50 protein-coding genes (1 of these 50 only partly in view) are annotated in these 57018 nt (G+C 70.0%); 20 read left to right on the forward strand and 30 right to left on the reverse strand.

The genetic code is table 11. From position 1 onward, the window contains the following. Positions 1-440: alkaline phosphatase family protein (locus ACZ7M3_RS41075; protein ID WP_472070530.1), on the forward strand; the 440-nt coding region annotated here is incomplete at its 5' end. A 55-nt stretch (positions 441-495) separates the two neighbouring features. On the opposite strand, the gene ACZ7M3_RS41080 is transcribed toward ACZ7M3_RS41075, so the two are convergent. Further along, positions 496-1425: an S-4TM family putative pore-forming effector gene (locus ACZ7M3_RS41080; RefSeq protein WP_095850388.1), complete on the reverse strand. Its 930-nt coding sequence runs from the start codon at positions 1423-1425 to the stop codon at positions 496-498. Between the two features lie 178 nt (positions 1426-1603). On the opposite strand from ACZ7M3_RS41080, the gene ACZ7M3_RS41085 reads away from it, so the two are divergent. Together ACZ7M3_RS41085 and ACZ7M3_RS41090 are read left to right on the forward strand one after the other, a co-directional pair. Further along, a complete protein-coding gene (locus ACZ7M3_RS41085) occupies positions 1604-7423 on the forward strand; it encodes a hypothetical protein (protein WP_472070532.1) in 5820 nt (1939 codons plus the stop codon). Further along, positions 7413-12200 carry an NB-ARC domain-containing protein gene (locus ACZ7M3_RS41090; protein WP_472070534.1) on the forward strand — a complete coding sequence of 1596 codons (4788 nt, stop codon included), beginning with the start codon at positions 7413-7415 and terminating at the stop codon, positions 12198-12200. Before ACZ7M3_RS41085 ends, ACZ7M3_RS41090 begins: the two co-directional genes overlap by 11 nt. A gap of 27 nt (positions 12201-12227) precedes the next feature. Here the strand turns inward: ACZ7M3_RS41090 and ACZ7M3_RS41095 are convergent, their stop codons facing one another. The 3 genes from ACZ7M3_RS41095 to ACZ7M3_RS41105 all read right to left on the reverse strand — a co-directional run bounded on the left by ACZ7M3_RS41095 (position 12228) and on the right by ACZ7M3_RS41105 (position 16168). After that, positions 12228-14228 (reverse strand): protein kinase domain-containing protein, encoded by a 2001-nt coding sequence (locus tag ACZ7M3_RS41095; RefSeq protein WP_472070536.1) that lies wholly within the window; start codon positions 14226-14228, stop codon positions 12228-12230. Between the two features lie 263 nt (positions 14229-14491). Next, on the reverse strand, positions 14492-14926 hold the full coding sequence (locus ACZ7M3_RS41100) for a tetratricopeptide repeat protein (protein WP_472070538.1): 435 nt from the start codon (positions 14924-14926) through the stop codon (positions 14492-14494). Positions 14927-15064: 138 nt separating this feature from the next. Next, positions 15065-16168: an LLM class flavin-dependent oxidoreductase gene (locus tag ACZ7M3_RS41105; protein ID WP_472070740.1), complete on the reverse strand. Its 1104-nt coding sequence runs from the start codon at positions 16166-16168 to the stop codon at positions 15065-15067. Positions 16169-16488: 320 nt separating this feature from the next. Here ACZ7M3_RS41105 and ACZ7M3_RS41110 point away from each other — a divergent pair, with 320 nt between their 5' ends. Together ACZ7M3_RS41110 and ACZ7M3_RS41115 are read left to right on the forward strand one after the other, a co-directional pair. Continuing rightward, positions 16489-17136: a hydrolase gene (locus ACZ7M3_RS41110; RefSeq protein ID WP_472070540.1), complete on the forward strand. Its 648-nt coding sequence runs from the start codon at positions 16489-16491 to the stop codon at positions 17134-17136. Between the two features lie 169 nt (positions 17137-17305). Then, positions 17306-18226, forward strand: a complete 921-nt coding sequence (locus ACZ7M3_RS41115; RefSeq protein WP_472070542.1) for an NADP-dependent oxidoreductase — start codon at positions 17306-17308, stop codon at positions 18224-18226. A 101-nt stretch (positions 18227-18327) separates the two neighbouring features. Here the strand turns inward: ACZ7M3_RS41115 and ACZ7M3_RS41120 are convergent, their stop codons facing one another. The 4 genes from ACZ7M3_RS41120 to ACZ7M3_RS41135 all read right to left on the reverse strand — a co-directional run bounded on the left by ACZ7M3_RS41120 (position 18328) and on the right by ACZ7M3_RS41135 (position 23054). After that, positions 18328-19440, reverse strand: coding sequence for a serine hydrolase domain-containing protein (locus tag ACZ7M3_RS41120; RefSeq protein ID WP_472070544.1), 1113 nt, complete (start codon positions 19438-19440; stop codon positions 18328-18330). 102 nt (positions 19441-19542) lie between these two features. Further along, positions 19543-20391 (reverse strand): aldo/keto reductase, encoded by an 849-nt coding sequence (locus ACZ7M3_RS41125; RefSeq protein WP_472070546.1) that lies wholly within the window; start codon positions 20389-20391, stop codon positions 19543-19545. A gap of 119 nt (positions 20392-20510) precedes the next feature. Further along, a complete protein-coding gene (locus tag ACZ7M3_RS41130; RefSeq protein ID WP_472070548.1) occupies positions 20511-21545 on the reverse strand; it encodes an alcohol dehydrogenase catalytic domain-containing protein in 1035 nt (344 codons plus the stop codon). Positions 21546-21653: 108 nt separating this feature from the next. Next, positions 21654-23054, reverse strand: coding sequence for an MFS transporter (locus tag ACZ7M3_RS41135; protein WP_472070550.1), 1401 nt, complete (start codon positions 23052-23054; stop codon positions 21654-21656). 167 nt (positions 23055-23221) lie between these two features. Between ACZ7M3_RS41135 and ACZ7M3_RS41140 the strand changes: the two genes are divergently transcribed. Then, complete coding sequence (locus ACZ7M3_RS41140; protein ID WP_472070552.1) at positions 23222-24133, forward strand: helix-turn-helix transcriptional regulator; 912 nt, start codon at positions 23222-23224, stop codon at positions 24131-24133. 58 nt (positions 24134-24191) lie between these two features. Here the strand turns inward: ACZ7M3_RS41140 and ACZ7M3_RS41145 are convergent, their stop codons facing one another. Both ACZ7M3_RS41145 and ACZ7M3_RS41150 read right to left on the reverse strand, forming a co-directional pair. Next, entirely contained in the window at positions 24192-24998 is an 807-nt protein-coding gene (locus ACZ7M3_RS41145) for an SDR family NAD(P)-dependent oxidoreductase (protein WP_472070554.1), read from the reverse strand. Between the two features lie 62 nt (positions 24999-25060). Next, positions 25061-25948 carry an SDR family NAD(P)-dependent oxidoreductase gene (locus ACZ7M3_RS41150; RefSeq protein WP_472070556.1) on the reverse strand — a complete coding sequence of 296 codons (888 nt, stop codon included), beginning with the start codon at positions 25946-25948 and terminating at the stop codon, positions 25061-25063. 109 nt (positions 25949-26057) lie between these two features. On the opposite strand from ACZ7M3_RS41150, the gene ACZ7M3_RS41155 reads away from it, so the two are divergent. Further along, on the forward strand, positions 26058-26990 hold the full coding sequence (locus ACZ7M3_RS41155) for a LysR family transcriptional regulator (protein WP_472070557.1): 933 nt from the start codon (positions 26058-26060) through the stop codon (positions 26988-26990). A gap of 19 nt (positions 26991-27009) precedes the next feature. Here ACZ7M3_RS41155 and ACZ7M3_RS41160 read toward each other — a convergent pair whose 3' ends face one another. From ACZ7M3_RS41160 to ACZ7M3_RS41180, 5 genes are all read right to left on the reverse strand, one after another. Further along, the gene (locus ACZ7M3_RS41160) at positions 27010-29358 is read right to left on the reverse strand and encodes an FdhF/YdeP family oxidoreductase (protein WP_472070558.1); all 2349 of its coding nucleotides are present in this window, start codon (positions 29356-29358) and stop codon (positions 27010-27012) included. A 151-nt stretch (positions 29359-29509) separates the two neighbouring features. After that, the gene (locus ACZ7M3_RS41165; protein ID WP_472070559.1) at positions 29510-31234 is read right to left on the reverse strand and encodes an FUSC family protein; all 1725 of its coding nucleotides are present in this window, start codon (positions 31232-31234) and stop codon (positions 29510-29512) included. A 79-nt stretch (positions 31235-31313) separates the two neighbouring features. Then, the gene (locus ACZ7M3_RS41170; RefSeq protein ID WP_472070561.1) at positions 31314-31940 is read right to left on the reverse strand and encodes a DUF1345 domain-containing protein; all 627 of its coding nucleotides are present in this window, start codon (positions 31938-31940) and stop codon (positions 31314-31316) included. Positions 31941-32269: 329 nt separating this feature from the next. Continuing rightward, on the reverse strand, positions 32270-32575 hold the full coding sequence (locus tag ACZ7M3_RS41175) for a hypothetical protein (RefSeq protein ID WP_351306147.1): 306 nt from the start codon (positions 32573-32575) through the stop codon (positions 32270-32272). 123 nt (positions 32576-32698) lie between these two features. Continuing rightward, positions 32699-33079, reverse strand: coding sequence for an NUDIX domain-containing protein (locus ACZ7M3_RS41180; protein ID WP_472070563.1), 381 nt, complete (start codon positions 33077-33079; stop codon positions 32699-32701). Between the two features lie 173 nt (positions 33080-33252). Between ACZ7M3_RS41180 and ACZ7M3_RS41185 the strand changes: the two genes are divergently transcribed. Next, positions 33253-33717, forward strand: coding sequence for a GreA/GreB family elongation factor (locus ACZ7M3_RS41185; protein ID WP_472070565.1), 465 nt, complete (start codon positions 33253-33255; stop codon positions 33715-33717). Positions 33718-33775: 58 nt separating this feature from the next. Here ACZ7M3_RS41185 and ACZ7M3_RS41190 read toward each other — a convergent pair whose 3' ends face one another. The 6 genes from ACZ7M3_RS41190 to ACZ7M3_RS41215 form a co-directional block, all read right to left on the reverse strand. Next, complete coding sequence (locus ACZ7M3_RS41190; protein WP_472070742.1) at positions 33776-34573, reverse strand: family 1 encapsulin nanocompartment shell protein; 798 nt, start codon at positions 34571-34573, stop codon at positions 33776-33778. A 22-nt stretch (positions 34574-34595) separates the two neighbouring features. Next, entirely contained in the window at positions 34596-35579 is a 984-nt protein-coding gene (locus ACZ7M3_RS41195; protein WP_472070567.1) for a Dyp-type peroxidase, read from the reverse strand. A gap of 276 nt (positions 35580-35855) precedes the next feature. Continuing rightward, the gene (locus tag ACZ7M3_RS41200) at positions 35856-37238 is read right to left on the reverse strand and encodes an SMI1/KNR4 family protein (RefSeq protein ID WP_472070569.1); all 1383 of its coding nucleotides are present in this window, start codon (positions 37236-37238) and stop codon (positions 35856-35858) included. 202 nt (positions 37239-37440) lie between these two features. Then, positions 37441-38199: an SDR family NAD(P)-dependent oxidoreductase gene (locus tag ACZ7M3_RS41205; RefSeq protein ID WP_472070571.1), complete on the reverse strand. Its 759-nt coding sequence runs from the start codon at positions 38197-38199 to the stop codon at positions 37441-37443. A gap of 21 nt (positions 38200-38220) precedes the next feature. Continuing rightward, positions 38221-39189: an alpha/beta hydrolase gene (locus ACZ7M3_RS41210; protein ID WP_472070573.1), complete on the reverse strand. Its 969-nt coding sequence runs from the start codon at positions 39187-39189 to the stop codon at positions 38221-38223. 93 nt (positions 39190-39282) lie between these two features. After that, a complete protein-coding gene (locus ACZ7M3_RS41215; RefSeq protein ID WP_472070575.1) occupies positions 39283-39600 on the reverse strand; it encodes a putative quinol monooxygenase in 318 nt (105 codons plus the stop codon). Between the two features lie 196 nt (positions 39601-39796). Here ACZ7M3_RS41215 and ACZ7M3_RS41220 point away from each other — a divergent pair, with 196 nt between their 5' ends. Next, positions 39797-40702, forward strand: coding sequence for an AraC family transcriptional regulator (locus ACZ7M3_RS41220; RefSeq protein WP_472070577.1), 906 nt, complete (start codon positions 39797-39799; stop codon positions 40700-40702). A 294-nt stretch (positions 40703-40996) separates the two neighbouring features. Here ACZ7M3_RS41220 and ACZ7M3_RS41225 read toward each other — a convergent pair whose 3' ends face one another. Then, positions 40997-41845 (reverse strand): DUF3152 domain-containing protein, encoded by an 849-nt coding sequence (locus ACZ7M3_RS41225; RefSeq protein ID WP_472070744.1) that lies wholly within the window; start codon positions 41843-41845, stop codon positions 40997-40999. 266 nt (positions 41846-42111) lie between these two features. On the opposite strand from ACZ7M3_RS41225, the gene ACZ7M3_RS41230 reads away from it, so the two are divergent. The 3 genes from ACZ7M3_RS41230 to ACZ7M3_RS41240 are packed head-to-tail and all read left to right on the forward strand — an operon-like array spanning position 42112 to position 44818. After that, complete coding sequence (locus ACZ7M3_RS41230) at positions 42112-42810, forward strand: response regulator (RefSeq protein ID WP_472070579.1); 699 nt, start codon at positions 42112-42114, stop codon at positions 42808-42810. Beyond that, positions 42807-44297 (forward strand): sensor histidine kinase, encoded by a 1491-nt coding sequence (locus ACZ7M3_RS41235; protein WP_472070581.1) that lies wholly within the window; start codon positions 42807-42809, stop codon positions 44295-44297. Before ACZ7M3_RS41230 ends, ACZ7M3_RS41235 begins: the two co-directional genes overlap by 4 nt. After that, positions 44294-44818 (forward strand): hypothetical protein, encoded by a 525-nt coding sequence (locus ACZ7M3_RS41240; RefSeq protein WP_472070583.1) that lies wholly within the window; start codon positions 44294-44296, stop codon positions 44816-44818. Before ACZ7M3_RS41235 ends, ACZ7M3_RS41240 begins: the two co-directional genes overlap by 4 nt. A 47-nt stretch (positions 44819-44865) precedes the next feature. Here ACZ7M3_RS41240 and ACZ7M3_RS41245 read toward each other — a convergent pair whose 3' ends face one another. Further along, a complete protein-coding gene (locus tag ACZ7M3_RS41245; protein ID WP_472070585.1) occupies positions 44866-45213 on the reverse strand; it encodes a VOC family protein in 348 nt (115 codons plus the stop codon). Positions 45214-45273: 60 nt separating this feature from the next. Beyond that, complete coding sequence (locus ACZ7M3_RS41250) at positions 45274-45759, reverse strand: VOC family protein (RefSeq protein ID WP_472070587.1); 486 nt, start codon at positions 45757-45759, stop codon at positions 45274-45276. 266 nt (positions 45760-46025) lie between these two features. On the opposite strand from ACZ7M3_RS41250, the gene ACZ7M3_RS41255 reads away from it, so the two are divergent. The 5 genes from ACZ7M3_RS41255 (at position 46026) to ACZ7M3_RS41275 (ending at position 51579) form a co-directional block, all read left to right on the forward strand. Next, the gene (locus ACZ7M3_RS41255) at positions 46026-46814 is read left to right on the forward strand and encodes an ArsR/SmtB family transcription factor (protein WP_472070746.1); all 789 of its coding nucleotides are present in this window, start codon (positions 46026-46028) and stop codon (positions 46812-46814) included. Positions 46815-46942: 128 nt separating this feature from the next. Then, entirely contained in the window at positions 46943-47872 is a 930-nt protein-coding gene (locus ACZ7M3_RS41260) for a DMT family transporter (protein WP_472070589.1), read from the forward strand. Next, positions 47865-48848 (forward strand): LysR family transcriptional regulator, encoded by a 984-nt coding sequence (locus ACZ7M3_RS41265; RefSeq protein WP_472070591.1) that lies wholly within the window; start codon positions 47865-47867, stop codon positions 48846-48848. The genes ACZ7M3_RS41260 and ACZ7M3_RS41265 overlap by 8 nt, the downstream gene beginning before the upstream one ends. A 115-nt stretch (positions 48849-48963) precedes the next feature. Further along, positions 48964-51069: a xanthine dehydrogenase family protein molybdopterin-binding subunit gene (locus ACZ7M3_RS41270; RefSeq protein WP_472070748.1), complete on the forward strand. Its 2106-nt coding sequence runs from the start codon at positions 48964-48966 to the stop codon at positions 51067-51069. 21 nt (positions 51070-51090) lie between these two features. Continuing rightward, on the forward strand, positions 51091-51579 hold the full coding sequence (locus tag ACZ7M3_RS41275; protein ID WP_472070593.1) for a (2Fe-2S)-binding protein: 489 nt from the start codon (positions 51091-51093) through the stop codon (positions 51577-51579). Between the two features lie 30 nt (positions 51580-51609). Here the strand turns inward: ACZ7M3_RS41275 and ACZ7M3_RS41280 are convergent, their stop codons facing one another. The 5 genes from ACZ7M3_RS41280 to ACZ7M3_RS41300 all read right to left on the reverse strand — a co-directional run bounded on the left by ACZ7M3_RS41280 (position 51610) and on the right by ACZ7M3_RS41300 (position 54159). Further along, the gene (locus tag ACZ7M3_RS41280) at positions 51610-52050 is read right to left on the reverse strand and encodes an OsmC family protein (RefSeq protein WP_472070595.1); all 441 of its coding nucleotides are present in this window, start codon (positions 52048-52050) and stop codon (positions 51610-51612) included. A gap of 89 nt (positions 52051-52139) precedes the next feature. Further along, the gene (locus ACZ7M3_RS41285) at positions 52140-52364 is read right to left on the reverse strand and encodes a hypothetical protein (protein WP_472070597.1); all 225 of its coding nucleotides are present in this window, start codon (positions 52362-52364) and stop codon (positions 52140-52142) included. Beyond that, entirely contained in the window at positions 52361-52996 is a 636-nt protein-coding gene (locus ACZ7M3_RS41290) for a ParA family protein (protein ID WP_351306056.1), read from the reverse strand. Before ACZ7M3_RS41290 ends, ACZ7M3_RS41285 begins: the two co-directional genes overlap by 4 nt. A gap of 120 nt (positions 52997-53116) precedes the next feature. After that, positions 53117-53659, reverse strand: coding sequence for a hypothetical protein (locus ACZ7M3_RS41295; RefSeq protein ID WP_388398736.1), 543 nt, complete (start codon positions 53657-53659; stop codon positions 53117-53119). Then, the gene (locus tag ACZ7M3_RS41300) at positions 53656-54159 is read right to left on the reverse strand and encodes an ATP-binding protein (RefSeq protein WP_472070599.1); all 504 of its coding nucleotides are present in this window, start codon (positions 54157-54159) and stop codon (positions 53656-53658) included. The genes ACZ7M3_RS41295 and ACZ7M3_RS41300 overlap by 4 nt, the downstream gene beginning before the upstream one ends. Before the next feature lie 309 nt (positions 54160-54468). Here ACZ7M3_RS41300 and ACZ7M3_RS41305 point away from each other — a divergent pair, with 309 nt between their 5' ends. Continuing rightward, positions 54469-54678: a DUF397 domain-containing protein gene (locus tag ACZ7M3_RS41305; protein WP_054233872.1), complete on the forward strand. Its 210-nt coding sequence runs from the start codon at positions 54469-54471 to the stop codon at positions 54676-54678. Positions 54679-54776: 98 nt separating this feature from the next. Then, positions 54777-55697, forward strand: coding sequence for a helix-turn-helix domain-containing protein (locus ACZ7M3_RS41310; RefSeq protein WP_472070601.1), 921 nt, complete (start codon positions 54777-54779; stop codon positions 55695-55697). A 67-nt stretch (positions 55698-55764) separates the two neighbouring features. Here the strand turns inward: ACZ7M3_RS41310 and ACZ7M3_RS41315 are convergent, their stop codons facing one another. Next, a complete protein-coding gene (locus tag ACZ7M3_RS41315) occupies positions 55765-56583 on the reverse strand; it encodes an SAM-dependent methyltransferase (protein WP_472070603.1) in 819 nt (272 codons plus the stop codon). 232 nt (positions 56584-56815) lie between these two features. Between ACZ7M3_RS41315 and pgm the strand changes: the two genes are divergently transcribed. Then, on the forward strand, positions 56816-57018 hold the beginning of the coding sequence (gene pgm / locus ACZ7M3_RS41320) for a phosphoglucomutase (alpha-D-glucose-1,6-bisphosphate-dependent) (RefSeq protein WP_472070605.1). 1438 nt of this gene lie beyond the right edge of the window; only the first 203 of its 1641 coding nucleotides appear in the window; it begins with the start codon at positions 56816-56818; its stop codon lies beyond the right edge, outside the window.

Raw genomic sequence — 57018 nt, forward strand, 5'->3', positions numbered from 1 at the left:
TCCTGAACTACGACGAGAACGACGGCCTGTTCGACCACGTACCGCCGCCGACGCCTCCGGCGGGTACGCCGGACGAGTTCGTCCAGGGACTGCCCGTCGGAGGCGGCTTCCGAGTCCCCGCGATCATCGTCTCGCCCTGGACGGTCGGCGGCTGGGTGGCCTCGGAGGCCTTCGACCACACCTCGGCCCTGCGGTTCCTGGAACAGTTCACCGGCGTCCAGGAACCGAACATCAGCGCCTGGCGACGCTCGGCCTTCGGCGACTTCACCTCGGCCTTCCGCTTCACGCAGCCACAGCCGCTGCCGCCGCCCCTGCCCGACGACACGGCGCAGCAACTGGAGAAGGCGCAGGCGCAAGTGGCCACACTGCCCGCACCCACCCTTCCGGGCGCCGACCAGTCGTTCCCGCACCAGGAGACGGGCGACCGGCCGCACGTCTGACGGCCGCGCAGTGTGCGGGCTCCGGGCCAGCGCCTTTGGGGCAGCGGCTCCGGGGTCAGCCCTGTCCGGAGGCGGTGGTCGGCCCGGTGACCAGGCGGCCGAGTTCGTCCATGGCGGCTGCGAAGTCCGCGCGGTCGGTGTCCAGGAAGCGGTTGAAGAACCAGTTGGGCACCCGCGCCTGTGTCAGCCGGGTCTGCAGCAGCACGTCCTGCACCTGCCGGGCCAGCGACAGCATTCCGGCGGCCTGCGCTTCGAGAGCTCCGGCCCGCGCGTACTGCTCGGTCCGCGTCAGCAGCGCCTTCCGCGCGTGCTCCCGCGCGGCCACGGTGTCCTGCTGCGCCTGGTAGGTGTCGACGCCCAGCAGCAGGAGCCCCAGGGAGGGGACGTACCAGTGCATGAGAACGTCGGTCAGCGGCATCCGGTTCAGCACGCCGACCAGCACTCCCGCCGCGCACCACAGGACGAGACCCGTCCGTACGAAGCCGGCGTAGCGGCGGCGGATGCGTGAGCCCCAGCCGAGGTTCTGCAACTGGCAGGCGACGACGTCGAAGGGGCGGGGCAGGTCCTGGATCTCGTAGTAGTCGCGCAGCCTCGCGGGCGATCCACGGTAGTGACGCGCCAACCGGCTGATCTCGTCGGCGGACGGCCCACGGCCGACGAGCACGTGGTTCCAGGGAAGCCCGAACAGCCGGGTGTCGAAGGTCTCCTGGAGCAGGGCCGCTCTGCGGAACTCGTTCTTCGTCCAGGCGCTCGCCCCCACGGCGTAGACGACCGCCCACACCAGACCGACGAGGCTGAGCGGAGTCAGTGCCACGGGCACGAAGACGCCGACCACCGCGCCGACCGCCAGCACCGTGGACACCACGACATGGCCGGAGGCGAGTCGTTGGGCGCGTGCGTGCGAGGCGGACGCGGCGCGCAGGAGCCGCAGCATCTCCGGATCGTTCTGGTGTTCGACGATCGGCAGCAGCGTCCGTGGACTCATGCTGTCCCCCCTGACAGTCAGAAGATCCGGAATGTCCGATGCGGCCGGACTCCGGGGACATTCCCAGGAGCCGTCCGGCGTATGCCTTCGGGCGACCGGTGGCGGGGATCGCACCGGCGCCGCGGGAGAGATCCCGACGACCCCGCAGGCGAGCACGGCTTGCAATACAGTCGGCCGGATGGGGGATGAAGCGACGCTCCGCCTCACGGCGGTGCTCGGAACCGAGGCATCCGAGGTGCTGCGCGCCGCGGCGAGCTCCCGGAACCGGGAGGTCGACCTGGCCGAACCCCGCTGGACGGCAGCGGGTTACACCGGCGCGCGGCTCGCCGCGGTGGTGGAGCGTTCGCGGCCGCCGGCACCGCAGCGGCCACGCAAATACGTCGTCAAGGTCTGCCCCGCGGACGGCCGACGCCGCGAAGGCGCGCGCCACCACGCCGCCTTGGAGATGTCTCCGGCCGACTTCGCCGCCCGCCATCTGGTCTCCATGGAAGGCGACCCGATCGGACTGCCGGGCGGGGGCGAGCTGTTGCTGCAGAACATCGCCGGCGCGAGCCTGGCCCGCTGCCGTCCGATGTCGGAGTTCGCCCCGGCCGACCGGGCCTTGACGGCCGCGGCGGTCGCCTGGGCGCTGACGCAGGACTGGACCGAGGAGGCCACCTGGCACCTGGACGAGCTGACGGTGTCCGGCTTCCTGCGGGACGGACTCGACGCGACCTCCGCCGCGGCGGGAACCGACCTGGCGGACGCTCTCGGCGTCGACGCCATGCTGCTCGACCCCGGCGCCTGCTGGATCGAGACGGCCGAGGACGGCCCGCACAGACCCCTGGTCAATCCGCTGGCCCTTCTCGACGGCTCGGTGGTCGGCCGTGACGACCGTGTGCAGTTCATCGCCGGGCTGACCCACCGGGACCTGCACGAGGACAACGTGCTCGTGCCGCGTGTCGACGGGAGAGTGGAGCACGAGTCCTTCCGGCTCGTCGACCTGTCGACGTTCGACGAGGCCGCCCCGCTCAGCGCCGACCTCGCCATGCTGGCGGTCTCCTCCGTCGTCCGCCGGCTGTCCGCCCAGACGCCCGCGCAGAACGAGGCCCTGCTGCACTACCTCGTCGACCGCACCGCGGCGGCGGCCGGCGACTCGCTCTCCGACGCGACCGCACTCGTCGACGCCGTGCGCTACGCGGCCAGGCCCGCCTTCCTCCAGGCCGAGTTCGAGGAGAACTGGTCCGAGCAACTCCTGCTGTCCTTGGTCGCCACCGCGCTCCTTCACCTGTCCTTCGAGAACGTCGACTCCGAGGCCCGCTGGTGGCTGCTGCGCCTCGCCGCCCACGCCGGCACCGCGTTCCTGGAATCCCGGGGTGTACACGCACCCGAGGTCCGGCGGCTGATCGACCGCGTGGCCGTCACGGCGGTGCCTCGCACGAGGACCAGTACGAGCCGCCCACCGCAGGGGGCCGCCGAACCGCTGTGTGTCGAGGACGGGTTCAACCGATCCTTGCTGGTCGTCGTCCCCGGCGACGACCAGGACGAGGAATCCGGAGCGGTGCGGGAAACGGTCGCGACGGCGGTCCGCTCGTTCCGCGGGATCGGATACGAGAGCGCAGGCGACGTCGTCGTGCCCCTCACCGGCCCGCAGGACCCGAGGGACCTGATCGCGCAACGGCTGGCGCGGACCGGACCGCAGGACGCCGTCGCGGTCTACGTCACCGGCGTGGTCGAGCGTCTTGAGGCGACGACGAGCAGGCCGCGCCAGTTGGTCCTGCACACTCCGCGCTCCCGGCCCGGGCACGACCGCGGCACCCTGCCGCTGACCTCGCTGCTGGAAGGCCTGCGGGAACGGCCCCCGGGCGAAGGGGCCGGATCCCTGCTGCTCGTGCTCGACGTGCGCGGCGCCGACCCGGACGACGTGACGCGTGAGGCCGCCGCGATGATGGCGGACCTCGGCACGGGCGAGGGCCGTTCCGGAGGCCTGCACCTGGTGGTCGCGGTCCGCTCGGCGGGCGAGCCCGGCGCGGGATTCGCCACCGCGTGGGCGCACGCCCTGACCGCCGGCGGCGACACGCCCCGCGACCAGCCCTACCTCGCGTTGGACGAGCTCGCCGACCGGCTGTGCACGGCCGCGCCACCCGGGTACGCGATCCGGGTCGCCTCGCCGACCCCGGCCGGTCCCCACCGCTGCCTGCCCAACCCCCGGCACCATCTCGCAGGCGTCGACCCCGGCGAGATGTCGTCCTGGTGGGAGCCGACGGCGCGGGCCTCGACGGGGGGCGGCGAGTCGGCCTGGTTCTTCAGCGGACGCCGCAAGCTGAACAAGCGGGTGACCGAGTGGCTCGCCGACCCGGCCGAACCGGTGCTCGTTCTCACCGGAGCCCCGGGGTCGGGCAAGAGCACCGTCATGGCGCGCACGGTGGTGGCCACCGTACCGGACCTGCGGGAACGGCTGCGTGGGCACTCAGGCGCCTTCCGGCCCGCGGAGACCCCGCCGGAGGACTTCCGTTTCGCCCTCACCATGCGCCTGACGAAACTCACCCTGGAAGAGGTGAAGGCCCGCCTGGAGCAGGTGACGGAGGGCTCCGGTGCGGGCGCGCTGCCGCCCGTCATCGCCCTCGACGGCCTGGACGAGGCGTACGACCCGCACCGCATCGTCGCCGAGGTGCTGCGTCCCCTGGTCCAACAGGCCCGGTCCGGCGGCCCCCGCCTGCTGATCGCCACCAGGAGCCGGCCGGTCGGGCACGACCCCACGGACGTACTGGCACCCCGTGGAGACTTGATCGGGCCCCTCGTCGGGGACGGTGGCACGGTCGTGGACGTGGGCGAAGCACCGTGGTTGGAGACCGGTGACATCGCCGAGTACTGCGAGCGGCTGCTCTCGGTCGAGGTCAACGACCGAGGAAACCCCAACATCTACGCCACAGGCCCGCGGGCACGCCGCGTGCTCGCCCGCTCCATCGAGACCCAGGCCCGCCACTCCTTCCTGCTGGCCGCACATGTCGCCCGCCGGCACACGCTGGACAGCGCACCGGCCGATGCGCAGAGCCCGGCGTGGCGGCGGCAGTTCCCGCGGCGCATCGGGGACGCGATGCGCCAGGAGATCGAGGCCTTTTACGGGGTGGAGGAGGCCGACCGACAACTGGCGCTGCTGCGCCCGCTCGCGTTCGCCGAAGGCATCGGACTCACCCGCGAAACGGCCGGTGCGACAGACCTGTGGGCGCTGCTGGCCACCCGACTGGATCCGGACGGGCGCACGTTCGGCGACGCGGACGTGACCGCGCTGTTGGAACAGCACGTGGCGACCCACCTGGTCATGGAGGTCGACGCGGGCGGCCCCAGCGCCTACCGCTTCCACCACGAGGCGCTCGCCGAGTCGTTCCTGACCGGACGTGGCGACCGCACGTTGGCCCACCGGGCCATCACCGGGGCGCTGCTCGACACACTGGTCGCGGGTGGCACGCGGGAGTGGCAGCGCGCGTCGGCCTATCTGCGGCGTGCGCTGCCCGAACACGCGCGCCAGGGCGGCGAGCTCACGTCCCTGGCCGACGACCCGGGGCTGCTGACGCACTGCGACCCGGACCGGCTGCACGAGGCGCTGGTCTCCTCGGGAACACAACGACTGGTCTCCCTGAGCCGCCTGCTGCGCCCCTACCTGCACCGGCTGCGGACAGCCTCGCCACCGGGACGGGGCTTTCTGCTGTCGGTCGCCGCGACCGTGATGAACCGGCACGGACTCTCCGGCGCGCTCGCCACGGCGGCCGGCATGCCGGTGTCCGTCATCCACGTCCGGGTCCGCCACGAGGCGCTGCGGCAGTCGGTGGCCGAGGGCGCGCCGGTGTCGGCCCTGGCATGTGCGGACAGCCGCGACGGCGACCCGTTGCTCTTCATCGCGGGCGGCCGCTTCCTCGACGTGCGCGACCCGGACTCGGGCGCGCTCGTCGAAACGATCCTGTCGGGGGCGGCCGAGGTGTGGGCCATGGCCGCCTACCTCGACGACGACGGCTTCCCCGTCGTCGCGACGGCCGGCCGGGACGGCGGCGTCCGGGTCTGGGACGCGACGACGCGCGCGCTGCGGGCCGAACACCCGGTGGGCTTCCGGCGCGGCCTCGTCCACGGCGTCGGTGCCGACGGCGAGGCGTTCCTCGCCGGGTGGACGGACGAACACGTCGGCATCTGGCGCCCGGGACGGACCGACGAGGTGCTCGTGCTGCCCCTGGAATGGGAGCCGGGACGTCAACCCATCACCACGGCGACAGTGGTGCGGGACCGCGACGGCACCGACGTGCTGGCGGTGGCCGCCGGTGGCAGGGTCACCGTCTGGGAGCCCGACACCGGTCGCCTGCGCCACACGATCGACCTCGACCCGGCCTTCAACATCCAGCTCGCTGCACTGCAACCGGACCGCCCCGACGGCGTGTTGCTGATCACGACGGGTCTGCACTCGAAGGAGGCCCTGTTGTGGCGGTCCTCGACCGGCACGCGCCCATGGCCCTTCCCCGAGGTCCCGGTCTGCACCGCGAGCTGGGAGGGCGAGGGCGGATCCGGCATCGCGCTCGGATACGTCAGCGGCGCGGTCGACCTGTGGAACGGCGACGAGCACACCCCGCCGCGCCGCTTGCAGGACACGGGCATGTCCGTCCACGCCGTGCACATCGGCCCCGCCGGTGTGCCGCGGCCGGCGATCGTGGCCGTGGACACCGTCGGCCGTATCCGGGTGTGGGAATGGGGCCCGGGCCGGGACTCGACCACACTGGTCGGCTCGACCGCCCACGCCCTCGCCATGGGCGCGCTGCGCCAAGGCGGACGCTATGTGGCGGTCGGGCACAACAACGGTGCGGACCTGTGGCGGCTCGACGAGGTCAGCCAGGACCCGGAGGCGTACGACCTGCACGACGCCGACGCCCATCTGATCGCGGTCGACGGGGTGTCGGCCGACTTCGCCACGCTCGGCGACGACGGCCGTATCCACCTCTGGTCGGCGCGCAGCGGCCGCTCCGTGGGCGCACTGCCCATTCCCACGGGCCACCCCTTCGCGGTCGTCGGGTGGAGCGGGCCCGACGGCGGCCGGATCGCCGTGACCTCCTCCACGCTGCTGCAGATCTTCGCTCTCGAACCCGGCACGGGAGTGCTGCTGGAACGCGAGTTGACGGCACCCGGCCGGCTCGCGGTGCTCGAACGACCCGGGCGGGTACTGCTCGCCGCGGCCGACCGTCGGCAGGTCCGCGTCATGGATCCGGCCACCGGCCACATGCGTGACCTGGACGTGCCCGCGGCGACACCGTCGGGCCGGCCGTTGTCGGAGGCAGCCCGCAACGTGATCAGCCTCGCGTGGGTGTCCACGCCCGGCTCCGATCCGGTCCTGGTCGCGGGCACCCAGGGTGGCCTGCTGGTCCGCTGGTCATGGAGCGAGGACGGGCCCGCCCCGGCACTGCCGCCCCTCGCCGAGGAGTTGGGCATGGTCACGGTCGTCATGCACGTGCCCGGCGGCGACGGCATGCGGGTACTGGCGGGCGACACCCACGGTGGCCTGGCGGTGTACGACGCCGTCGACGGCTCGCTCGTGCACGACCTGTCGAGGGACGACGCACGCGTCGTCGGAGCCACCGTCGTGGCGGCGTCGCCTCCGGTCGTGGTCACCGGTCACAGCGCCGACGACGCCTGCGGGCTGAAGGTCTGGAACCCGGAGACCGGCGGTCAGTCGGGCACCGTGGTCCACCGGTCGCGTGCACACGGCGCCTTTGTCGGTCCGCCCAGGGCCGGCCGGACGGCCGACGGCCGGCCGTTCGTCGTCTACGCCGTCGAGGACGGCGTGGAGCTGCTCCTGCTGGACCGACCGAGCCACGACACCGCACCGGTACGGCTGCTGCTGCCCTTCACCGTCAACGACGTCACCGTCCAGGGCGACATGGTGTACCTCGCGGGAGGGGGAGGCTATTTGATGCTCACCGTGTCCTGTCCGGCGGCCGAGGCGGACCTGCCGGTGTCTTCGCGGGGTGACGATGAGTCCTGAACAGGCCCCGGGGCGGGCACGCACCTCGGCGCAGGACGCGCCGAGCGGTGTGGAGGAGCTCAGCGAGTGCCTGGGCGACGAGCGCTCGGCGCGGGCACTGGTCGAATGGGCCGAGACCATGGCGGTGACCGTGCGGCCCACGCACCCCAAGTGGGCCCCGTCCGGCAAGGGGTACACCGGAGCGGTACTGGCAGCCGTGACGATCACACCGGGTCCGGGAATCGTCGTGGTCAAGCTGTGTCCCGCCGATCAGCGCGCGGAACACGCCGCCCACACGCGGGCGCGACGTGCCTCCGAACTCCGGGGCGACTTCGCCCGGCAGCACCTCACCCAACAGCTCTACCCGCCGCACCCGGTGGGCGACGGACGGCTGCTGACGTTCCAGAGCCCCGCCGGTGACGACCTGCGCAACGTCGTCACGATGGCACAGCTGAACGACGAGGACCTGCGGTCGACCTTTCGCACCGTCGCCACCGGCCTCGTCGCCGACTGGAACCAGGGGCTCGAGTCCAAGGACACCGAACTCGTGAGCGTCTCCGAGTTCCTGCGGCGCGAACTCGACGCGTCGGTCGCCGAGGGCGGTTCGACACGGGCTTACGGCGCCGGGATCGAGAACCTGCGCCCCGACACGGCATGGATCGAGGTCGGCGACATCGTCCTGCCGAATCCGCTGACCATGACCGTCGGCGACGCCGAGCTGCCCGACCCGCGGATCCCGGTCGTGCACGGGCTGGCCCACGGTGACCTGCATCTGCACAACGCCCTGGTGCCCCTGCGCAGGGGCACGTTGCGTCCTGACGCCTTTCGGCTCATCGATCTGTCCACCTTCGCCGAAGACGCTCCGCTCACCCGGGACGTGGCGACACTGATGCTGTCGGTCCTGGCCGAGAGAGCGCCGACCGGCCTGATCGACGAGCACGAGCTCGCCTTGCTGCGCCACGTGGTCGATCCGAGGGACGCGTATGCGGCGCGCATCGTGCCCGAACTGGCGCTTCTCGTCGATGACTTGCACTCCGCCTGTGCCGACGTGGCATCGGGCGGCTGGCAGGCTCTATGGTCGGACCAGCTGCTGCTGTCCGTCCTGGCGACGGCGTTGCGCTTCACGACCTACGAGGACCTGGGCGAGGCCCGCAGGTGGAGGTTCTTCCGTCTGGCGGCCCACGCGGGCGGCGAGTTGCTGTCGCGGCACGGGGTGCTGCCTCCCTCGTCCGCGCCCGCGGTCTCGCCCCCGTCGCAGGCAGGTACGGCAGGGCGCGCGTCCACGACCACCCGTGCCACGACCGTCGCCGTACGAGAGCCCGACGTCCACGCCGCCACACCGTCGGCGAACGCCGCCGTACCACCGGTGAACCGGCCCCCCGTCCCACCGGTGAACCGGCCCCCCGTCCCACCGGTGAACCGGCCCCCCGTCCCGCACATGGCCCCCGCCGTGCCCACCGACTTCGTCGACCGGCCCGCGGAAGGCACCGACCTGCTGCGCTCCCTCCTGGCGGCCGCCGCGGCGGGTGAGCGGGTACCGACGGAAGGACACAGCGCCGTAGGCCTGACCTCCTCCGTCACCGGTGTCCACGGCACCGGAGGCTTCGGCAAGACCACGCTCGCCGCCTGGGTCTGTCACCACCCGGAGGTGCGAGCCGCCTTCCCGGACGGTGTGCTGTGGGCGCAGCTCGGCCAGGACCCGCCGCACCAGCGGATCATCGCCTGGGCGCGCGACCTCGTCACGCTCCTCACGGGCACCGAACCCCCGGTCTACGCCACGGTGGAGGCGGCCGGCGAACATCTGGGTGCGGCGCTGGAGGGCCGCCGCGTACTGCTCGTGGTCGATGACGTGTGGCGTCGGGAGGACGTGGAACCCTTCCTCCGGGGCGGCAGCGGCTGCGTCCGGCTGGTGACCACCCGCAGACCCGGGGTGCTGGACGCGTCGGCGCCGCTGATCCGCATCGACCGCATGTCCTCCGCGCAGTCCCTGAACCTGCTGGCAGCGGGAGTCGAGGGAGCGGACAACACCACGCTGCTCCCGCTGTTCGAGCGCTCCGGCAACTGGCCGCTGGCGTTGAGACTGCTGAACGGCGTACTGCGCAGCATGGTTCACCGCAGCGGGATGGCCCTGCCGGACGTCGTGTCCGAGATGGCCGAGGAGCTGGACCGGTACGGTCTGGCGGGCCCCCTCGACGCCTATCCGGTCCCCGGCACCCGCACGGTGGAAGCCACGGTCGACCTCAGCCTCCACGAACTGGCCCGGATCCCGCGCACCGGCCGCGGTTCACTGGGTCGGCTGGCGGCCATGGCCTGCTTCCCGGAGGACCAGCACATTCCCTACCGCTGGCTCGCGAGGCTCTGGGGTGTGACCGAACTGACGGCGCGCCGTGAGTGCGTGCGGCTGGATGAGCACTCCCTGCTGGCCCAGCACGACGGAGGGGGCGTACGGCTGCACGACGTCATCCGTGACGTCCTGCGCCGTCGCGACCCGGAAGCGGTCCGGCAGGCACATCAGACCTTGCTGGAGGGGCATGCCGCGCTGTGCGGCGGGGCGGGCTGGCACGCCCTGGCCGCACCCGGCGCCGATCCCGCGTTCCTGGACAACGTCACCTACCACCTCGCGGGAGCCCTCGCCTCCACCGACCTCCACCACACCACCACCGACTTCCGGTTTCTCGTCGAACGGGTCTGGCGCAGCGGTCCGGCCGCCCTGGAGGCGGAAGCGGCGCGCTACTACTCGATGTTCCCGGTCCTGGGAATGGACCGCTTCGCCATGGAACTCGGCGCGCTGGTCCACGGGGAGGCTCATCTCCTGGCCGGTCATGTGCGGCGCCTCGATCTCGCCGTCACCCTGCACAGCCGTTGTCTGGCATGGAAGGAGGTCCGGCGACGACTGCACCACACGCGCGAGGTCCTGCACGGCGGGCTCGTCGCGACGGAGCCCTTCCCCGACGATCCGGACGGGCGGCTGTGGCGGGTACTGACCGGTCACACGGGGCCCGTGCACGCCCTGTGCTGGCGGGCGGACGGCCGGGTGCTGGTCAGCGGCAGCGGGGACGGCACGCTGAGGATCCGCCGTGTCGACGACGAACGACCGGACGCGGTGGTGGACGTGGCCGGCGAAGGCGACGGCTCAGTGGTCAGCCTGTCCTGGAGCCCCGACGTCTCGACCCTGGCCGTGGGCACGGACCGCGGCGAGGTGGTCCTGGTGGATCCCTCCGAGCACCGGATCACACGACGGCTCGTCCTCTCCGACGAGGACCAGCAGCGCGTGATGGTCGCCTTCACTCCCGACTCCCGGGCCGTCACCGTCGCCCTCGGCGAAGAGGTACGGCTGTGGCACGAGCCCTACGACAAGGACGGCCTGGGACCGCCGCTCCCCGGCCCGCGCGACACCTCTTGTACGGCTGTGCGGTGGCACGAGCGCGGAGGGCTCGCGGTCGGTCTCGCCGACGGCCGGGTTCAGCTTTGGGAGCGGGCGGCGGCAGAGGCCGCGCCCACCGTGGTCGACACGGGCGGACCGTCGGTCCAGGCGCTGGACTGGCATCCCGACGGCGACCTGTTGGCCGTGATCGGCCATTCGGCGACCGTGACCGTCATCGACCGCCGCAGCGCCACGGTCGTGGCCCGGATCTCCGGACAGGCGCGTCCCGGGGCGGCGTGGTTCCAGTCGCTGTGCTGGACGTCGTCGGGGGACGCGCTGCTCGCGGGGGACAACGACGGGACTGTCTTCGTCTGGAAGTTCACCCGGCAGCCGGACGGACCGTGCCTGGAACTCGAGGACACCTTCTCCGCCCGAGGCGTCCAGGTACGGGCGATCGCTCCTCAACCGAACGAAGACCGGATCGCCGTGGGCAGCCGTCAACCGGCGGTACGGCTCTGGATCCTCGACCGGCACTCCGCCCCGGACGCAGGACTGGCCGAGCGGGTGAACACCGTGCTCTGGTCACCCACCGGCGCGCTGGCCGCGGGGAACGCCGGAGGCCAACTGATGGTGACCGACGGGGGGATCGAGGAACTTCCCGCCTGGCCGCGGTACGCCGTGCGGGCCCATGACGGCGACCTCAGGGCCATGGCCTGGGCGCCGGACGGGGGTCGGCTGCTCAGCGTCGGTGACGACGGCAGGGTCCTGCTGTGGGACGCCGGCCGGCGCGAGGTGATCCGTACCCTCGCGAGAAAGCTGACCTACGCGGCGGCGGTCGCCTGGAGCCCTGACGGACGAGGGGCCGCGGCCGCCGACACCGACGTGGTGCTGTGGGAGACCGAGACCTGGGAACGAGTCCACACCACCCCGCTGGGGGCCAGTGTCAACGCGCTGTCGTTCGCCCCCGACGGCTCTCGACTGATCGCGGCCACCTCGTCGATGGAGGTGCGTGTCATCCACCTGGACCCCGCAGGACGTCCCACGGGGAGGATCGACCTCTGGCCGGGGCACAGGAGTTCGGTCAGCGCCGTGTGCTGGTCGCACGACGGACGGCACCTGGCCACCGCCGGTTACGACGGCCATGTGCTCCTGTGGGATCCCGCCACGGGACGGCCACGCCATGTCCTGGAGGGCGACGGATCCGCGATGTGGTCCGTGGCCATGTCACGAGACGGAACGAGTCTCGTGGCCGTCACCATGGACGGAACGGCGCATCTGTGGGACACCGGGACGGCGGTCGAGGTGTGCCGACTGAGGGTGGACGGCCATCTGTCCTCCTGTTCCTTCCACCCGTACGAGCATCGCCTCGTCCTCGGAGGCTCCGCGGGCCTGTACGCGTGCGAGGTCTCCTCCGATGCGGCGGACGACCGGTGAGCACAGGCCATCCTTCCTGACGTTGTGTCAGGACCAACTCCACACCTGGTTGGTGCTGCCCGCGCATCCGAAGCCCTGGACCGTCTGACCGTCCCTCCCGGAAGAGGAGGCCTCCGCGTCCAGGCAGAAGCCGTCCGGGACGCTGACCAGTGTCCGGCCGCCGGACGGACCGGAGGCGCCGAGGCGCCACCGCTGGGTGCTCAGCCCGTTGCAGTTCCGGGCGCGGATCTTCTGGCCGTTCCGGCCGACGGTGCCGAGGTCGGCGTCCAGACAGCGGTGGTTGCCCTGATTGACGACGAGGTACTGGGAGCCCTGACCGGGCACGCGATGCAGGGCCCACTTCTGGACAGCCGTGCCGTCGCACGTCCACACCTGGACGTTCAGGCCGTCCCCGCCCGTGGCCCCGGTGTGGGCGTCGAGACACCTGGCGACCGAGGCGCCGTCGACGCTCTCGGTCACGGTCAGCGAACCGACCTGCACCGGCCCGCGCGCCATGCCGTACAGCAGCTGCTTGGTCTCCGCGTCGGCCTTTCCGTTCACGGCGATCCCGGCCTCGGCCTGGAAGGCCTTGAGCGCGGTGACCGTCGCCTCCCCGAACTGCCCGTCGACCGTGACGTGCAGTCCGTAGCCTGCGAGCAGCAGTTGCAGGGCCTTGACGCAGTCGCCGTGGGCTCCCGAGACGATCTTGGCGGCGCATGCGGCGGACCTGAGGTCCAGGGTCGTGGGATTCCGCGTCTCGGCCGGACTCGACGGCTTGCCCGCCGCCCGGTCCGTCGTCGGCGGTGTGGAGGTGGGCGCGCTCTTGGAGATGCCGGGCGTCGGGGTCGGGTCTCCGGACACGGCCGTGGATGTCTCCGGCCGGGGGGCCGCCGGTGTCCGGCTGTCGCCTTGTTGCAGCAGCGTCACGGTGACGCCCGTGGCGACCAGGGCGGCGGCCGTTGCGGCCCCCACTATCAACCGTCCGCGCTTCCGGGACGCGGCAGGGGCGGCTGTCGCGCTGGGTGCGGGCGATACGGCGGGCGGGGCGGAGGGCGCGGCGGCGGGAAGTGCCTCGGACCGCTCGGCGTGGATGGGCGCACGCTTGGAGGGATGTTTGCGTGCGGCTTGTGAGGGGCCGCCGGTCGGCGCCGACAGCTGGTGCCCGATGGCGGTCCTGAACACGGTCTCCGGTAACGGCCGTTGCTCGGGATCCTTGTCCAGGCAGGTGCGGATGAACGCGGCCAGTTCCGCATCGACGTCCGCCACCTTGTCGAGGACTTCTTCCCGCGGCGATTCGAAGGCCACCCGGTGCAGGACGTCGACACCCGTGCCCTCGCCGAACGGTGCCTGCCCCGCGACGGCGTAGGTGAGGGTGGAGGCGAGGGAGAAGACGTCGGAGGCTGCGGTCACCTCCAGGCCTCTGGTCTGTTCCGGGGACATGTAGGCGGGGGTTCCCACGTTCTGGCCCGTGGCGGTGAGGGAGGTGCCGTCGCCGGCCTGGACGACACCGAAGTCGATGACGCGGGCACCGTCGGCTCCGAGGATCACATTGGACGGTTTGAGGTCGCGGTGGACGAGCCCCGCACGCCATATGGCCTCGATCGCACGCCCCACGTCCGCCAGCAGACGCCAGGCCGCCGCCGCGTCGATCGGGCCGCGCTCGGTGACGACGTCCGAGAGAGTGGGCCCCGGTATGTACTCGGTGGCGACCCAGACCAGGTCCTCGTCGCAGCCGCTGCCCATGAGCCGCACGATGTGCGCCCCCTTGACGCGGTCCAGCGCGCCGACCTCCCGCTCGAAACGCTTCCGGAACAGCGGGTCTTCCGCGTATTCGGGCCGGATCACCTTGACCGCGGCCATACCTGCCCCGCCGGTGGTGTCCCGGCCGAGATAGACCCGGCCCATGCCACCGCTGCCGAGCACCGTCTCCAACCGGTACGGGCCCGCCTGCCTCGGGTCGCTCTTCCGCAGCGGGGTCACGGGCGGCGGTTCCATGCCGACCGCCGCGTAGGCCAATATTTCGGACCGGCTGCGGTGCTGCACTGGCATGGGGATCCTGGTCTCTCGCGTGACGCGTGTGAGCGCGAGATTAGCGCAGCACACTTGTACGGCAGGCGAGTTGGCCGGATTCCGCCCGGAGTCTGTGGCTGTCCACTGGACGTCCTGGTTCCAGGCGACGGTTCGGCGCCGAGGTCATGTGTAGATGGGCCGATGGCGACCGCCCAGCGTTGGTCGATTCCACCCGACGCAAGGCGGGCCGGCCGCTTCGAACCGCACGCGTCGTTGCGGGCGGCAAGTGAGACGCACTTCGGTCAGATGGTGTCGGCCGGGAGTTCGCCCGTGAAGGCGGCGGCCATGCGGAGCCAGGGGGCGGCCTCGTCGTGGCGTGCCTGGCGTTCCAGCGTGCGTCCGAGCATCAGGTGGGCGTAGTGCTCGACCGGGTCGCGGTCGATGACCTCGCGCAACTGCTCCTCGGCCCGCCGCAGTTGCGCGGAGTGGTAGTACGCGCGGGCCAGCAGCAGTCGGGGGCCGGTCTGCTCGGGGACTTCCTCGACGACGGCGGCGAGCAGTTTGGCGGCCCCGGCGTAGTCCTTGGCCTCGAAGCGCGCCTGGGCCCGCTCCCAACGCTCGACGGTGGTCTCCTCGTGGGGGACACCGACACCATGGTCGAAGAGGTGCCGGGCGGTTGCCCAGCGGTCGGCCGCGACGTCGCCGTTCGGCTGGTAGTCGTTGAGGTTGTCGATCACGACGTTTCCCTTCCTGGAGTCGTGTGCGGCGGCCGTCCGGAGTTCTCGCAGCCGGACGGCCGCTGTTGAAGTCCTCGACGGGCCGCAGGACTTCGGCCTGGTGTTCATCACGAGCGGGCTCTCGCCCGGTCCGAGGACTCAGCCGGTCGACGCCGCGGACATGCGCTCGGCGTCGCGAGCGGCGACCAGTGAGGCGTGTGTCGGAGCGTCGGGCACGGTGACCGGTCGGTTCTTGGCGAATTCCTTGCGGAGGACGGGTACGACTTCTTCGCCGAGGAGGTCGAGCTGCTCCAGCACGGTCTTGAGGGGTATGCCGATGCCATCCACGTTGAACAGCTGGCGTTGGTAGTGGCCGAAGTGCTCGCGGAAAGTGAGTGTCTTCTCGATGACCTGCTGCGGCGAGCCGACGGTCAGTGGCGTCTGGTCCATGTACTGCTCCAGCGAGGGGCCACCACCCATCTGGGGGGAGTGGTCGAAGTAGGGGCGGAACTCGCGTATGGCGTCCTGGGAGTTGTGGCGCATGTAGATGTGGCCGCCGACGCCGACGATGGCCTGTTCGGGGGTGCCGTGGCCGTAGTGGGCGTAGCGCTCGCGGTAGAGGTTGATGAGTTTCTGGAAGTGTTCCTTGGGCCAGAAGATGTTGTTGGCGAAGAAGCCGTCGCCGTAGTAGGCGGCTTGTTCGGCGATTTCGGGGGAGCGGATGGAGCCGTGCCAGACGAAGGGGGGTATGTCGTCCAGTGGGCGGGGGGTGGAGGTGAAGGACTGCAGGGGTGTGCGGAACCTGCCTTCCCAGTCGACGGTCTCCTGGCGCCAGAGCTGGTGGAGGAGCGCGTAGTTCTCGATGGCGAGCGGGATGCCCTGGCGGATGTCCTTGCCGAACCAGGGGTAGACGGGGCCGGTGTTTCCGCGCCCCATCATGAGGTCGACGCGTCCGTCGGCGAGGTGCTGGAGCATCGCGTAGTCCTCGGCGATCTTCACCGGGTCGTTGGTGGTGATCAGCGTGGTCGACGTGGAGAGGATGAGCTTCTCCGTCCGCGCCGCGATGTGGCCGAGCATGGTGGTGGGGGAGGACGGCACGAACGGCCGGTTGTGGTGCTCGCCGGTCGCGAAGACGTCGAGGCCCACCTCCTCCGCCTTCTGCGCGATGGTCACCATCGCCTTGATCCGCTCGTGCTCGGTCGGTGTCCGGCCGGTGGTCGGATCGGTGGTCACGTCACCGACGGTGAAGATCCCGAACTGCATTGCACCCATCTCCATGCGGTTGATGTATCAACTGCAGCGGAGAACGTGGCGCCGAGCCGCGATATTCCGTCTCAGTCTCTCCATCGACGCCTTGACCCCGGAAGGGCTCGGCACGCTCACCCGGGCATCTGGTTGACACATCAAGAGTCGAGGTTAATGTAGGTGATGCATCACCTAGCGGGCCTCGATGGACCGTAGCCGGGCGTGGCCGGCCGAACACCACGCGCATGCCGGACAGGCCACCGCTGACCGCATTCCCGGCATCGAGATCGAAGGCGTTCTGCCTATGTCCGCGGGCGCGGACACTCGGAGAGGTTCCCATGAGCGCGGTAGCCAGGACCGGACTTCAGGCTTTGCCGACCCTTGAGGAGAGCGTTCTCGTACTGATCGACCATCAGCCGTTCCATGTCGCCAACGTGAACAGTCATGAGCCGACGCTGATCGTCAACAATGTCATCGGTCTTGCCGAGACCGCCAAGGCATTCGGTGTCCCGACCATTCTGACGACCGTGGCGGAGGGGCGCGGCGGCTGTCTCGTGCAAGAGCTGCAGGACGTGTTCCCGGAGCAGAAGCCGATCGACAGGGCGTTCATCAACGCCTGGCAGGATGATCGTGTTGTGGAGGCCGTCAAGGCGACCGGGCGCAGGAAGCTGATCATCGCCGGCCTCTGGACCGAGATCTGTGTGGCGATGTCGGCGATACAGGCCACAGGTGAGGGTTTCGAGGTGTACGTCGTCACAGACGCTTCGGGCGGTGTGTCGAAGGAGGCCCACGACATGGCCGTCCGGCGCATGGCTCGGGCGGGCGTTGTTCCGATCACCTGGTCGGCCCTGACGGGTGAGCCCCAGTGCGACGGGATCCGGGAGGAGACCGTGCCGGCGGTGGCTCAGGCCCGGACGGAGTACGACGGTGTCGCCTTCGGCTGGGAGACGCAGCTTCTCGCCTGCCACGCGGGAACCGGCGGCTGACGCCATGGATACCGCAGAAGGCCCGCGCGCCGAGACCAGGGCGATCCTGTGCGCCTGCGGGCGAAGCGGCCGCCGGCCGTACTGCGCTCACTCGGGGCCGTACGGTGAGTGATGCCGTCGTGCCCGCCCCGCACAAGTAGTCGCCCCTGACAGCTTGGAGCCGAAGCAGATGTCTCTCACCGTGCAGTTCTCCGAATACGGCAGCACCGACGTGCTGAGTGTGGTGGATGTGCCGCCGCCCACTCCGGGCCCCGGCCAGGTACGGCTCGCGGTGCGGGCCGCGGGTGTCAATCCGATCGACTGGAAGATCCTGCGTGGCTATATGAGCCAGGTGATGCCCCTCGATCTTCCGGCGGGCCTCGGGTCCGACGTGGCCGGCGTGGTCGACCAGGTCGGAGCAGGGGTGACCGCTTTCGAGGTGGGTGAGCAGGTGCTGGGGGCGTCCATCACCCCTTCCTACGCCCAGTCCGCGCTCGCCGACCCTGCCGTGCTGGTCGCCAAGCCGGCCTCCGTCTCCTGGGAGGTGGCGGGGAGCCTGGCAGGCCCGGGCATCACCGCCTGGGAGGTGCTCGACAAGCTCAAGATCGCCAAGGGGGAGACACTGCTGGTGCACGCCGCCGCCGGCGGGGTGGGCACGTTCGCCGTGCAGCTGGCAGTGGCCCGTGGCGCGCGGGTGATCGGCACCGCGAGCGAGTCCAACCACGAACAGTTGCGCTCGCTCGGCGCGGAACCTGTCACGTATGGCGAGGGGCTGGTCGACCGCGTACGGGCCATCGCTCCCCAGGGCGTCGACGCGGTCCTCGACGCCTCCGGCCGCGGTGAGATCCCGGACTCGATCGCACTCGCGGGCGGCCCGGCACGCGTCCTCACCCTTGTGGCGTTCGACGCCGCGGACACCGGCATCCAGGTCCACATGAGCGCGCCGGGAGAGAACGGTGCCCAAGCCCTTCGGGACATTCTGAACCTCATGGAGCAGGGACGGCTGCGGGTTCCGATCTGGCGTACCTTCCCCTTGGCGGAGGCGGCGGACGCGCTGCAGGTCAGCCAGGCGGGACATCTGGGCGGCAAGATCGTGCTGCTTCCCGCATAGGGGAACGCACCCGGCGCCGACACCCAGATCCCAACGGTCACCCCGCCCACGCACGGGTACCCGACCTCCGCCGGATCCTGATGCGCGCCCGACGGCGCAAGTCAGGCGCGCAGGCCCTTGAGCCCGTCGTAGGCCGCCATCACGACCTCGAGTCCCCGGTAGTCGTCCCCGGGCTCGCGCATCTGGTTCGGCACGTACGACACCGCCATGCGCGCGTCGGGTTCGATCATGACCGTCGCGCCGCCCCAGCCGCTCCAGCCATAGGTAGTGCCGAACAGGCCGTACCCCATGCCGTAGCGCATCGGCATGCCCAGGAGGCGGTCCTCGCCACGGAACTGTTCCTCCCACGCACGAGCACAGCCGGCCTGCGACAGCAGCCGCACCCCACGCACCGTTCCGCCGCACGCCATCACCGACTGCACGAGAGCGACCGAGCGGGCGTTGCCGAATCCGCTCGCCGCGGGGATCTCCGCGCGCCGCCAGGCGACGCTGTTCCCGTCACGGACCCGTATCCCACCTCCGGCGGTAGGGGGTGCGGTCTTGCCGGGGGCGCTCGACACGTAGTCCTCGTCGCGCGACAGCGGCGGGATCGCGAGCGCGACCCGGTGGTCGTGCTCGGCGGACAACCCGATGTGGAAGTCCGCGCCCAACGGCCCGGCCACCTCGTCGGCGAAGAACTCGCCCAGGCCGCGGCCGGTGATCCGGCGTACGACCTCGCCGACGAGGAACCCCTGGGTGAGCGAGTGATATCCGGCCGCGGTGCCCGGTTCCCACCGCGGAGCCTGCGCGGCGAGCCGCGCCGTGGCGGACGGCCAGTCGTAGAGATCCTCGGCCGTCGTCGGCCCGTCCCAGTCGGGCAGGCCCGCGGTGTGCGCGAGCAGGTGCCGCACCAGCACCCCGTCCTTGCCCGCCGCGGCGAACTCCGGCCAGTACCGGGCGACCGGCGCGGTCAGGTCGAGCTCGCCGCGGTCGGCCAGGACGAGGGCACACAGCGCCGTCATCGTCTTGGTGACCGACCAGACGCCCGCGATCGTGTCGCGCTGCCACGGGACCGCGCGATCCGTGTCGGTGAATCCGCCCCAGACGTCCACCACCGGCTCACCGTCCACGAAGACCGCCACCGAGGCGCCCACGTCTCCGGCGTCGAGCAACTCGGCGAGTGCGCCGGGTACCGCGGAGAAGAGATCGTCGTACGAACCCTGAATCTCGGCCATGCGCGGAACTTAGCCCGCACCGCACCACCGTGGTCAACCGAATATCCGCGACGAGGCCGCGCCCGGCCGCGCGAAGTGGGCCGGCCGGGGCCGTCCGCCGCGTCAGTCGTGGATGCGGAGGCCGGTGAGCCGACTGACCGCGGCCGGGTCACGGTGGTCGAAGAAGAGAGACCTGCCGGTGTCCAGGCCCGCGATGGACACCATCTGGTCGTCCGTGAGCTCGAAGTCGAAGACGTCGATGTTCTCCGCCATACGGTCGGCGCGGACCGACTTGGGGATCGCGACGATGCCGCGCTGGGACAGCCAGCGGAGCACGACCTGTGCCACGGACTTGCCGTGCTTCTCGGCGATCTCGCTCAGGACCGGGTGAGTGAACAGGTTGTTGCGGCCTTCGGCGAACCCGCCCCATGACTGGATCTGGACCCCGTGCTCGCGCATGACCTCTTGGTCGGTGGCGCGCTGGAAGAACGGGTGGGTCTCGATCTGGTTGACCGCGGGCGTGACGTCGTTGTTGACGATGAGGTCGACGAGCCGGTCGGGGTGGAAGTTGGCGACGCCGATCGCCTTGATGCGGCCCTCGCGATGCAGGTTCTGCATGGCGCGCCAGGAGCCGTGGACGTCGCCGAAAGGCTGGTGGATCAGGTACAGGTCGAGGTGGTCGAGGCCGAGCTTGCCCAGCGACGTCTCGAAGGCGCGCTTGGTGTTCTCCTCACCGGCGTCCTGGATCCACAGCTTGGTGGTGACGAAGAGTTCCTCGCGCGGGATGCCGCTGTTCTTGATGGCTCGGCCCACGGCCTCCTCGTTGAGGTAGGCGGCGGCGGTGTCGAGCAGTCGGTAGCCGGCGGCGAGGGCGTCGGTGACCGCCTGCTCGGTCTGCTCCGGCGGTATCTGGAAGACACCGAAACCGAGGATCGGCATTTCGACGCCGTTGTTGAGGATCACGGTCTGCACGGGATTTCCTTTCGGGAACAGCTGAGGCCATCGTCGGGAACAGCAGAGGCCGTCGATGAACCGGCCGCTCCGGCTCTGTGGCCGTCTCCAGCCCTCCGCCGAAGCGGGCACGGTCCGGTTCAGGGGCGGATGAGGACCTTGAGGGCCTCTCGATCGGCCATGGCGCGGTAGCCGTCGGGGACTTCGTCGAGGCCGACGGCGCGGTCGAAGAGGCGCGCGGGGGCGAGCGTGCCGTCGAGGACGTCCGGCAGGAGTTCCTCGATGTACGCGCGGGCCGGGGAGACACCACCGGTCAGGGTGATGTTCCGCATGATCATGGCCGGGCCGATGGGGCCCAGTTCGTACTGAGGTACGCCGAGGCGGCTGATGGCGCCGCCGTCGGTGACGGAGCCGAAGGCCGCCTGCAGGGCCTGCTCGGTGCCGACGGCTTCGATGACGCGATCGGCTCCGCGGCTGCCGGTCAGGTCACGCACGCGCGCGATGCCTTCCTCACCGCGTTCGGCCACGACATCCGTGGCACCGAAGTCCCGCCCCAGGTCGGTGCGGGCGGTGTGCCGGCCCATCAGGACGATCTGCTCGGCGCCCAGTCGCTTCGCGGCCAGCACCGCCGACAGGCCGACGGCTCCGTCGCCGATCACCAGAACGGAGTCACCGCGGGTGACACCGGCGGTGACCGCGCCGTGATGGCCGGTGCCCAGCACGTCGGAAAGGGACAGCAAGGAAGGCAGCAGCTCGGAGTCCTCGCCTACGGGCAGCTTGACGAGCGTGCCGGTGGCCTGGGGCACGCGGACGGCCTCGCCCTGCCCGCCGTCGACGCCACCCCAGCCGTAGCGGCCGCCGTTGCGGCACGAGGAGTGCAGACCCTTGCGGCAGTAGTCGCAGGTGTTGTCGCAGTACGTGAACGGGGCGACCACCATGTCACCGCGCTTCACCCCGGTCACGTCGGAGCCGGTCTCCTCGACGACGCCGAGGAACTCATGGCCCATGGGCCGCCCCTGTTCGCCGGCGGGCATGGACTTGTACGGCCACAGGTCACTGCCGCAGACGCAGGACAGGACGACTCGTACGACGGCGTCGGTGGGCTGCTGGATGACCGGGTCGGGCGCGTGCTCCACGCGCACATCGCCCGCGCCGTACATGAAGGTTGCTCGCATGAGGGATCTGTCCTTACTGGGTGTGTCGTGACTGGGTGTGTCGTGGACGGGGTGTGTTGTGGCTGGGTGTGTTGTCGGTCGGTGGGGCCCGCGCTGCGCGGAGGCCGGTCACGTACGAGGGGCGGGTCGCAGGCTCACGGTGGCCAGGACAGTCACCCCCACCGTCGCCGCGGCGATCAGCAGACTGGTGTGCAGCCCGCCGACGAACCCGGCTCGGTCGGCGACCAGCGCTCCGAAGGCGGCGACTGCCAGGGCGCCGCCGAGCTGCCGGGCGGCGTTCAGCACACCGCCGGCGACGCCGGCCCGCTCAGCGGGCACGCTGTCCAGCAGCAGCGCCACCAGCGCGGTCACGGCCATCGCGCCGCCGGCGCCGACCGGCATCATCAGCACCACCGACACCCACACCGGCGCTCCGGCGGGCACGACCACCATGGCCAGCAGGCCCGAGACCATCAGCAGCTGACCGCTGATCACCGGCATCCGCGCACCGAACCGCATCGACAGGCGGGCGGCCACCGGGCTGATGAAAGAGGTGAGCACGGTCATCGGCAGGAAGGCCACGCCGGTGGTGAGCGCGCTCAGCCCGTGCACCTGCTGGAGGTACAGCCCCAGCAGGAAGATCATTCCGTAGAAGCCGATGTTCAGGGCGAACCCGATGACGACCGAGAGTGACATCGTGCGCGAGCGCAGCAGCGGCAGCGGCGTCATCGGATGCCGGACGTGGGCCTGCGCGACGACGTAGCCGACGCCTGCCACGACCGCCACGGCGAAGGCGACCAGGACCCGCGCGGTACCGAACCCGTCGGCACCGGCCTCGATGACCGCGTACGTCAGCCCGCCCAAGGCGGCGACGGCGGCGACCTGGCCGATCCCGTCGAAGGGCACCGACCGGCGCGGGGAGGGCTGGGCGCGCTTGAGGAGCGCGAGGGCCACCGCACCGACGGGCAGATTGACGAAGAAGATCAACCGCCAGTCGATCACGGTGAGCAGACCACCGGCCACGGGCCCGGCCGCCGAGCCGACGGAGCCGCTCACACCCCACAGGGCGACGGCCCGCGCCCGCGCCGCCGGGTCGGGGAAGACCTCCCGCAGCAGGGCGAGGGAGGACGGTACGACCATCGCGGCCCCGACCCCCTGCACCAGCCGCGCCGCCACCAGAACGCCCATGCTCGGCGCCATCCCGCACACCGCGGACGCCACGACGAACAGGCCCAGGCCCCCGGCGAACGCCTGGCGGGCCCCGACACGGTCACTGATCGCGCCCGCGGACAGCAGAAGCGCGGCGAAGGTGAGGGTGTAGCCGTCGACCACCCACTGCAGCCCGGTCATCCCGCTGTCGAAGCCGCGCCCGATCGAGGGCAGCGCGACGTTCACGATCATCGCGTCGACCATGATCGTGAAGAAGCCGAGCAGCACGGCGGCCAGCGCCGGGCGCCCACCGGACCTGCTGTGCGGCGGCAGGCCGGCAGAGGTGGCCTGGAGAGGGGCGGGCGAGGCGGGCGTGGACACCGGACGATCTCCTGCACTGGGACGGGCGAGGTGCTGACGGAGATCGAGCCTCGCGCCTGCGCGGCGGCGGTGGCAGGCCGGGCTGTGCCGGGGAACGGCGTTCGGGGGTAATGACAGGGCCCCCCACACGCCTGCCACACAGGTCAGCGCGGTGTGACACTGACCGTATGGCATCCGCGCAGAGCAGCGGCGGCGGTACGGAGCTGGGTCAGTTCCTGCGCGCGCGCCGCACCCAGACCCGCCCCGACCAGGTCGGCCTCACCGTGGGGCCCGGCCTGCGCCGCACCCCGGGCCTGCGCCGCGAGGAACTGGCCACGCTCGCCGGCATGAGCATCGACTACTACGTCCGCATGGAACGCGGCAAGGAGACCCGCCCCAGCCCCGCCGTGCTCGACGCCCTCGCCCGCGCCCTGCACCTCGACGACGCCGAGCACCAGCACCTGCGCGAGCTCGCCGCCAGGGCCGCCCGCTACGCTCCCGAACCCCCGCCGCCGCCCAGCAGGACCGTGCGCCCGCACCTGAAGCTGGTCCTGGAAGCGCTCCGGCCGAGCCCGGCCTACATCATCAGCCGCAGCATGGATCTGCTCGCCTGGAACCCCGGCGGCCTCGCCCTGTACGCGGGCCTCGCCGACTGGCCCGCCACACAGCGCAACCTGGCCCGCTACTTCTTCCTCCACCCCACCGCGCGCACCCTCTTCCCCGACTGGGAGGAGCTGGTCCGCGGTTGTGTCGCCAGGCTGCGCAGCCTGGCCGGCACCGCCCCCGACGCCCCCGACCTCACCCACCTCGTGGGTGAACTCCTGCTCAAGAGCCCCGACTTCGCCAAACTGTGGGAGCGTTACGACGTCGTCGGACGCAAGAGGATCCAGAAGACCTTCCACCACCCCCAGGTCGGCGTCCTCACCCTCAGCGGCCAGAGCATGAACCTCGAAGGCACCCCGGGCCAACGCCTCGGCGTCTACATCGCCGAACCCGGCACCCCCGACCACGACGCCATGCTCCTGCTCGACGCGATCGCCCTCGAGCCGGCCGGGCACCGGGACATGAAGCCGGAACAGCAACCGCACTCGCGGCCCTGACCGAGACCTCCACGGCAGTCCGGTCAGTCAGGAAGGTTCACCGGTCAGTCAGGAACCTTCACCAGGCGTTGGCCGACCACTGCTCCGACAGCGTCCACAGCCGTCGTGCGTTTTCCGGATCGACGGCGTAGCCGCCCTGCTCGACGGTCTTGATGAGGTGGGCGGGAACCCGTCCGCTCCCGCGGCCGCCGGTGTGGCGCTGGAGGTTGGTGTAGATCGCACCCGGCATCAGCGCGTTGGCGGTGATGTTGTCGCCGGCCCAGCGACGGGTGGCCTCCACCGCGACGAGGACACCCGCGGTCTTGGACTGACCGTAGGCGAGCCATGGATCGTAGGGGCGGAAAGCGAAGTTGACGTCGTCGAACACCACCGGGGACTGCTGATGACCGGTGGAGCTGACCACGACGACGCGGGCGGCGCCGTCGGCGGCCAACGCGCCGTGCAGGCCGGTGGTGAGAGCGAAGTGGCCGAGATGGTTGGTGGCGAACTGCCACTCCCAGCCCTGCTCGGTGTACTTCTTGGGACAAACCATGACGCCCGCGTTGTTCACCAGCACATGCAGAGGGCCCTTCCAGGCGGCGGTGAAGGCGGTGACGGACGCGGGGTCGGTCAGGTCCAGGTGCGCGACACGCACCTCCTGGTTGCCGGTCGACCCGGTGATGTCCTTGGCGACACGTTCGCCCGCCGTCATGTCCCGGACGGCCAGGGTCACTTCCGCACCGGTGCCGGCGAGGGCGTGGGCCGTTGCCGCCCCGAGGCCGGAGGAGGCGCCGGTGACCACGGCGCGGCGGCCGGTGAGGTCGATTCCCTGCGCGACCTCGGTGGCCGTGCTCGAGAAACCGAACGGGGTCGTGATGGCACTCACGGATGAACTCCGTGCTTTGAGTCGAGGATGCTGTGTGCTGACGGGCGTGCGAGCTTCCGCCGTCAGGGCCTGAGCAGTCGGTCCTGCTCCACCGGTGGCGTTCCGTCGTGCCAGGGCAGGGCCTTGCCGAAGCGGATCAACTCGCCGTAGAGGGCGGGATCGACGTGCTCGGTGAAGACCAGGTCGAGCACCGCACGGGCGGCCTCGGAAGGCGACTGGGCCTGGCTGAAGTCGCTGAACCAGGGCCGGGAGGTGGCGGTGTCGACCATGCCGGGGCACACGGAGGCGATCAGGGTCCCGTCGGCGAGGTCGTGCTCGCGGCGTTCGGCCGCGACCGCGCGGACGGCGGCGACCTGGGCCACCTTCGAGGGCACGTTCAGCCAGCGTGGCCAGCCCGCCTCCTCGGCGGTCTTGTTGTGGACGGCGCTGCGCCAGGACTCGACGGCGTACTCGACCTGGTCGAGGCTCGCCCCGTCGAACAGGTGGTGCAGCCGCGGATCGAGGTGGCCGAGGGTGCCCAGGCTGCTGGCCACGACGATCAGTCGGCCGCCCGGACGCAGGACGGGTCCGAACGAGCGCAGGATCGCGTGCGTGGCGGTGTTGGAGACGTCGATGAACTCGTCGGCGCGCTCGGCCTGGGACTCCTCGGGCAGCAGTCGGGCGACGGCGTTGGAGAGCACGACGTCGACGCCGCCGTGCCGTGCCCGGAGTTCGTCGGCGAGTCGGGCGATGCCGTCGGTGTCGGTGACGTCCAGGACCTGGCCCTGGACATGGCTGCGTGTGCCCGGCAGGTGCGCCACTTCGCGGGCGGCGTCCGAGACGCGCTGGTGGCTGCGGCCGGTGAGCAGTACGAGGTCGTCGGGGTCCATACGGGACGCCAGCCCTTCGGCGAGCGCACGTCCGAGTCCCTGGTTGGCGCCCGTGACGAGGGCGATGCGCGAAGCGTTCATGCATGCCACGCTAGAAACGCGGCGGCCATGAGTCCAACGAGATTCACGCACGGCTAGTATGCGTAATCGGCATGGGCCAGTGATCGTTGATCACGGATTTGGAAGCGTCATGGACTTCACGGATGTGTCACTGACCGCGCTGCGCGTCTTCCGCGCCGTGGCCGAACAGGGGACCTTCACCGCGGCCGCGGCGTCGCTGGGTTACACCCAGTCGGCCGTGTCCCGGCAGATCGCCGCGATCGAACGCGTGGCAGGAGCCGAACTGCTGGAGCGGCGGCGCGACGGAGTACGGCTGACCGCGGCCGGCCTCGTCGTCATGCGCCGTGCGACGACCGTGCTCGACGAGATCGACGCGACCGCGCGTGAACTGTCCGGCCTGCCGGGGCAGACCGGGACGGTCCGGCTGGGATGGTTCCCCAGTGCCGGGGCCGTGCTGCTGCCCCGAGCCCTGGCCGCGCTGCGCCGCACGGACCCCGGCCTGCACATCGTCAGCCGCGAAGGCAGCACTCCGGCGCTCGTGCGCGCCCTGCGGGCCGGCAGCCTGGACCTCGCCCTGCTGGCGTCGGCGCCGCCCTTCCGGCCGCCGGACGCCGAGTCGCCGCCACTGACTCTGCACACGCTCACCGAACGCGCGCTGTGCCTGGCGCTGCCCGCCACCCACCCGCTCGGCCGCGGCGACTTCGTCGACGTGGCCGATCTGCGCGGGCAGCGTTGGATCGCCGGCTCCTCCTCCGGTGAGGACCGGCTGATGGGGGTGTGGCCCGGTCTGGACGAACGGCCAGAGATCGCCCACACCGCCCGCGACTGGCTGGCCAAACTTCACCTCGTCGCCGCCGGGTGCGGGCTGACGACCGTGCCGCCCGCACTCATCCAGGCGGCACCACCGGGGGTACGCATCCTTCCCGTGCGCGGTGGGCCCCAGGAGCAGCGGCGTCTGTTCCTGGCCCGCCTTCCCCACCCGCCGAGCGAACCGGTCACACGTGTGGCAGCCGCCCTGCGTGCCGCGGCCCTCGATGGTGACCCGCCGGGCTCAGACCCGTGACGGTCCCGGTCCCCCCATGTCACAGCCGGCTCGGGGTGACACGGACGTTGACGGTCTTCATCAGCGGCTGATCGCTTTGCGTGCTGTAGTCGGCCGCACCGATGAGGGCGTTCATCTCGGGCATGTACCCCGCCGCGCAGCCGCGGGGCATGTCGTAGCTCAACGCCCGGTACCCGGTGAGGGAGCGCTTGCTGCCGTCCTTGGAGGTGGCCGTGATGTCGACCAGGCTGCCGGGGACGATGCCACGGCAGCGCATGTCGGCGCGGTTCATGAGGACGAGTGTGCGCAGGTTCTTGATACCCCGGTAGCGGTCGTCGTCGGAGTAGATGGTCGTGTTCCACTGGTCGTGGGAGCGCATCGTCTGCAGCACCAACATGTCGTCCTTGGGCACGACATCCGGCAGTACGGCGGCGGAGAACTCGGCGCGGCCGGACGGGGTGAGGAAGACGAGTTCGCGGGCAGGTTGCTTGATCCGGAACCCCAGCGGCAGCCGGACGCGGCGGTTGAAGTCCTCGAAGCCGTCCAGGACTTGGGACATGGTGTCCCGGATACGGTCGTAGTCCTCGATGTACTGCTCCCACGGGACGACGCTGTCGGGAAGCGTCGCCCGCGCCATGCCGGCGATGATGGCGGGTTCGGACAGCAGATGGGGCGACGCCGGGCGCTTCATGCCGAGCGACAGGTGCACCATGCTCATGGAGTCCTCGACGGAGGTGGACTGCGGCCCACGACGCTGGTGGTCCTTCTCCGTCCGGCCGAGACACGGCAGGATGAGCGCCTTCCTGCCGTGGATCACGTGGCTGCGGTTGAGCTTCGTGCTGACCTGGACCGTCAGTCCGCAGCGCCGAAGTCCTTCGGCGGTGTACGAGGTGTCGGGGGCGGCCATCGCGAAGTTGCCGCCCATTCCGACGAACACCTTGACCGTGCCCCGGTGCATCCCCTCGACCACGCCGACCGTGTCCAGCCCGTGCGCACGGGGAGGGTCGATGCCGCAGACGTCGGCGAGCCGGTCGAGGAACTCGGGTGTGGGCCGGTGGTCGATGCCGCAGGTACGGTTCCCCTGCACGTTGCTGTGCCCGCGCACGGGTGACGGCCCGGCGCCCTCGCGCCCCAGGTTCCCGCGCAGCAGCAGGAGGTTGACGATCTCCCGAACGGTGTCCACACCGTGTTCGTGCTGGGACACCCCGAGGCACCAGCTGATCAGGGTCCGGTCGGACCGCGAATACACGTCGGCGGCCTTCAGGATGTCCGCGCGCGTCAGCCCGGACTGGCGCTCCAGCTCGTGCCACGGTGTCGCCTCGCACAGGGCCCGGTACTCCTCGAATCCCTGGGTGTGGCGGTCGATGAACTCGCGGTCGAGTGCCTTCGGGTCCGAGGCCGACTCCTCGATCACCGCCTTGGCCATGCCACGCAGGAGCGCCATGTCGCCGCCCGCACGGACCTGCAGGTTGAGCGTGCTCGTGCGCGTCGACTTGAACAGGGCCATGTCGACGAACTCGTGCGGGACGATGGTCCGGGTGGCGGCCGCCTCGATGAGTGGATTGACGTGCACGATCTGCGCACCCCGCCGGTATGCCTCGGCGAGCGCGGTCAGCATGCGCGGAGCGTTGGAGGCCGCGTTGACGCCCATGATGAACAGGGCGTCGGCACTCTCCCAGTCGGCGAGGTCGGCCGTGCCCTTTCCGGTGCCGAGCGACGCATGCAGGGCCCGTCCTGACGCCTCGTGACACATGTTGGAGCAGTCGGGCAGATTGTTGGTGCCGTACTCACGGGCCATCAACTGGTACAGGAACGTCGCCTCGTTGCCGAGGCGTCCCGAGGTGTAGAAGGCGGCTTCGTTCGGGTCGTCGAGGGCCCGCAGCTCGCGTCCGACGAGCTCGAACGCGGCCTTCCAGGTGATGGGCTCGTAGTGGTCCGTCTCCTCGTTGTAGACCATCGGCTCCGTCAGCCTGCCCGTGTCCTCCAGCGCGAAGTCGGTCCATGTCGCCAGCTCCGAGACGGAGTGCGCGGCGAACAGCTCACGTCCGGCACGCTTGGGCGTCATCTCCCAGGTGACGTGCTTGATGCCGTTCTCACAGATGTCGAGCTTGAGACCCTTGGTGTCGTCGGGCCACGCGCAGCCCGGGCAGTCGAAGCCCCCGCTCTCGTGGTTCATCTTGAAGATGGCGCGTGGCCCGTCGATCAGCGTGTGTTCCCGCAGGAGGACGTGCGTCACGCTCTTGGCGGCACCCCAGCCGGCGGCCGGATGATGGTAGGCCCGCTGCGACAGCTGCTTCTCGGTGGTGGGCCCCTCGCCCCCAGCCGGTGTCTCCGCGTCGTGCGGCGATTCGTTTTCCGCGACAGCCTTGTCGGCATCCGAGGTAGTCATGCTGGTCAGCCCTTCGTATGCACCGCCGAAGGAGTATGTGGAAACGCTACAACCATCCTGTGGCGCCCTCAAACGGGCCACAGACGCATACGCACCCCACGGCCGTCATGCGGCGCCCGCCGGTCGTCCGCGCCGGTCGTATGTGCGGGATTCATCTCGCCCGATGCAGGCGCTCGAGCAGAACATAGGCGCGCTGCTCCGCGGCTGCCAGTCGGGCGGGGTCGACATCCGCCGCGTACAGCTCCCCGGCAGCGGTGTCGTCCGCCTCGCGCAGCTCCACCACAGCCACGGCCAGCTGTGTCTGAACGGCAGGGTGCGGTACGGCGGCGGAGTCGGCCAGTGCCTGTTCGGCGCGTTCGGATGCCTCGCCGCACGCGGCCAGCGCTCGTTCCACACGTGCTGCCGGACGCCCGTGGACCACCAGCAGGGCACATGCCAGACCGATGAGGATGCCGAGGACACTGCCAAGCGTCCGGTCGTGGACGAGCGTTCCCACAGGGGCCGGGGACGCCAGGTCGCTCATCAGCAGTGCGAGCGGCGTGAGGAAGACGACGCCGAGGCCGTAGTTCCGGGCCACGGTGTATTCCAGCAGGAATTCGAAGAGCACGATCAGGGCGACGAGAGCCGTCGGCACCGGGTGGGTGGCCAGCACGCCGAACGCGATCAAGAGCCCGGCCGCCGTGCCCAGGGTGCGTTGGAGGGCACGCTCCAAGGTGGAGCGGACGTTGACGGAATGCAGGACGGCGGCCGCGGAGAGTGCGGCCCAGTATCCGTGTCCAAAGCTCAGGAACGCGGCCAGGCCACCTGCCAGGCCGGTGCCGAGAGCCATCCGGAACGCGGGGACGACAAGTACCGCGACATGGCCCGGGCTGCCGGCACCGCTCCCCACGGTCAGTTCGGCGGCGCGCCGGGCCGCGGGACCGGCCTCGTCCGGATGGCCGTGTGCCGTATCTGTGGACGGGGTGGACGGGGTGGACGGGAACATCGGGTGCGGCAGCGGGGCTGGGGGACGGCGGTACCTGACGGTCAGGTACCGAGCCTGCACACGCAGATACCGCGCTGTCGGGGCGTCGGGAGTCTGCCGGCGTACGGAGGTGATCAGGAGCGACCAGGCGAGGTCGGTCAGGAAGACACATGTCCCGCTCCGCTCGCCGTGCCGCTGATCGGCTGTCAGGGGGCTCAGGCCGAGCGACTGATACGCCCGTAGGACGGCGGCGGTTGCCCGGTGCCGTGTGTGCACGGCGCGATCGGTTCCTCCGCCTTGTTCCAGCAGGTCGGCGAGTTCGCGGAGGGCCACGGCCACCGCGAGCCGCTGCGGGCGGTCCGGGTGCACGACCCAGCCCACCAGTGCCAGTGCCCAGGCCGTGGCCGCGCCCGTTGCGGCGAGCCCTGTCTCGGCGAGCACGTCGGTGAGCCCGTCGGCTGGGCCGTTGGCCGCCACGGCGAACGAGAAGAGCATCAGCACGGCACCGAGGCCACTCAGCCGTGTCGCGTCGCAGAGGAACTTCGCCAGGCCGGCCGTGACCGCCATCGCGGCAATCACCGCGGCAGCGCCGACACCTCCCGCCTGCGGATCGGTCAGTGCGGCGAGCGTCGCACCAAGGCCGACGCACATCGTCATGGCCACCGCGGCCACGGCGAGGACGCGGGCGCGACGGCTGTAGGGCAGGTTGCGCCCGAACGTGGTGGTGAACGCGCCCAGCATGGGAAAGACGGCGAGGGCGGTTCGTCCGGAGAGCACCAACGGGACCGCGGGCAGTGCCATGGCCAGTGCCGCGCGCAGAGCGAAGAGGAGCGCTCCGTCCACCGCGTGCAGGGTGAGCGCGCCGCGCGGCGAGAGTACGCGCGTCAATGTGGTGCGGTGATGGCGGGACATGGTACCGAGACGGTCCGGGACACCATGACAATTGCGCGATCCACCCGTGGAATTGCCACATCTGCCCACTTCTTCGAGATCAGTGAACGAGGATTCCTGCGAAGAGGTTGATGGCGGTAGCCAGAATGCTCGTGCCGAAGACGTACGACAGCAATGTGTGCCGGAGCACCATCGAGCGGATGATCCCACTGGAGACGTCGGTGTCGGAGACCTGGTAGGTCATGCCGAGGTTGTAACTGAAGTACAAGAAGTCCCGGTACGCCGGCGGCTGGTCGGAGTTGAAATCGATCCCGCCCTCGGAATCCACGTAGTAGAGGTACGCGTAGCGGGTGGCGTACATCAGATGCAGTGCCGCCCAGGCCATGAACACGCCGAGCAGCGCCGTCGCGGCATGGCCGGTGTCGGAGTTGCCGAGCAGGAACACCACGATGCCGACCAGACCGCACAGAGCGACGGTGACGACGACGATTTCCTCGAGGACGGGACGCAGGTCCTCGCGTCGAGCATTGCCTCGGGTCGAGGCGGCGTCCATCGGCCACAGCACGATCCAGCCGACCACCACGAAGAATGTCTGGGTCGCGGCGATACCCGCGAGAATGGCCAGCGGAGTGTCGCTGGACAATGCGACGGCCACGCCGACCGCCGCTCCGACGGCGACCGCGATGGCGAGCCGTGGGACTGCGGAAAGCGACAAACGGATGCTCACGCTCACAAGCCACAACGGTAGTGCTTCGTGGCTCCTCGGCACGGCGAGAGCGGGACCAGGGGGTGACGGGATCCCGCCTGCGTCCGGACGTACGGGACGTCCACGCGCCGTGATCGCGTCACGAGCTCCTACGGGACCGGAAACTCCTTTCTGAGAAACCACATACCTTCGATGTGCCCTTTTCTCGAAGCGCGCTGAGACGGCGACGAAGTTTCCCTTCACGACCTGGTCGAGAGTTTTGAGAGCGAGCTGTTGGCAAGGGGGCTGGCTGGGGACGGTCACCGGTGGCGGGGCCACGACCGCGGTGCCGGTGGTATCCGGCATCGCGCTCACGGAGTGAGTACGCGGCCTCTGACCTGGCGGTTGTGACGGCGGCGCGTCACCTCGAAGGGGACTACCGTGGCCCCGCAGCAAGCGGCCACTCCCACCCAGATCGGCAGCATGAAAATGAGCGTGAATGAGCTGACGATCCAGCCCGTCGTGAACGTCACGTCGGCCCATAGTGGAAAAAGCGCGAGCCGGGTGGAGAACAGCGGGATCGGTCGTCCCGGGCTGCGTGACGCGGCGTACTGCACGTAGATGATGCTGGACAATGCCCCGACGATGACGGCGGCCGTGATGGTGATGATCTGCATGAGAATCTCCTGATCTGAGAAATTCTGCATCCAGAAAACTTCACCGAGGGGCTTCGCGTCATGTCACGGAACAGCGTGACTTGAAATCACGAACCGATCCTGATAATTGCCGCGCCCGCATCCCTACACGGGGGTATGGCCCACCAGGTAGTCCCGCACGGCTTCGGGCAGCCCCGCGTCGATGGCTTCGGCGAACGGAGCCCAGCGGATCTGCTCCGGGCCGAGTCGCGCCTCCGCCGAGGGGGCCCGGCTCAACAGCTGGCACACCACAGCGGGCCGTGCGTCCTCTCCAGCCGCCCCCTGCGGCCGCAGAACCGATGTGCCGTCGACCAGGTACCCGGTGAGCTCGTACACGAGGCGCGCCGCGCTGGCCTCCGCCGACTCGGCGAGCTGCGGAGCGCCCGACGGCAGCCCCCAGCTGCCCTGCGCGCCCACCATCAGCAGACGCCCGTCGTACATGACGACCGCGTCCACCACGCCCCGGGCAGCCTGCTCCAGCGTCATGGCCCAACCGTCCCTTTCCTCCTCGCGCGACCGGCCGACCGGCCCCGTCCGAGCCCCCCTTTCCTACCCGGGGCACATCGGTTCACGCGGCGCGGCGAGCTCGCGTCTATGCTTGTAAACAGCGGAATCGCCCATCGTCACCCAGCTGTTCCACCCGCACAACGGGAGCAGGAATGACCAGTGAAGCCGGGCCGATCAGCGCCGAAGCCCGTCGGGCGCTCGAACAGGAGCTTGCGGATCTGCACGCCGAACGCAACGCGGTCGCGGCAACCCTGGGCGACACGGACTCGGCGGGAGACACCGCCGACCAGGCCGACGAGTTGCAGCGTGCCACTCAGTTGGACCACCTCGACGCCCGTATCACCCGGATCACCGTGCGGCTGGACGGGGCGGCGGAGGCCGGTCCGCCCCGCACCGATGTGGTCGGTCTGGGAAGCACCGTCACTGTACGGTTCGCGGACGGCGGCCAAGAGACGGTCCAGATCGGCGACGTCGCCGAGCCGTTGGACCAGACGTTGGTCACCACCGACAGTCCTCTGGGCCGCGCACTGCTCGGCCACCGTGCCGGTGACTCCGTCAGCTACGAGGCGCCCGAGGGACGGACGACCGTGACGGTGCAGTCGCTGGGCGCCGCGTAGGACCCGTATCGCCGTCTCCCAGGACAATCAATCCCCGTCCCGCTCGGGAGCCGTGCGGTCACGAGCCGAGTGCCACCACAGCCTCGTCGGTGTACACCAGGAAGGTCAGGCTCTGGCGGAAGTACAACTCGATCTCGTTCGCGTCATGCGTGGTGTAGCCGATCGCGAGGTCCTCACCGAGCCGCAGTTCGAAGTCCCCACCGCGGGTGGACAGCAGAAAGGCGCCGTCGACCGCGGGCGCCCAGATGGGCGGGGCATCCAGCATCCGGCTGAGATGCTCCGTGATCGGATAGCCGTGGTCGGACGTCTCGCTCACCAGGGTGTACGCGTCGGCGCCCAGCAGCAGCGAGTACGGGCCGGCGACTCCGGCCAGGCGTAGGGTCGTCAGCGCGCGGCTGACGGCATCCGGGTAATCGCGTGTCTCCGCCGGCAGGCCGTGCACCGGATGGGAGGTGCGCCTGCGCAGTCCGTCGATGCCCGCTGCCCCGTACCCCTCGAAGACGGCCCGGTCTTCGGTGAACGCCATGGCGCGCGCCGCGTCCTTGACCGGTTGCCAGTCGGAGTCGTTCGAGCCGCGCTCTACGTCGTCCACCGCATCGCGACCGACCTTGAAGGGGACGCGCAGTTCGACCAGGGGCTGTACTTGGCGCAGGAGAGCGGTGACGCCCGGTCCGGGCCCTTCGATGCGGGTGAGATGGCCGGTGCCGACCGAGGCGAGCGCGGGACCGTCGGGTCCGGTGACGTCCACGACACGACGGCCCCCCACGTTGCGCTGGAAGGTACGGCGGGCTTCCTCCTCGATCTGTGCCCATGCCTCGGGCGTGATCGGCGCGAGTTCGCGGTGCAGGTTGTTCATACCGTTGGGCGTGGACACGTGATCAGGCTCCTTTGAGACTGCCGATCCCCAGGGAGCCCTCGGCCGCCGACGCTCCGGTGGGCGCGGCGGGCGGGTCGTCGAGGAAGTCGGCGCTCGGTACGTGGAACAGACAGCCGGTGACCGCCGTGGAAAAGTCGAGGATTCGGTCGTGGGTATGGGGTTGGTCACCGAGGAACATGTTCCTCAGCATCTGTTCGGTCACCTCGGGAGTGCGCGCATAGCCGATGAAGTAGGTACCGAACTCCCTTTGCCCGATGCTGCCGAACGGCATGTTGTCACGGACGATCTTCCGTTCGTTTCCGTCCGCGTCGGTGATGGTGTTCAGTGCGACATGCGAGTCCGCGGGCTTGATGTCGTCCGGCATTTCGACGTTCGCCAGCTTTGTGCGGCCGATGACCTTTTCTTGTTCCTCCGTGGGCAACGCGTTCCAGGCGGCAAGGTCGTGCACGTACTTCTGCACGATCACGTAGCTGCCGCCCGCGAAATCGGGGTCCTCGTCACCGATGAACACCGCGTCGGCCGCGACCTGGCCCTCGGGGTTCTCGCTGCCGTCGACGAAGCCGAGGAGGTCGCGCTCGTCGAAGTACTTGAAACCGTGCACCTCGTCCGCCACGGCGACCGCTCCGTAGAGACGTTCGCCGATCAACTGGGCCAGTTCGAAACAGAGGTCCATGTGGTGGGCTCGCAGATGGAAGAGCAGGTCACCAGGGGTGGACGGGGCTCGGTGCCGGGAGCCCGTCAAGGCGACGAACGGATGCAGATCGCGTGGGCGGGGTCCTGCGAAGAGGCGGTCCCAGGCGGCGGAGCCGATGCCGACGACGCAACTCAGCTCCGCGTCCGGAGCGCGGAAACTGACCGATCGTCGCAACCCGGCCACGTCCTGGAGCAGGTCGCGAACGGCAGGCTCGCCGCCAGGTGCCATGGTGCACACGAGGAACAGGGCGGCTTTGGCGGGTGGGGCCATCACGAACTGCGACTCAACCACGGAGCCTGCCTCCTACTTGTCGTGGCTATGGCGCTACGCACGGCAGAATAACGTGAGGAAACAGAATAAATACTAGGATTGGGTCGCGGCGATGTCGACCGGTGCGGGCACACAGGCGCCTGCCTGCGCGTATTGCACCCGGCCCCTGGTGGTCGAGGATTAGCCCCCATCCATTGTGCCCTCTTCACGAAGGAATCCTGGCGATCCGCAATATGGGGTCGCGAAAGGGTAGCGGCGCCCAGGACTTCGGGGCGAAGACCCCCCGGGGCGAACCGTCTACCCCACGGGCCCGAGGTTGCCTTCAAGGGTCGACCGGGTGATGGGAGGGCGGTCCCAGAGGGCGAGGAGTTCGTTGGCGAGGGCCACGATCGGGAGCGGGTGGCGGCTGCCGTGGATCTCGATGGAGGCGGCCGACAGGCTACGTGGGACGGCTCCGGCATCGAGCAGGACACGCCAGTCCTCCGGCCCGAGTTCCAGGAACTCGAGCCCGGTCAGCTCGGCGATCTCCAGCGGGTCGGCGAGCGTCCCGGGGTAGGCCGTGAGAGTCCGCAGGCGGGGGAGTCCGGTGACGGGGGCGAGGCTGAGCGGCTCTCCCTCCCACACACCGATGGACAGGACCTCCAGCTCGGGATGGACGGCGGCCTCGATACTGCTCAGGCTTGCGATGTTGACCCGAGCCACGGCGGGTGGCTGGTCCCCGCGAGGGCCCCGGCGCCCTTCGCCGAGTCCGTTCGATACCAGGTCGGTGAGGGAGCCGGCGAGCAGGTCGCCGCCGACGTCCTGCTCATGGTCGAGCATGATGATCTGTCCCACGTGTCCGCGCGGGCCCGGTGTCAGGTCCACCGCGATGCGGTCACCACCGCCGTTGTCGCCGAAGACGATCCAGCCGCGGGGGCCGACCAGACCCTGCACCGCGGCATCGGGCGGGGTGCCGACCGCCTTCATCGCCGCGAACTGCCAGCGGGACGGACGGGACGGAGCGTCGGCGATGTACAGCGCGTCCAGGGAGAAGAGCTCGCAGCCGACCGCATCGTAGACATGCTCCGCCGCCTCGTAGTCGTCGCCCCAGTCCTCCCACCGCGCCCGGGTCACGCGGTAGAGCACCTTCAACTCGTCGGGCAACACGACGCCGAGGCGCGCTTCCGCGGCGGCGATCTCCGCCTCGGTGGCGCCGATGGCATCGGGGATCCGCTCGCGGAGCGTCCGCTCCAGCGACGCCAGATCCACCGACGGGGCGGGCACCGCTCCGGGAACCGGTTCGGGAAGGCGGCGCCAGGGTTCGGGGACGGCATCCTCGACCAGGATGAGTGAACCCGGATGCGGATTGCCGATACCGGGCTCCGCGGCGGGGCTGGGGTGAAGCAGGTGGAGTACGGCGCTCCCGTCGGGCGAGATCTCCGCCGCGAACGAGATGTCGTCGACACCCGCGTCGGCGAGTGCGCCGCGCACCCGCTCCACCGCGTCGAACTCGTCCCGCATGTCCTCGATCTGGAGGGCTCGTCCGGGCTGCGGGCGCCGCCGCGGCATGGGCAGGCTCCACCCGTGTTGGCCGATCCGTCCCGCCACGTAGCCGCCCGGTGCGGCGATGCTCTCCGCGTGGGCGGTCCGCAGAAGCCGCAGCACGGGTTCCCAGATCGCGAAGTCATGTATCGAGGGCAACGGCGGCCTCCGGGTGTCTGATGGTTGTTCAAAGAGCCGAGGAGCGCCGCCGACCTGGGACGAAGGGACCTGTCCAGGGTCCCGCTCGTCGCCGGGAAAGCCGCACTCCTCAAGTGAGTCAGCGTATCGGGTCCTCCTCACGTGTGTGCTGAGAGCGACGGCAACCGCGTGGTGACGCGGGCCGTTGTCGTGCTGCTCATGGCTACAAGTTGTAGCCTCCCGACACCTCGATGTTCTGAGCGGTGACCCAGCGGCTCTCCTCGGAGAGCAGGGCGGCGATCATCATGCCGATGTCATCGGGTTCGCCGACCCGGCCGAGAGCGGTCTTAGCCGCGAGGGCCGGGATGACTTCGGGAAACCGCTCGAAGGCGTCGTCGGCGATCCGGGTGCGCGTCGAGCCCGGCGAAAGGGAATTGACGCGGATGCCTCGCGTGCTGAACTCCTTGGCCATGTAGCGGCTCAGCACGTTGAGGCCGCCCTTCATCGACGCGTAGGCCGAGTAGCCCGGCTCCAGGCCGGACCCCATCGCAGAATTGCTGCTCGTGTTGACGATGGCCCCACCGTCTTCCATCAGCGGCAGCAGGCATTGCGTCAGGAAGTACGGGCCCTTGAGCAGAACCCGCATCAGCCTGTCGAACGTCTCCTCGGTCGTATCCTCGATCAGCGACGTGTGGGCGAAGCCGGCGTTGTTGACCAGGTAGTCGAACGTGTCGCGCTGCCAGGTGTCGCGCAACACGTCGACCACGGAACGCCGGAAGGCCGGGAAGCCGCCGGTCTCACCGACGTCCAGCGGCAGCGCGACGGCAGTGCCGCCGTCCTTCTCGATCGCGGCCGCCGTCTCCAACCCTCCCAGGGCATTCTTGCCGTAGGTCAGAATGACTCCGGTTCCTCGTTTGGCGATCTGGATCGCCGCGCTCTGCCCGATACCGGAGCTGGCGCCCGTGATGATTGCTACCTTCATGATGGTTCTCCTTGGGTGTCGCTATGCGGCAGAGGCCGGGGACAGGACTCGGGCGAGCCAGTCGTTGCGTGTGCGGCGGGCCTCGGCCGAGACACGCGCCTGCGGGTACAGGGCGTCGAACCCGTGGAAGCCTCCGGCCCAGACGTGGAGTTCCGCTTGGCCGCCGGCCGCCCAGATCCGGGTGGCGTAGGCGACATCCTCGTCGCGGAAGACCTCGGCCGAGCCGGCGTCGACGTAGGTGGTCGGCAGGTTCGAGAGGTCGTCGGCCACCGCGGGTGAGACATAGCAGGGCACCCGCGCGTCCCGGAGGTCGCCGAGCACCGAGCGCCAGCCGAACTCGTTCATCTCACGGGTCCAGACACCGGGATCGCCGGAGTACTGCAGGCTCGAGGTGGTGGTGTTGCGGTGGTCGAGCATGGGGCAGATGAGCACCTGGGCGGCGATCGGCAGGGTGCCGCTGTCGCGCGCCCTCAGGGTGACCCCGGCGGCGAGGCCACCGCCGGCGCTGGCGCCCGCCACGACGATGCGGGCGGGGTCGATGCCCAACTCGTCGGCGTGCTCGGCGATCCACAGCAGCCCCTGATAGCAGTCGTCGACCAGAGTCGTGCCACCGACTTCGGGCGCCAACCGGTAGTCCACGGAGACCACGACGGCACCGAACAGGTCGAGCCACTCCAGCGGGATGTCGATCTGTGAGAAGCGATCTCCCATGACCATCCCACCGCCATGTATCCAGAAGACGCACGGCGCCCCCGCGGGGTGCGTGGTCCCGGCGGGGCTGAAGACCGACATGGGAATCCGCGCACCGTCCTCGCCTGACACGGTGACCTCGCACCGGTCGACCGAGTGGCCTTCGAGAAGGGGCTCGACCGGCGTCGACGGGAGCTGGCGCAACTGCGCGAGCAGTTCGGGGCCGAGGTGGGTCATGAGCGGCATGTCGGCGAGCAGCGCGCCCAGTTCGGGGTCCAAGGCGGGTCGTGCGAGCGTCACGGTGACTACCTTTCGTCGGGTCGTACGGGATGGTCAGGGGTGGAGGGCGCCTGCCCACCGGAGTGAGGAAGGGCTGGGGATCCAACAGCGGCCTCAGAAGGCGGCCTTGCCGCGAACCGGTACGTAATCGGTGTACTCGGGGTCCTTCGCCAGCAGCCCGTCGAACCGCTTCACGATGGCCTGAGCCGCTTCGCCGACGAAGACCCGGTGGTGGTCCTCCTCGCTGGTCCAGCCCTCGGTGACATGGACGACGTCGGGGTGGGACGCCGAACGGCAGACGAGATAGACGAGGCAGTGTTCACTCGTCCCGGGATTGACGTCGCTCAGGCCGGTCAGCAGCAGGTCGGCCAGCTGGTCGCCCATTCCGGGCCTTGCGGTCAGGGTGGCGTTGAATCCGTGATTGACGATCATGACTACCTTCTTCCGCGATGGACCGATCGTGCAGGTGTGCTGGTCCTGGAGCAGAAGGCCCTTTGGCTCTCCGCTGGACTCCAGTGACTCCATTCAAGCGGCCTGACCTGCGGAAACGGTAGAACGATACTGTCGGCTCCTTGCACAATCCTCTTCCGTGCAGGAGCCGACGACAGGGCGTGTGCTGCAATGAGGCATGTGCCTCGAAGAGCTCCGCACCTTGCTGGCCCGACACGCACGGCCGGAGTGGACCACCGCCATCGACGGCGTCCTCATCTCGAAGGTCGAGCGGTCCGACCCGCCGGCGCCGTCGATGACCGGCACGGTGCTGGCGGTGATCGCACAGGGCGCCAAACGCCTCGCGCTGGGTGACCGGGTGTACGAGTACCGCGCTGGGCAGTACCTCGTCGCGTCGGTGGACCTGCCTGTCACCGGACAGTTCACCGACGCCGACCCGGAGCACCCCGCCCTGGGTTTCGGTCTCACGCTGGAACCGTCCGTCGTCGCCGAACTGCTGCTGCAGGCCGGGCCCGGAGATGCCCCTCGCGCAGGCGGCAGCGCGTTGCCGGGCATCGCCGTCAGCGACGCTCCGGATCCGCTGCTCGACGCGGTGGTCCGGCTGCTGCGTCTGCTCGATGAACCCCGCGACCGGACGGTGCTCGCGCCGCTGGTCAAGCGGGAGATCCTGTGGCGGCTGATCACCGGCGAACAGGGCCGTATCGTGCGCCAGCTCGGCCTCGCCGACAGCAGCCTCAGTCACGTCGCGCGGGCGGTGCGGTGGATCCGCGAGCACTACGCGCAACCGTTCAAGGTCGAGGACGTCGCGCAGCTGTCCGGCATGAGCGTCTCCGCCTTCTACCGCAACTTCCAGGCGGTCACCGCGATGAGCCCCATCCAGTTCCAGAAACAGATCCGGCTGCAGGAGGCCCGACTGCTGCTCGCCACCCACCCCAACGACGTCACCGCGGTCGGCCACCGCGTCGGTTACGACAGCGCGTCACAGTTCAGCAGGGAGTACCGCCGCCAGTTCGGCGCACCCCCCAGCCAGGACGCCGCCCGCCTGCGTCACACCGCGCACACCACCGCGAGCGCTCTTCCCTGACACGACGGGACATCAAGGTACTGCCGTCCTGCGCAATGGCTGCGTACGGCCCGTCCGGGCCGCGCACGTCCGCAGCGACCGTGGCGTCGTCCTGGCCGACCCCGGCCACGCACCGGCCAAACGCAGTTCACCGGCCGGCAGCAGGCCGGTCGGGCCCGCACCCACGGTGATCACGTCGGTGTCCATCACCGGCCGGTCCCCGTGCGGCTGTTGACGCAGCCGCAGCACGCGAAGTCTCTTCGTCCCTTCCAGCAAGCCCAGTTGGTGGCCCCGTCGACGGAGACGGGGGGTCGGTCAGGGCACGGCAGGTCCCGTGATGAGTCGGCCCTTCCTGTCGTACGGCCAGACGTTGGGGACGCAGCCGTGCATGCCCTTGATCTGCTGCATCATCACGGGGGCCGGCTTGCCCGCGCCGGGGCAGGTCACGTGGTGGTGGCCGAGGAAGTGGCCGACCTCGTGGTTGATGATCAGCGCCCGGTAGGCGGCCACGTCGTGCGCGTACACGGGAGTCGCCAGCAGCCACCGCCTGAGGTTGACCACGACGTCCTTGCCCACACTGCAGTTGACCTCACCGCCGGTGTCGAGTCCGTACCGGCCGCAGATCTTGTCCACCGTTCCCGGCGTGGCGAGCCGTACGACGAAGTCGGGCGTGCCGCCGGTGACACGCCGGAACGCACTCTCGCCGTCGGCCGTCCAGCCGCGCGGGTCGGCAAGTATGCCCTCCACCTGCTGGGCGACGTCGGCAGCCGACTGCTTGAGGCCGTCCTCGACGACGACCTCGTAGCGCAGCAGCCGGCTGCCCCGCCCCACGGTCCCGCTCCCGCCGCCCGCGGTGGCGAACGTGCCGGGGCCCGAGGACGGGACGGAGTCCGGGGAGGAGGCCGATGCGGAGGACCCCGAGGACGGCTTGCCCATCCCGCTGGTCCTGGCGCCGGGTTCCTTGCTGTGCTCGGCGCCGGCCGTCGTACTGCTCGGCTTCGCCGACCGGTCCGGTGTCATCGAGGGCTCGTCCGGCGCCGACCGGGAGGGCCGTGCGGCGGCAGCGGGCCGGTCGTCGCGTCCGGAGGCCGTGGGCGCCGTCCGGTTGATGGCGAGGGTGGCGACGCAGACGAGGACGGCGAGCGCGGCGACGCCCCCCAACAGAGGCGCCTTCCCCTTCCGGCCGCGCCCGTCGGCGTGCGCGGGGCCGCTGCGACGACGATGGGATCGCGGGGGAGGGGGCGTCGCACGGTGGGCGGTCGTGGTCATGGCCGACAAGGCTGTGCACCCGATGTGATGGGACCTGGATCGGAAGATAACGAGACCGTAACGCCCGATCGTGGACGAGACTATGTGATCGTCCCGTAACAGTTCCCTGGCCGGACGTGGACTCCGCGTCAAGTCCCTTGATCCGTACGGATACTGAGTGCATGCCACGTGTCCTGCTCATCGAAGACGACCGCGCCGTACGGGAGGGCGTCCTGCTCGCGCTGAGCCGTCAGGGACACGACGTCGCCGCCGTGGGGACCGGCGAGGACGGGCTGGCCCGGCTGCGGTCCTTCCGACCGGACGTCGTCGTGCTCGATCTCATGCTGCCCGGCCTGAGCGGTCTCGAGGTGTGTCGCCGGATCCGTACCGAGGACCAGGTGCCGATCATCATGGCGACCGCCCGCGGCGACGACACGGACATCGTGGTCGGCCTCGAAGCCGGAGCGGACGACTACGTCGTGAAGCCGGTGCGGGCACGCGTCCTGGAAGCCCGTATACGTGCCGTCCTGCGCCGGGTCGGCGGAGCGCCCACCGACGGTGGCATACCGAAGATCGAGGCCCACGGGGAGAACGGCGAACTGGCCATCGACCGGTCCGGGTTGGCCGTCACCCGGCAGGGTGTGCAAGTCTCCCTCGCCCCTTCCGAACTGCGGCTCCTGCTGACGCTCTCGGCCTCGCCCGGCCAGGTGTTCTCCCGGCAGCAGTTGCTGGAGGCGGTCTGGGAGCACAGCTACCACGGCGACTTGCGGCTGGTGGACGCCTGCGTCAAGCGGCTGCGCACCAAGATGGGCGAGCCGGCGGGGCAACCGCGCTACATCCAGACCGTGCGCGGTTTCGGCTATCGGTTCCAGTCCCGGTGAAACCACCGCTGCGCGGCCTGCGCGGCCTGCGCGGCCGACTGCTCGTGGCGTTCGTGCTCGTCGCCGCCGTCGCCACCCTGACCACAGGCGCCCTGACCTTCCGGGAGGCCCGCACCGGGGTGCTCCAGCAGAGCCAGGACAACGTGATCAAACGCCTGCGATATCACGTCAACGCCCTGGCGGCAGGCGTCAGTTACCCCCCGAGCCGGCCCGACCTGGAGTGGATCGCCGCCGAGGTGGCCCGCGCGGAACCTGCGCAGAACTGGCGCGTACTGGCCACCTACCGCGAACTGCGGGCCACTTCCACACCACAGGACAGGTTCACCGAGCTGACACCCGCCATGCGGTCGGCCGTGAGCTCCCGCCGAGCCGCCGTCTTCCAGCGGGTGTCGACGCACGGCGGCTCCTCGCTCGTCGTCGGCCTGCCGGTCACCTTCGAGACCCCCAGCGAACACCCGGCCTCCGGGGTCGCGGTCTTCCTGACGGTGCCGCAGACCGGTGAACAGGGTTACGTCGACGCCCTGGTCGCCGCCATCGGTCGCGCCGTCCTGCCCGCCCTGGGCCTGGCCGTCCTGCTCGCCCTGCTGGCCGCCCGGGGCGTGCTGCGTCCCGTACGGGAGTTGCGTCGCGCCACTCGCAGGATCGCCGAGGGCCACCTGGACACCCGGCTCGCCATCAACGGCTCCGACGAACTCGCCGACCTTTCCCACACCTTCAACGAGACCGCGGCCGCGTTGGAGGGGTCCGTGGCCGAACTGCGCCGCATGGAAGCCCGTGCCCGCCGTTTCGTCGCGGACGTGTCGCACGAGCTGCGCACCCCGCTGGCCGCGATGTCGGCGGTCACCGACGTCCTCGACGAGGACGCGGCCGGGCTGACCCCGGACACCGCCACGGCCGTACGGCTCATCAGCGAGGAAACCGTGAAGCTGGCCCGCCTGGTCGACGACCTGATGGAGATCTCCCGTTTCGACGCGGGCGCGGCGGCCCTGCAACTGGACGACATCGACCTCGCCGAGTCCCTCCGCCGCACCCTCGCCGCCCGCGCCTGGCTGGACACGGTGGACACCCTGCTCCCCGAGCCCGGCGAACTGCGCGGCCGGGTCGACCCGCGCCGCCTCGACGTGGTCGTCGCGAACCTGGTCGGCAACGCGCTCCGCCACGGCGCACGCCCGGTACAACTGCTCCTGTACGCACGGGAGTCGCCGGACGCGGACGACACGGGGTGGGCGGTCATCGAGGTGCGGGACAGCGGGCCGGGCATCCCCGCCGACGTCCTGCCGCACGTCTTCGACCGCTTCTACAAGTCGGACACCGCCCGGACCAGAACGGAGGGCAGCGGACTCGGGCTCTCCATCACGGCCGAGAACGTCCATCTGCACGGTGGCACGATCCGGGCGGCGAACCGCGCGGAGGGCGGCGCCGTGTTCACGGTCGGGATCCCCCTGGGACGGTCCCTGGGACAGCCTCGGGAACGGGAGGGTTCATGAGCCGCACGCGCCGGTCGTCGCGGTCCGCGCTGCTGCTCACGACCGCCTTCCTGCTTTCCTCGTGCGGCATCCCCGAGACCGGCGTCGTGGAGGCCGGAGAGCCCGCCACCGGGATCCGGCCGGCCTACGTCCTCTACTTCGTCGGTGAGGGCACCCTGCTTGCCGTGCGCCGCCATGTCTTCGGCCCGGGTGGCATCGAGACGGCCGTGGCGATGCTGTTCCAGGGCCCGGACGCCCAGGAACGCCGTAAGGGCATGACCACCGAGCTTCCACCGATGAGGTACGCCCCAACGGTCCGGACGGACGGCGGACGGCTGTCGATCGAACTGCCGGACCGGACTGCGCCTTTGACCGGGACAGCACTCGCCCAGCTGATCTGCACGGCCGCCGGCGTCCGCCTCGTCGAGACCCCGGACGCCGACACCGCGTCGACGCGCGTGACCGTGACCGTGACGGGCCCCGGAGGCTGGCGCGCCGAAGGCTCCAGCGCGACGTGCCCATCCATGACGGGGGCCGGCTGATTCCGCGAGGCCCACGGGCACGCCGCAGACGCGGCGGCCGGAGCACGTCATCGGTGGCCCAGTACGTTGACCACCCGCCCGTCGGGATCACGAACGAAGAACCGGCGCACCCCCCACTCCTCGTCCTGCAAGGGGTGCACGATCTCCGCGCCGCTCACGCGCATGGCCTCATAAGCCGCGTCCACGTCATCCACTTCCACGCTCATGTCGGGCGTGACCGGTGCCGTCTTGTCACTGGTCATCAGGCTGACCTGTGCCGTCGGGTGGGACGGCGAGGCGAGGGTGACGATCCAGCCGTGGTTCATGACCTCTTCGAAGCCCAGCAGGCCGTAGAACTCCCGACTCTCCCGCACGACTTCCGACCGGACATTGGGTACGACACGGCGAACGGCCATCGACGACTCCAAGTGAGAGCGAATCTGTCCCTACGCCTCACCGTACGATGGCGTCGCTTGTCACCGCCCCGGTAGGCGGACCTGGACCTCTTGCAGCACCCACCCGTTGCCGTCCGGATCGCTGAACGAGGCGAATGAGGCGTAGCTGCGACCCTCTGGATCGGGGCCGTCCGCCTGATCCTGCACGCCCGCGTCGTAAACGTTGTGGTAGACCTCGCTCACCTCGACGCCTCTGCTGATCAGGTCGGCACAGGCCTGTTCCAAGTCGGAGACCACAAGGTAGTTGTGGGCGGAGCCCGGCGCCGCTGGGGTGATCCCGCGGCCGAAATGAATCGAGCATTCCGACCCCGGTGGCGTGAGCTGCACGAGCCGGAATCTCGGACTGGCCTCGAAGTCCGCGTCGAGCCGCCACCCCAGGCTTCGATAGAAGTCCAGGGCGCGACTGACGTCGGTGACCGGGATGACGGCGACCTCGAGCCTCATGCTCATGGTCGGCTCCTTGACGACGTCCGTTGCGCCGTCCTGCTCTCTCTGCTGGGTGCTCATGGCGATCTCCCATGACGGCCGCCCGGTTCGGCTGTGGCCCCTGATAGGCCCCCACCGGCGGGAACCCGAGCACCGGCTCCGGGTCACCCATGGACCGACTACGCGGTAGTTGTCGTACGACCGATGATATTGGCGATGACGTCCGACGGCGCGCCGAGCTCATCGTTCCCCGGGTGAATCAAGGCTTCCGAAGATCCGCGGATCCGCCATTGACATTATGCAGGTAAGTACCTGCATAATAGAGCGTGAGCCTCGAAGCTAGAGCGATGGACTTGGTATTCAAAGCGCTGGCCGACCCCACCCGGCGACTCCTGCTCGATCGTCTGCGCGAGCACAACGGCCAGACGCTGAGCGAGCTGTGCGAGCGGTTGGACATGACCCGCCAGTCGGCGACACAGCATCTCGACATCCTTGGGCAGGCCAACCTCGTGACCGTCGTGCGACGGGGACGGGAGCGGCTTCACTACCTCAACCCGACACCGATCCACCAGATGGAGGAGCGCTGGATTTCGGGGTTCGACAAGCCCCGCCTGCAAGCGATCAGTGCCATCAAGAACCAGGCAGAGGAGTACGCCATGACCGACGGACCCATGTCCGTGCCGACCTATGTCTATGTCACCTACATCCGTGCGAGCGCGGAGCAGGTGTGGCAAGCCCTGACGGACGCGGACCTGACAGCGCGCTACTGGGGACACGCCAACATCTCGGACTGGCAACCCGGTTCGACCTGGGAGCATCGACGCGTCGACGGCTCAGGTGCCGTCGATGTCGTCGGTCAAGTGATCAAGACCGAGCCTCCGACGCGCTTGGTCATCACCTTCGAGGACGCCCCCGACGCCGAAACGCCGAGGGAGCCGTCGGTCGTCACCTTTCTCGTCGAACCACACGAGGACATCGTCCGCCTCACCGTGACCCACGAGAATCTCCCCAACCAGGAGATGCTCAACGGCATTTCGCGCGGATGGCCGGCCGTGTTGGCGAACCTCAAGTCGCTGCTCGAGACCGGCGATGTCCTCCCGCAGGCGCCGTGGGAGATGTCTCCCGGGCACGCCTGAGACAGCACTCGCCACCCCCTTCCCGTATCCCGCAGGCGTGTTCCTCCCGGCGACCAGTAAGTAGATCTGAAGCTTTCTGAAACAAAAGCTAACTGGAACTTCTCATTCTGGTCGGCGATGGTGGAGTCATGTCCGCACGCATCGCCTCTCCCCGCTTCCTCGCCCTGGTCGGCACCGTCGTGCTGTGGGCGTCGGCCTTTCCCGCCATCCGGGTCGGCATCGACGGCCTGGGGGTGGCGGCGCTGTCGTTCCTGCGGCTCCTGATCGCCGCCGTCGCGCTGCTGGCCGTGGCGCCCTTCGCGAAGGTACGGCTGCCGCGACGCGGCGACCTGCCGCTGATCACCCTGTGCGGGGCCACCGGCATGACCGCGTACCAGGTCCTGCTCAACTGGGGTGAAGTGCACGTGGAGGCCGGGACCGCGAGCCTGCTCATCGCCATCGCCCCCGTCTTCAGTGTGCTGCTGGGAAGCCTGTTCCTGGGCGAGCGGCTCACCCGCGACATCGTCGTCGGCAGCGTCGTCGCCCTCGCGGGCGCGGCCGTCGTCAGCCTGGCCCAGGGCACCGGCGGGTTCTCCGTCTCGGCCCTCGTCATCCTGGCGGCCGCCGTGGTCCAAGGGGTCTACCACTTCGCGAGCAAGCCCCTGCTGCGCCACTACACCGGTCTGGAGGTCGCCACCTACGCGATGGTCGCGGGTACGGTCTTCGCGCTGCCCCTGATCCCCGCCACCTGGCACGCAACCGTCCACGCCCCGGCCTCCGCACTCGCTTCCGCCGCCTACCTGGGCCTCCTGCCCTCCGCCCTCGGCTTCGTCATCTGGGCCTACGCCGTCGCCCGGCTGCCGCTCGCCGTCTCCACCGCGGCCCTGTACCTGGTGCCGCCGGTGGCCCTGATCGTCTCCTTCGTCTGGCTGGCGGAGGTGCCCCGCCCCATCGCGCTGGCCGGTGGAGCGATCAGTGTCGCGGGAGTGATCCTGATCAGCCGGAACAAGCAGAACCACCACCCCGCCAACGCCCCCGCCATGGACGCGTCCGAGCCGCAAGGAGCCGCTTGTGCTTGACGTACGCCGCCTGCGCATCCTCCAGCACCTGGCCGCCTACGGAACCGTCGCGGCGACGGCGGACGCGCTGCACCTGACCGCACCGGCCGTCTCCCAGCACCTCGCCGCCCTGCAGAAGGAGGCCGGCACACCCGTCGTCGAGAAACACGGCCGCACGCTGCGTCTGACCGCCGCCGGAGAACTGCTGGTGGCCCACACCGAGGTCATCCTGGCAGAGCTCGCGGCAGCCGAGTCCGGCCTGGCCGCGATGAAAGGCGGCCGTCGCGGCACGGTACGGATCAGCGCCTTCGCCTCCGCCGCCCGCACCCTCGTTCCGCCCTTGTTCGAACGTCTCAACGGCACCGACACCGATCCCGCTCCCGACAACGGCACCGGTGCCGCCCGGGACCTCTCGCTGCGGCTCTCCGTCCAGGAGCCAGACGAAGCCCTCGACGAACTCCACAAACGCTCGACCGACCTCGCGCTGGTGCACAGCTACACCGTGCTGCCGCGCAGTGTCCCCGCGGCAGCGGAGCAGACGGTCCTGATGGAAGAACCAGTCCTCCTCGCCCTGCACCCCGACCGGGCCCGCCTGGAGGGCCTCGCCGCCGGGCAGCCCGCGGACCTGTCCCGTCTGGCGCATCTGCCGTGGCTGACCCCCGGCCCGGAGACCTCCTGCTACGAGATGATCCAGCGGGCCTGCGGCGCGGCCGGCTTCGTCCCGGACATCCGGGCCTCCAGCAGCGATTTCTCCGTGCTGACGGCTCTGGCCGCCGCCGACGCCGGTGCCGTCCTGGTTCCGCGCATGGCCCTGCCGGACCACACCGCGCCCCTCAGCCTCCACCCCCTGGTCCGTCCCGTGTCCCGGACCGTCTTCACGGTCAGCCGCGCGGGCACCGGCAAACACCCCGACCTGCGGGCCGTACTGGACCTCCTGCACGAGACGGCCACGGCGCTCGACGACAGGACCGCCGGCCGCCCCGACCGGCCCCGGTGATCGGACGACCGCCCCACGCAACCTCGAGGAGCGCTGTCCCCTCATACCAGGGGAACCCACCCGGGTACTCGGAGAGGAGCGCCTGTTGGCCGGTCAGTTGTCCCGCCGGAAGTTCATGGTCTACTCGCTCGCGGCGTCCACACTGACCCTCGCGGCGCCTGTCGGCTGCGACACGTCGTCGGCGGAGGGTGTCGAGCCCACCGGGGCGGAGGTGCACGGGCCCTCCCGAGTCCTGGTGACCGGCGCGGACGAGGAGATGCTGGTCCTGGAGGTCACCGTGGCCAACAAGGTGGTCGTACGACTGCCGCGCGTCGAGGTCGGGCAAGGCATCACGACCGCGGTCGCCATGATGATCGCCGAGGAACTGGACGCCCGGCTCGTCGACGTCGACATCCCGCTCGCCGAGGCCCGCACCAAGGGGAACCAGTACACCGGCGGCTCGAGTTCCGTCCGTTCCCTGTACGGTCCCGCCCGCGCGCTCGCCGCCACCGCCCGGGCCCGGCTGGTGACCGCGGCCGCCCGACGCTGGCACCTGCCCGCCCGGAGCCTGCGTACCCGGGACACGATGGTGGTCGCCCCCGACGGCCGTACGGCCACCTTCGGATCGCTGACGACGGCCGCCGCCCGGATCCACCGGCCCGACGTGTCGAGCAAGCCCAAGCCCGCCTCCGAACACAAGGTGATCGGCCGGCCGACGGGCCGGATCGACGCGCGGGACATCGTCACGGGCAAGGCGAAGTACACCGGGGACCTGGAGGTGGCCGGGGCGAAGCCGACCGTGGTGGCCCGGCCGCCGACGCTCGGTGGGCGCCTCGTCTCGGTCGACGACCGTGCGGCCCGCGCCATGCCCGGCGTCCACGCGGTGGTCAAGGTCGCCGGCGGTGTCGCCGTGGTGGCGGAGTCCTTCCACCACGCTTTCAAAGCCCGCGACGCCCTGCGCATCACCTGGAGGCCGGGGCCGCTGGCGTCGTTGTCCGACGCCGCCATCCGGTCCCGGCTGCGGGCCGCCGTTCCCTCGGTCGGCGCGCCGCCGCGCGGATCGGCGCAGGTCGAGGGCGAGTTCGAGTTCGCCTTCGTCAGCCATGCCCCGATGGAGGTGCTGACCGCGGTGGCGGACGTACGCGCGGACCGGGCCGAGATCTGGTTCTCCTCCCAGACACCGATGGACGCGCGCGAGAGCATCGCCTCGGCGATCGGACTGCCGAAATCAAAGGTCCGCGTCCATGTCGTGCGCGGAGGCGGCTCCTTCGGACGGCGGTTGAACTACGATGCCGCGATCGAGGCCGCTCTGATCTCGAAGGCGGCACGGCGACCGGTGAAGCTGATGTGGAGCCGCGGGGACGACATCCGGCACGGCCGGATGCGCGGGGCCTCGCATCACCGGATCCGGGCCAGCCATGAGCGGGACAGGGTGGTGGCCTTCAGCCATGCGATGGCCTCGGTGAGCGAGTCGTACGAGCGGCAGGGCCTGGCCGCTCAGGGCGGCGTGGCCGTTCGGAGCGGTGTGACCACGGTGGCCGCGGGCCCGCTGCCCAGCGACAGCGGCCTCTACAACTTCGGGCGCGTTTCGGGGAGTTCGGGCTCGGTCGAGCTGGCGATGCCGCTCGGAGCCTGGCGGTCGGTGGACTCCGGGACGATGCGCACAGCGGAGGAGATCGTCGTCGACGAGGTCGCCGCCGAGCTGGGCAAGGACCCGGTGGCCTTCCGGCGCGGCACGCTCAGGAACAAGGCGGTCAAAGCCGTACTCGACAAGGTCGCGGCCGCCGGACACTGGGGTCGGCGCCTGCCGTCCGGCCAGGCGCAGGGTGTGGCCGTCCACGAGGAATACGGCTCCTGCGTGGCCTGCCTGGTCGAGATCGACGCCACCGACCCGAAGAACCCCCGGGTGACCAAGGTGGTGATGGCGGCCGATGTCGGAACGGCCGTCAATCCGCGCGGACTCGAGGCCCAGCTCATGGGCACCGCCGTCGACGGCATCTCCACCGTGCTGCGGGCCGGACTGCACATCGACCGGGGTGCGGTACGCGAGGGCAGCTTCGCCGACTTCCGCTACGCCCGCCAGCAGCACTCCCCGTTGCGCTTCGAGGCGCACATCGTGCCGTCACGGCGCGAGCCCGGCGGGGCCGGCGAGCTCGGCGTGCCGGCGGCGGCCGGTGCCGTGGCGAACGCCTACGCCCGTGCGACCCGTACCAAGCCCCGCCGCTTCCCGATCAACTTCTGATCGCTGTCCGAGAAGGTGCCGATGCCCTCCTATTCCTTCGTTCTCAACGGAAAGCCGGTCACCGTCGAGGCCCCCGCCGACATGCCGCTCCTGTGGGTACTGCGCGACCTGCTGCACGTCACCGGCCCCAAGTACGGCTGTGGCGTGGGCGTTTGCCGTGCCTGCACCAGCCATCTGGACGGGGCGGAGATCCAGCCCTGTGTCGTCCCGGTCGCGGACTGCGTGGGCCGCGGGGTCACCACCATCGAGGGCCTGGCCGACGGCGACACCCTGCACCCCGTGCAACAGGCGTGGCTCGACTGCGATGTCGCTCAGTGCGGCTTCTGCCAGCCGGGCCAGATCATGGCCGCCGCGGCCCTGCTCAAGAAGACGTCCCGGCCCACGGACGACGACATCGACCGTATCGAGAACGTGTGCCGCTGCGGCACGTACTCCCGGATCCGCGAGGCGATCGAGAAAGCCTCCGCCGCCGACGACCATGTGACCCGCCCCGGTCAGAGCCACCCTTGAGGCACGTGGTGGCGTTCGGTGGCGGTGGGGTCAGGCGTCCGCGACCGTCGCCGTGACGGGTGTGCCGATCTCGACCGTGCGGCTGACCGTGCAGAGCCGGTCGTGGGAGGTCTTGACCGCCCGGGGGAGGATCGCGCGGGCGCGGTCGCCGAGTTCGCCGTCCGGGAAGGTGACGGAGAAGGTGACCGCGAGGTCGGTCATCCGGTTTCCGAACTCGTCATTGATCTTGTCGCCCGTGACGGAGACGGTGAACCCGGTGGGCTCCGCGTGGCGGGCGGTGGCGACATCGACGTCGGCCGCGGTGCAGCCCCCGATCGCGGCGAGCAACAGCTCGACCGGGGTGAAGTCGGCGCCGCCGTGGGGATCGGAGCTGGTGCCGAAGCTGATCGTGCCGCCGCGAGGGTTCGTCGCGGTGAAGTGGCCGGTGCCGGTCCGCTCGACGGTGACGGAGCGCAGGGTGTTTTCGGTCATGCCGACGACACTAACGCGCAGGTGGCGAGAGCTGGCCCCGCCGACGGTGCGACGCGAAGAAACGGCGCCCGCGCATCCCCGTCCCCGTCCTACGGGGTGCTTCTCAGGGGCTGCAGTACGGCGGCGCCGATCCGCAGGAGCGCGGACAGGGGTGGCTCGACCCAGCGGGTCAGTTCGCGCTGCAGGGCGGGGTCGAGCTCGATGGTCACCCGGACGTATCGGGTGTGCAGGTGAGTGACTTTGACGGGGCGGGACGCGGCGACGTCCGGTTCGCGCTGCAATGCCGCTCGGTAGGTGTCTTTGCGCTGGTTCACGCCTTGTCCTGACGTTGGATGAGTTCGTCTGCGAGGTCCATGTATGCCGAGCCCTTGACCTCGACCGGGCTGCCGAACGACTGGGCGTACAAGTCGAGTCGGGGAATGTGGGTGGACAACACGTCGAAGCCCCGCTCGGTGAGGGCTTCGCGAGCGTCGGCATCGGGGCCGGTGCGCGTGGCATCGGGACGATTGGTGCGGTTCAGCAGGACAGCGGCACGGGCCGGCTGGGCCCGCAGCGACTGCACGTCGCTCATCTCGCTGCCGATGGGTGCCATGCGATCCAGCTCGATGGGGGCCGGGGTCAGCGGCACGATCCACTCGCTCGCGTATCTCATGATGCTCCGCGCGATGTGGGCATGGTCCTCCAGCTGCGGGGCGTCGAACACCACGGCCTGTCGGTTGCCGAGAAAGTCGTTCACGCGCCGGTGCACGTCGCCCACCGGAAAGGCGATCACCGGAAACGGGAAGCCTCCCGCCAGTTCGCTCCAGCGCAAGGCGGAGGAGGCGGGGTCACTGTCCACCAGCAGGGGTGAGAGGCCCGACTCGTGCAGGGCGTGGGCCAACCAAACCGCGCTGGTCGTCTTTCCCACTCCGGGTTTCAGGTTCACAAAGGCATAGCTCAGCGACACGAGACGCAACGCTAACGGTCGCGAGCGGCCGACTGCCGTCGGCGCGGCGCACGCTCTCCCTTTTCACCCTGCGGCGCCGTGAATCATTCGTAGGGGCTAACGCGGAAGGTCGACGCCGGGTCAGTCGGCCAGCGCGGAGGCCAGTTCCCGCGCGGCTTGCACGAGTTCCTTGTCCGGTTCGTCGAGCAGGCGCTGGATCGTCTCGCGGTGGGCGCGCACGGCTCGGCGTGCCTCGCGTTCCCAGCCCACGTAGTTCTCACGGCGATTGAGCAGCTTGGGGTAGGCGATGGCCGTACTCTCCCACTGCCGGGCGTCGGCGATGCTCTTCAGCAGCTGAAGGACCTGCACACGGCAGGGGACTTGAGGGAGCTGGGCGAGTTCCCACAGGAAGGGGACGGTGGCGGCGGTGGCCTGGTCCACGACGAAGCCGTACTGGCAGATGCGTTGCCGTAGACGCGCGAGAGCGGCGACGGCGGTTGCTTCGTCACCCGTGGTGATGGCCGCGAGCAGGAAGGGGATGCCCGTGGCGGACCCGGTGGAGTCCTGGAGCTCGGGCCATGGGACGTCTCTCAGATTCTTCAGGGTTGTCTCCATGTCCGCTCCCACGAGAGGCGTTGCGTGATGCCGTGCGCCGGGCGGCTCTGCCGATGCGGCGGCTGTCATGTCGGACCCTGCCAGGGCGCTGATGTCGGCCGAGACGGGGGAGTGGGCAGCATCGCCCAGACGGTCTTGCCTGCACGCGAGCGAGTCCAGCCCCAGTGCTCGGACAGTTCCTCGACGATGCGCAGGCCGCGGCCGTGGACTTCCAGCGACGTGTCCGTGCGTGGGTAGACGGGCGGGCTCTCGTACTGATCGGTGACGGCGCACACGAGATGGGCGCGTCGAAGCGTCAGATTGAGCCGCACGCCGTTCTGCCCGGCGGCGGAGTGCGGTGCCGCGTGAAGTACCGCGTTCGTGGCCAGTTCATTGACGATGAGGACGGCGTCGTCACTGCGGTGGTCCAACTTCCAGTGGCCAAGGGTGCTGCGGGTGAAGGCGCGCGCCTGGGCGAGCCCCTGGCGGGTGTCGGTGATGCACAGACTGGCGAATCTGGGTGAGTTGCACGCGGGATCGCTCCCCCCGGGCCGCCCTTGCCCCTCGACGGCGGAGCGAGCTTCTTCCATGAGTGAGCCGGTCGGAGCGGCTCGACCCGACGATGGCGCAGCCCTGCCGCTTGCAAGGCTCGGTGCTTCGCGTGCAGGTAATGACACGACATCTCCCTGATGCGACGTCAGGTTCGGTGCGGCAACAGCGCGGTTGACTCGCGAGCTATTATCCATCCTGACAGCGCCCGCCGTGCAATTTCACGGGAAATTGCACGAATGGTGGCTGGGGTGGGCCGCACGGGTTCGGTCCGCTCCAGTGGGCGGCCGACCTGTACACCGTGGTGGAACGTGAGCAAGGAGAGTGCGGTGCCGTCAGTGCGAAACGGAATGCGGGCCAGTTCACTGGGTGTTCGCTGGGTGAAGAGTCGGCACAGCAACGCCGAGGGCAACTGCGTCGAGGTGGCGTCCCTGGCCGAGGGAGGCGTGGCGCTGCGCAACTCGCGCGACCCCGACGGGCCGGCCCTCATCTACACAGCGGCTGAAGTGGCCGCTTTCCTGGCCGGGGCGAAAGACGGGGAGTTCGATCATCTGGTGTGAAGCGGAGTCGAACGATTCCACTTCTGCCGACGCGTGCGACAGAGGGCCGCGGGATGCGAGGATGAACCCCGTCGTCTGCCGTTCTCCAGGGAGTCAGGATGTCCGTCGAGTCACCTCGTGTCTCCCGCCTCGAACCGTATCTGACGCGGACCGAGCCCGCTCCGACCTTGCTGAAGATGCTGGTCGGTGTCCAGCTCGCGGGCATCCGCGAAGACGCCGGTCTCGCGCAGGAACAGGCCGCTCGCGCCATCGGGTTCAGTCCGGCGAAGCTGTCGCGCATCGAAGCCGGCAAGGGCCGTAGGCCGCCCACGGAAGGCGACGTCCGCGCGCTGTTGGAGCTCTACAAGACCGATGACCATGAGGCGTCGGTTCTGCTCCAGCTGCTGCGGCGTGCCGGTGAGCCGGGATGGTGGCAGCGCTACGACAAGCGGCTGATGCCCGAGTGGTTCGATCGGCTGGTAGGGCTGCAGGAGGCCGCTGCCGCCATCCGCACCTTCGAGATCCAGTACGTCCCCGGTCTGCTGCAGACTCCGGCCTACACCAGGGCGGTCGTGGAGCGCGGCCTGCCCACGGCACCGGCCGGTGAGGTGCAGCGCCGTGTCGAACTGCGCATGCGTCGACGTGAACTGCTGCGTCGTGAGGACGGCCCTCAACTGTGGGCGATCATCGACGAGTCGGTCCTGTGGCGCGTACTGGGCAGCCGCGAGGTGATGCGCGAGCAGCTCGAGTACCTCGTGGAGATGGCTCAACGTCCCCAGGTGACGCTGCAGATCGTGCCCCTGGACGTGACGCACGCCTCCGCGCCCGCCATCCCCATCACCTACCTGCGCTTCGGCGGCCTCGATCTGCCCGACATCGTCTACCTGGAGCACATCAGGAGCGCGAACTTCCTGGAGGACCGGGACGAGACCGAAGAGTACCGACTGGCTCTGGACCGTCTGGGGGACGAGGCCCTCACCCCGCGGGATTCGCTGACGCTGTTGCGGGACACGACCGCGGGGCGCTATTCGAGCGCGTGACCACCTCCGGCTCCACCGGCCGAATCCCGGTGGAGCCGACGGGAGCAGTCCCGTGGTCCTACGGCCCTTATCGGAGCCGGCCCACGCCGCCGAACTCGACCCATTCCTGGGTGAGCTGACGGGGTGCGACCTCGCTGTCGGGTCGCCAGGTGGACACCTCCACCAGACCGGGCTCCAGGACGTCGAGGTCCGCGAACCACTCCGCCACGTCCTTCTCCTGGCGGACCCTGCCCCAATGCCCCTGGGTCGCTTGATCCATGAAGTCGGTGACGAACTCCCGGACCTTCTCGTCCTCGCTGACCAGCTGGCACATCACCATGAAGCTGCCGGGCGCGAGCCGTTCGGCCACCCGGTGGGCCACGGCGAGCGGACCGTCGGTCTCTCCGTCCGGAATGCAGTGGAAGACCGAGTTGAACAGCACGGCCACCGGCTGCGAGAAGTCGAGTAGGCGCTGAGTGTCCGGGTGGGAGAAGATCTTCTCCGTGTCACGCAGATCGGCGTGGATGACCGTGGTGCGGTCATTCTGGTCCAGCAGCGCCCGTCCGTGCACCAGCACCATCGGATCGTTGTCGACGTACACCACGCGCGACGAGGGATCGACGCGTTGCGCGACCTGGTGGACGTTCTCCTGCGTGGGTAGGCCGGACCCGTGGTCGAGGAACTGCCTGATGCCGTACTCGGCTGCGAGCGTCCCGACGACCCGCTGCAGGAAGCGCCGATTGTTCAGCGCCAAGGCGCGCGTGCTGGGCACGACCTTGTCCAGCTCTGCGCAGGCTGCCCGATCGGCTGCGTAGTTGTCCTTGCCGCCCAGATAGTGGTCGTACATGCGAGCGGCCGTGGGTACGGTGGCGTCGATCTTCGTGGACAACTGCTTTCCAGCCTGCATCGTTCCCCCAGCTCCAAGCTGCTTCTAGTGGCTTGGCTTGACAGACAATACATCCTAGGCAATGGGCAATTGGGGATACCAGCCTGTTGACCGAGGATCTCCGGGACAGCACTCGCGAGCCCCTCTGGTCCGGTGCGTGTCCAGTCCTCGCCGTGGCACCGTGCGACCGTGCAGCCCGGTGAGGAAACATGGGACCGCAAGGGATGAACAAGCGACGTGGAGGTGCGGGTACATGCAGCACGAACGAGCGGGCACTCCGGCCGGTCCCGAGGACCTCGTCGACGTAGCCCGGCTGGTCACGGCGTACTACGCGCTGCACCCCGACCCGGCGGAACCCGGCCAGCGCGTGGCCTTCGGTACGTCCGGACATCGTGGGTCGTCGCTGGCGACCGCGTTCAACGAGGACCACATCGCCGCGACGAGTCAGGCCATCTG

The organism is Streptomyces sp. NPDC111656 (assembly GCF_055656965.1).

What these genes read in the sequence shown, in the direction of transcription:
- ACZ7M3_RS41080 (WP_095850388.1), bottom strand. Translation starts at nt 1,425, where the DNA reads ATGAGTCCACGGACGCTGCTGCCGATCGTCGAACACCAGAACGATCCG.
- ACZ7M3_RS41085 (WP_472070532.1), top strand. Translation starts at nt 1,604, where the DNA reads ATGGGGGATGAAGCGACGCTCCGCCTCACGGCGGTGCTCGGAACCGAG.
- ACZ7M3_RS41090 (WP_472070534.1), top strand. Translation starts at nt 7,413, where the DNA reads ATGAGTCCTGAACAGGCCCCGGGGCGGGCACGCACCTCGGCGCAGGAC.
- ACZ7M3_RS41095 (WP_472070536.1), bottom strand. Translation starts at nt 14,228, where the DNA reads ATGCCAGTGCAGCACCGCAGCCGGTCCGAAATATTGGCCTACGCGGCG.
- ACZ7M3_RS41105 (WP_472070740.1), bottom strand. Translation starts at nt 16,168, where the DNA reads ATGCAGTTCGGGATCTTCACCGTCGGTGACGTGACCACCGATCCGACC.
- ACZ7M3_RS41110 (WP_472070540.1), top strand. Translation starts at nt 16,489, where the DNA reads ATGAGCGCGGTAGCCAGGACCGGACTTCAGGCTTTGCCGACCCTTGAG.
- ACZ7M3_RS41115 (WP_472070542.1), top strand. Translation starts at nt 17,306, where the DNA reads ATGTCTCTCACCGTGCAGTTCTCCGAATACGGCAGCACCGACGTGCTG.
- ACZ7M3_RS41120 (WP_472070544.1), bottom strand. Translation starts at nt 19,440, where the DNA reads ATGGCCGAGATTCAGGGTTCGTACGACGATCTCTTCTCCGCGGTACCC.
- ACZ7M3_RS41130 (WP_472070548.1), bottom strand. Translation starts at nt 21,545, where the DNA reads ATGCGAGCAACCTTCATGTACGGCGCGGGCGATGTGCGCGTGGAGCAC.
- ACZ7M3_RS41140 (WP_472070552.1), top strand. Translation starts at nt 23,222, where the DNA reads ATGGCATCCGCGCAGAGCAGCGGCGGCGGTACGGAGCTGGGTCAGTTC.
- ACZ7M3_RS41150 (WP_472070556.1), bottom strand. Translation starts at nt 25,948, where the DNA reads ATGAACGCTTCGCGCATCGCCCTCGTCACGGGCGCCAACCAGGGACTC.
- ACZ7M3_RS41155 (WP_472070557.1), top strand. Translation starts at nt 26,058, where the DNA reads ATGGACTTCACGGATGTGTCACTGACCGCGCTGCGCGTCTTCCGCGCC.
- ACZ7M3_RS41160 (WP_472070558.1), bottom strand. Translation starts at nt 29,358, where the DNA reads ATGACTACCTCGGATGCCGACAAGGCTGTCGCGGAAAACGAATCGCCG.
- ACZ7M3_RS41165 (WP_472070559.1), bottom strand. Translation starts at nt 31,234, where the DNA reads ATGTCCCGCCATCACCGCACCACATTGACGCGCGTACTCTCGCCGCGC.
- ACZ7M3_RS41175 (WP_351306147.1), bottom strand. Translation starts at nt 32,575, where the DNA reads ATGCAGATCATCACCATCACGGCCGCCGTCATCGTCGGGGCATTGTCC.
- ACZ7M3_RS41180 (WP_472070563.1), bottom strand. Translation starts at nt 33,079, where the DNA reads ATGACGCTGGAGCAGGCTGCCCGGGGCGTGGTGGACGCGGTCGTCATG.
- ACZ7M3_RS41185 (WP_472070565.1), top strand. Translation starts at nt 33,253, where the DNA reads ATGACCAGTGAAGCCGGGCCGATCAGCGCCGAAGCCCGTCGGGCGCTC.
- ACZ7M3_RS41190 (WP_472070742.1), bottom strand. Translation starts at nt 34,573, where the DNA reads ATGAACAACCTGCACCGCGAACTCGCGCCGATCACGCCCGAGGCATGG.
- ACZ7M3_RS41205 (WP_472070571.1), bottom strand. Translation starts at nt 38,199, where the DNA reads ATGAAGGTAGCAATCATCACGGGCGCCAGCTCCGGTATCGGGCAGAGC.
- ACZ7M3_RS41215 (WP_472070575.1), bottom strand. Translation starts at nt 39,600, where the DNA reads ATGATCGTCAATCACGGATTCAACGCCACCCTGACCGCAAGGCCCGGA.
- ACZ7M3_RS41220 (WP_472070577.1), top strand. Translation starts at nt 39,797, where the DNA reads ATGTGCCTCGAAGAGCTCCGCACCTTGCTGGCCCGACACGCACGGCCG.
- ACZ7M3_RS41230 (WP_472070579.1), top strand. Translation starts at nt 42,112, where the DNA reads ATGCCACGTGTCCTGCTCATCGAAGACGACCGCGCCGTACGGGAGGGC.
- ACZ7M3_RS41240 (WP_472070583.1), top strand. Translation starts at nt 44,294, where the DNA reads ATGAGCCGCACGCGCCGGTCGTCGCGGTCCGCGCTGCTGCTCACGACC.
- ACZ7M3_RS41245 (WP_472070585.1), bottom strand. Translation starts at nt 45,213, where the DNA reads ATGGCCGTTCGCCGTGTCGTACCCAATGTCCGGTCGGAAGTCGTGCGG.
- ACZ7M3_RS41250 (WP_472070587.1), bottom strand. Translation starts at nt 45,759, where the DNA reads ATGAGCACCCAGCAGAGAGAGCAGGACGGCGCAACGGACGTCGTCAAG.
- ACZ7M3_RS41255 (WP_472070746.1), top strand. Translation starts at nt 46,026, where the DNA reads ATGGACTTGGTATTCAAAGCGCTGGCCGACCCCACCCGGCGACTCCTG.
- ACZ7M3_RS41260 (WP_472070589.1), top strand. Translation starts at nt 46,943, where the DNA reads ATGTCCGCACGCATCGCCTCTCCCCGCTTCCTCGCCCTGGTCGGCACC.
- ACZ7M3_RS41270 (WP_472070748.1), top strand. Translation starts at nt 48,964, where the DNA reads ATGGTCTACTCGCTCGCGGCGTCCACACTGACCCTCGCGGCGCCTGTC.
- ACZ7M3_RS41275 (WP_472070593.1), top strand. Translation starts at nt 51,091, where the DNA reads ATGCCCTCCTATTCCTTCGTTCTCAACGGAAAGCCGGTCACCGTCGAG.
- ACZ7M3_RS41280 (WP_472070595.1), bottom strand. Translation starts at nt 52,050, where the DNA reads ATGACCGAAAACACCCTGCGCTCCGTCACCGTCGAGCGGACCGGCACC.
- ACZ7M3_RS41295 (WP_388398736.1), bottom strand. Translation starts at nt 53,659, where the DNA reads ATGACAGCCGCCGCATCGGCAGAGCCGCCCGGCGCACGGCATCACGCA.
- ACZ7M3_RS41300 (WP_472070599.1), bottom strand. Translation starts at nt 54,159, where the DNA reads ATGGAAGAAGCTCGCTCCGCCGTCGAGGGGCAAGGGCGGCCCGGGGGG.
- ACZ7M3_RS41305 (WP_054233872.1), top strand. Translation starts at nt 54,469, where the DNA reads ATGCGGGCCAGTTCACTGGGTGTTCGCTGGGTGAAGAGTCGGCACAGC.
- ACZ7M3_RS41310 (WP_472070601.1), top strand. Translation starts at nt 54,777, where the DNA reads ATGTCCGTCGAGTCACCTCGTGTCTCCCGCCTCGAACCGTATCTGACG.
- ACZ7M3_RS41315 (WP_472070603.1), bottom strand. Translation starts at nt 56,583, where the DNA reads ATGCAGGCTGGAAAGCAGTTGTCCACGAAGATCGACGCCACCGTACCC.